General features: G+C 77.7%; 36 protein-coding genes (1 of these 36 only partly in view). 17 read left to right on the top strand and 19 right to left on the bottom strand.

Annotated elements, in window-relative coordinates; all coding sequences use genetic code 11:
* Nucleotides 1–446, top strand: partial view of an AAA family ATPase gene (locus Q0789_RS12065; protein WP_298805505.1) — the 3' portion only. The gene continues 2,212 nt to the left of window position 1, outside the view; only the last 446 of its 2,658 coding nucleotides appear in the window; the start codon falls outside the window, past its left edge; the stop codon is at nt 444–446.
* Nucleotides 447–616: 170 nt separating this feature from the next.
* Nucleotides 617–2,116 (top strand): glutamate-cysteine ligase family protein, encoded by a 1,500-nt coding sequence (locus Q0789_RS12070; RefSeq protein ID WP_298805507.1) that lies wholly within the window; start codon nt 617–619, stop codon nt 2,114–2,116.
* Nucleotides 2,117–2,143: 27 nt separating this feature from the next.
* On the opposite strand, the gene Q0789_RS12075 is transcribed toward Q0789_RS12070, so the two are convergent.
* Nucleotides 2,144–2,605, bottom strand: coding sequence for a TIGR03618 family F420-dependent PPOX class oxidoreductase (locus Q0789_RS12075; protein ID WP_298805509.1), 462 nt, complete (start codon nt 2,603–2,605; stop codon nt 2,144–2,146).
* 127 nt (nt 2,606–2,732) lie between these two features.
* On the opposite strand from Q0789_RS12075, the gene Q0789_RS12080 reads away from it, so the two are divergent.
* Nucleotides 2,733–3,308: an AAA family ATPase gene (locus Q0789_RS12080; RefSeq protein WP_366917730.1), complete on the top strand. Its 576-nt coding sequence runs from the start codon at nt 2,733–2,735 to the stop codon at nt 3,306–3,308.
* A gap of 41 nt (nt 3,309–3,349) precedes the next feature.
* On the opposite strand, the gene Q0789_RS12085 is transcribed toward Q0789_RS12080, so the two are convergent.
* The 5 genes from Q0789_RS12085 to Q0789_RS12105 all read right to left on the bottom strand — a co-directional run bounded on the left by Q0789_RS12085 (nt 3,350) and on the right by Q0789_RS12105 (nt 10,219).
* Nucleotides 3,350–4,054 carry an aminoglycoside 3'-phosphotransferase gene (locus Q0789_RS12085; RefSeq protein ID WP_298805513.1) on the bottom strand — a complete coding sequence of 235 codons (705 nt, stop codon included), beginning with the start codon at nt 4,052–4,054 and terminating at the stop codon, nt 3,350–3,352.
* A 139-nt stretch (nt 4,055–4,193) separates the two neighbouring features.
* Nucleotides 4,194–5,225, bottom strand: a complete 1,032-nt coding sequence (locus Q0789_RS12090; RefSeq protein WP_298805515.1) for an NAD(P)-dependent oxidoreductase — start codon at nt 5,223–5,225, stop codon at nt 4,194–4,196.
* Nucleotides 5,222–8,182, bottom strand: a complete 2,961-nt coding sequence (locus Q0789_RS12095; RefSeq protein ID WP_298805517.1) for an alpha/beta fold hydrolase — start codon at nt 8,180–8,182, stop codon at nt 5,222–5,224. Before Q0789_RS12095 ends, Q0789_RS12090 begins: the two co-directional genes overlap by 4 nt.
* Nucleotides 8,179–9,210: a 3-oxoacyl-ACP synthase III gene (locus Q0789_RS12100; RefSeq protein WP_298805519.1), complete on the bottom strand. Its 1,032-nt coding sequence runs from the start codon at nt 9,208–9,210 to the stop codon at nt 8,179–8,181. The genes Q0789_RS12095 and Q0789_RS12100 overlap by 4 nt, the downstream gene beginning before the upstream one ends.
* A gap of 232 nt (nt 9,211–9,442) precedes the next feature.
* Nucleotides 9,443–10,219, bottom strand: coding sequence for a histidine phosphatase family protein (locus Q0789_RS12105; RefSeq protein ID WP_298805521.1), 777 nt, complete (start codon nt 10,217–10,219; stop codon nt 9,443–9,445).
* A 201-nt stretch (nt 10,220–10,420) separates the two neighbouring features.
* Between Q0789_RS12105 and Q0789_RS12110 the strand changes: the two genes are divergently transcribed.
* Nucleotides 10,421–10,777, top strand: a complete 357-nt coding sequence (locus Q0789_RS12110) for a hypothetical protein (protein ID WP_298805523.1) — start codon at nt 10,421–10,423, stop codon at nt 10,775–10,777.
* Between the two features lie 108 nt (nt 10,778–10,885).
* The gene (locus tag Q0789_RS12115) at nt 10,886–11,287 is read left to right on the top strand and encodes a hypothetical protein (protein WP_171203879.1); all 402 of its coding nucleotides are present in this window, start codon (nt 10,886–10,888) and stop codon (nt 11,285–11,287) included.
* 48 nt (nt 11,288–11,335) lie between these two features.
* On the opposite strand, the gene Q0789_RS12120 is transcribed toward Q0789_RS12115, so the two are convergent.
* From Q0789_RS12120 to Q0789_RS12135, 4 genes are all read right to left on the bottom strand, one after another.
* Nucleotides 11,336–11,866, bottom strand: coding sequence for a hypothetical protein (locus Q0789_RS12120; protein ID WP_298805527.1), 531 nt, complete (start codon nt 11,864–11,866; stop codon nt 11,336–11,338).
* Nucleotides 11,867–11,971: 105 nt separating this feature from the next.
* Nucleotides 11,972–12,376 carry an NUDIX domain-containing protein gene (locus Q0789_RS12125; RefSeq protein WP_298805533.1) on the bottom strand — a complete coding sequence of 135 codons (405 nt, stop codon included), beginning with the start codon at nt 12,374–12,376 and terminating at the stop codon, nt 11,972–11,974.
* A gap of 137 nt (nt 12,377–12,513) precedes the next feature.
* Nucleotides 12,514–13,197 (bottom strand): hypothetical protein, encoded by a 684-nt coding sequence (locus tag Q0789_RS12130; RefSeq protein ID WP_298805535.1) that lies wholly within the window; start codon nt 13,195–13,197, stop codon nt 12,514–12,516.
* A 71-nt stretch (nt 13,198–13,268) separates the two neighbouring features.
* A complete protein-coding gene (locus tag Q0789_RS12135; protein WP_298805537.1) occupies nt 13,269–13,577 on the bottom strand; it encodes an EthD family reductase in 309 nt (102 codons plus the stop codon).
* A gap of 174 nt (nt 13,578–13,751) precedes the next feature.
* Between Q0789_RS12135 and Q0789_RS12140 the strand changes: the two genes are divergently transcribed.
* Entirely contained in the window at nt 13,752–13,991 is a 240-nt protein-coding gene (locus Q0789_RS12140) for a hypothetical protein (RefSeq protein ID WP_298805539.1), read from the top strand.
* A 154-nt stretch (nt 13,992–14,145) separates the two neighbouring features.
* On the top strand, nt 14,146–14,703 hold the full coding sequence (locus Q0789_RS12145; RefSeq protein WP_298805541.1) for a hypothetical protein: 558 nt from the start codon (nt 14,146–14,148) through the stop codon (nt 14,701–14,703).
* 138 nt (nt 14,704–14,841) lie between these two features.
* On the opposite strand, the gene Q0789_RS12150 is transcribed toward Q0789_RS12145, so the two are convergent.
* Entirely contained in the window at nt 14,842–16,398 is a 1,557-nt protein-coding gene (locus Q0789_RS12150; RefSeq protein ID WP_298805543.1) for a hypothetical protein, read from the bottom strand.
* A 192-nt stretch (nt 16,399–16,590) separates the two neighbouring features.
* Here Q0789_RS12150 and Q0789_RS12155 point away from each other — a divergent pair, with 192 nt between their 5' ends.
* The gene (locus tag Q0789_RS12155) at nt 16,591–17,976 is read left to right on the top strand and encodes a hypothetical protein (protein ID WP_298805545.1); all 1,386 of its coding nucleotides are present in this window, start codon (nt 16,591–16,593) and stop codon (nt 17,974–17,976) included.
* Between the two features lie 108 nt (nt 17,977–18,084).
* On the opposite strand, the gene Q0789_RS12160 is transcribed toward Q0789_RS12155, so the two are convergent.
* Nucleotides 18,085–18,936: a sulfurtransferase gene (locus Q0789_RS12160; RefSeq protein ID WP_298805547.1), complete on the bottom strand. Its 852-nt coding sequence runs from the start codon at nt 18,934–18,936 to the stop codon at nt 18,085–18,087.
* Nucleotides 18,937–19,085: 149 nt separating this feature from the next.
* Here Q0789_RS12160 and panD point away from each other — a divergent pair, with 149 nt between their 5' ends.
* Together panD and Q0789_RS12170 are read left to right on the top strand one after the other, a co-directional pair.
* On the top strand, nt 19,086–19,532 hold the full coding sequence (panD, locus tag Q0789_RS12165; RefSeq protein WP_298805549.1) for an aspartate 1-decarboxylase: 447 nt from the start codon (nt 19,086–19,088) through the stop codon (nt 19,530–19,532).
* 65 nt (nt 19,533–19,597) lie between these two features.
* Nucleotides 19,598–20,575: an MSMEG_6728 family protein gene (locus Q0789_RS12170; RefSeq protein WP_298805551.1), complete on the top strand. Its 978-nt coding sequence runs from the start codon at nt 19,598–19,600 to the stop codon at nt 20,573–20,575.
* A gap of 120 nt (nt 20,576–20,695) precedes the next feature.
* On the opposite strand, the gene Q0789_RS12175 is transcribed toward Q0789_RS12170, so the two are convergent.
* The 4 genes from Q0789_RS12175 to Q0789_RS12190 all read right to left on the bottom strand — a co-directional run bounded on the left by Q0789_RS12175 (nt 20,696) and on the right by Q0789_RS12190 (nt 25,209).
* Entirely contained in the window at nt 20,696–21,595 is a 900-nt protein-coding gene (locus Q0789_RS12175) for a carbohydrate ABC transporter permease (RefSeq protein WP_298805553.1), read from the bottom strand.
* Nucleotides 21,592–22,464, bottom strand: a complete 873-nt coding sequence (locus tag Q0789_RS12180) for a sugar ABC transporter permease (protein ID WP_363325990.1) — start codon at nt 22,462–22,464, stop codon at nt 21,592–21,594. Before Q0789_RS12180 ends, Q0789_RS12175 begins: the two co-directional genes overlap by 4 nt.
* A 274-nt stretch (nt 22,465–22,738) precedes the next feature.
* On the bottom strand, nt 22,739–24,034 hold the full coding sequence (locus tag Q0789_RS12185) for an ABC transporter substrate-binding protein (RefSeq protein ID WP_298805555.1): 1,296 nt from the start codon (nt 24,032–24,034) through the stop codon (nt 22,739–22,741).
* Between the two features lie 44 nt (nt 24,035–24,078).
* Entirely contained in the window at nt 24,079–25,209 is a 1,131-nt protein-coding gene (locus tag Q0789_RS12190) for a LacI family DNA-binding transcriptional regulator (protein WP_298805557.1), read from the bottom strand.
* 198 nt (nt 25,210–25,407) lie between these two features.
* Between Q0789_RS12190 and Q0789_RS12195 the strand changes: the two genes are divergently transcribed.
* Nucleotides 25,408–30,924 (top strand): GH92 family glycosyl hydrolase, encoded by a 5,517-nt coding sequence (locus Q0789_RS12195; RefSeq protein WP_298805559.1) that lies wholly within the window; start codon nt 25,408–25,410, stop codon nt 30,922–30,924.
* 102 nt (nt 30,925–31,026) lie between these two features.
* On the opposite strand, the gene Q0789_RS12200 is transcribed toward Q0789_RS12195, so the two are convergent.
* Nucleotides 31,027–32,373, bottom strand: coding sequence for an AI-2E family transporter (locus tag Q0789_RS12200; protein WP_298805561.1), 1,347 nt, complete (start codon nt 32,371–32,373; stop codon nt 31,027–31,029).
* A 141-nt stretch (nt 32,374–32,514) separates the two neighbouring features.
* Here Q0789_RS12200 and Q0789_RS12205 point away from each other — a divergent pair, with 141 nt between their 5' ends.
* From Q0789_RS12205 to Q0789_RS12225, 5 genes are all read left to right on the top strand, one after another.
* On the top strand, nt 32,515–34,374 hold the full coding sequence (locus Q0789_RS12205) for a long-chain fatty acid--CoA ligase (protein ID WP_298805563.1): 1,860 nt from the start codon (nt 32,515–32,517) through the stop codon (nt 34,372–34,374).
* Nucleotides 34,375–34,605: 231 nt separating this feature from the next.
* A complete protein-coding gene (locus Q0789_RS12210) occupies nt 34,606–36,108 on the top strand; it encodes a D-alanyl-D-alanine carboxypeptidase family protein (RefSeq protein ID WP_298805565.1) in 1,503 nt (500 codons plus the stop codon).
* A gap of 28 nt (nt 36,109–36,136) precedes the next feature.
* Nucleotides 36,137–36,937 carry a glycerophosphodiester phosphodiesterase family protein gene (locus tag Q0789_RS12215; RefSeq protein ID WP_298805567.1) on the top strand — a complete coding sequence of 267 codons (801 nt, stop codon included), beginning with the start codon at nt 36,137–36,139 and terminating at the stop codon, nt 36,935–36,937.
* Nucleotides 36,934–38,340 carry an MFS transporter gene (locus Q0789_RS12220; RefSeq protein WP_298805569.1) on the top strand — a complete coding sequence of 469 codons (1,407 nt, stop codon included), beginning with the start codon at nt 36,934–36,936 and terminating at the stop codon, nt 38,338–38,340. The genes Q0789_RS12215 and Q0789_RS12220 overlap by 4 nt, the downstream gene beginning before the upstream one ends.
* A 337-nt stretch (nt 38,341–38,677) precedes the next feature.
* Nucleotides 38,678–39,028: an RNA polymerase-binding protein RbpA gene (locus Q0789_RS12225; protein ID WP_171204248.1), complete on the top strand. Its 351-nt coding sequence runs from the start codon at nt 38,678–38,680 to the stop codon at nt 39,026–39,028.
* A 127-nt stretch (nt 39,029–39,155) separates the two neighbouring features.
* Here the strand turns inward: Q0789_RS12225 and Q0789_RS12230 are convergent, their stop codons facing one another.
* Entirely contained in the window at nt 39,156–39,788 is a 633-nt protein-coding gene (locus Q0789_RS12230) for an FxsA family protein (protein ID WP_298805571.1), read from the bottom strand.
* A complete protein-coding gene (gene lnt, locus Q0789_RS12235; RefSeq protein WP_298805573.1) occupies nt 39,785–41,641 on the bottom strand; it encodes an apolipoprotein N-acyltransferase in 1,857 nt (618 codons plus the stop codon). Before lnt ends, Q0789_RS12230 begins: the two co-directional genes overlap by 4 nt.
* A gap of 567 nt (nt 41,642–42,208) precedes the next feature.
* On the opposite strand from lnt, the gene Q0789_RS12240 reads away from it, so the two are divergent.
* Nucleotides 42,209–43,309 (top strand): substrate-binding domain-containing protein, encoded by a 1,101-nt coding sequence (locus Q0789_RS12240; protein WP_298805575.1) that lies wholly within the window; start codon nt 42,209–42,211, stop codon nt 43,307–43,309.
* The last annotated feature ends 182 nt before the right edge of the window (nt 43,310–43,491 follow it).

Genomic DNA, 43,491 nt, shown 5'->3' on the forward strand with positions numbered 1-43,491 from the left:
CGACGGCGGCGCGGACCCTCCACCTCGCGCTGCAGGAGGCGCGCTCGCGGGCCCACGAGGCCTACGTGCAGCCGCTGCGGGCGCAGCTCGAGCGCCTGGCCGCGCCCGTCTTCGGGGCCGACGTGCAGGTCGAGGTCGGGGCGGACCTGCGGGTCGCCTCCCGGACGCTCGGCGGCACGACCGTCCCCTTCGACCAGCTCTCCGGTGGGGCGCGCGAGCAGCTCGCCGTCCTCGGGCGGCTGGCCTGCGCCGTCCTCGTCAGCGGGGGCGCGGGCGTGCCCGTGCTGCTCGACGACGCCCTCGGCTACTCCGACCCGGAGCGCCTGGACGGCATGGCCCGCGCGCTGGCCGCCGCGGGGGAGTCATGCCAGGTCGTCGTCCTCACCTGCGTGCCCGAGCGCTACCGCCTCGTCGCGGGCGCCCGCACGGAGCGCCTGCGCGGCTGACGCCGACGGGTGGTCCGCGCTCGCGCGCGGGTGGCGCAGATGGTCGGATCATCTGCGAGGGGCACGGGTGCGGGGCACCGCGATGGCATGGGTGCGGCGCACCGCGAGGGACGGGTGCGGCGCACCCCGAGGGCACGGGTGCGGCGAGATCACGGAGAGGGGTGGGGCAGGTGGGTGACGAGGTCTCGGGCACCGTGACGACCCCCGAGGGGCGTCGCCGGTACCGCGAGCGGCTGCGCAGCCAGCTCGGCGTGCTGCGGCGCCTGCTCGACGACGGCGCCTTCACGACCGACGACACGATGACGGGCATGGAGGTCGAGCTGGCGCTCGTCGACTCCGCCGCCCGCCCGTCCCGCGCGAACCGCGACGTGCTGAGGACGCTGGCCGACCCGGACGTCACGACGGAGCTCGGCTCCCACACCATCGAGGTCAACGTGCCGCCGGCCCGCATGCAGCGGGACGGCGCCGTGGCCCTCGAGGAGGACCTGCGCGCCCGGATGGAGGCCGCCGACGTGGCCGCCCGCGCCCACGGCGCGCGCGTCGTCATGATCGGCATCGTCCCGACGCTGCTGCCGGAGGACCAGCGCGAGGGGTGGATGACGCGCTCGCCCCGCTACCAGGCGCTCGACGAGGCGGTGCGCGCGCAGCGCGGGGAGGACCTGCTCCTCGACATCCGCGGCGAGGACGAGCGGCTCCTGGCCCACTCGCCGTCCATCGCCCCCGAGGCGGCCTGCACCTCGGTCCAGCTGCACCTGCAGGCCTCGCCCGAGGACTTCGCCGCGGTCCACAACGCCGCCCAGCTGCTCGCGGGGCCGCAGGTCGCCCTGGCGGCCAACTCGCCCTTCTACGCCGGCCGGCGGCTGTGGGACGAGTCGCGCCTGCCCGTCTTCGCGCAGGCCACCGACTCGCGCCCCCCGGAGCTCGCGGCCCAGGGCGTGCGCGAGCGCGTGCTGCTCGGGGACGGGTGGACGTCGTCGGCGTACGCCCTCTTCGAGGACTCCGTCCTGCACTACCCGCCGCTGCTGCCCGAGCTGGCCGAGGAGGACGCCCTGCGCGTGCTCGCGCGCGGCGGCGTCCCGCGGCTGGCCGAGCTGAAGATGCAGAACGGCACCGTCTGGCGGTGGAACCGGCCCGTCTACGACGTCGTCGACGGCGCCCCGCACCTGCGCGTGGAGAACCGGCTCCTGCCGTCGGGGCCCACCGTGCTCGACATGGCCGCCAACGCGGCCTTCTGGTTCGGGGCCGTGCGCGCGCTCGCCGACCGGGACCGGCGGCCCTGGGAGCGCGGGGCGCTGCCCTTCTCCGTCGCGCGCTCCTCGCTGGACGCGGGGGCGCAGCGCGGGATGCGCAGCGCGCTGTGGTGGCCGGACGAGCGCACGGGCCGCGCCGAGGAGCGCGACGCCGCCGACCTCGTGCGCCGCACCCTGCTGCCCCTCGTCCACGAGGGGCTCACGAGCTGGGGCGTGGACCAGGAGGCCTGCGACCGGTACCTCGGCGTCCTCGACGAGCGGGCCCGCACGCGGCAGACGGGCGCCCAGTGGCAGCACGACGCCGTGGCCGCCGCGGAGGGCCGCGGCGCCGACCGGCACGAGGCGCTGCACGGGATGCTCACCCGCTACGCCGAGCTCATGCGCGGCGGCGGCGCGGTGGGCGGCTGGCCGGCGGGATGACGCCCGAGCCGGCCTGCGCGAGCCGGCCTACCCGAGCCGCGCGGGGAAGCCGCCCGTGGCGACGGGGCTCCAGCGCGTGGGCGTGATGCGGATGAGGGCCTTGCCCTGGCGGGCCATGGCCTCGCGGTACTCGTCCCAGTCGGGGTGCTCGCCGGAGATGGACCGGAAGTAGTCGACGAGCGGCTCGAGGGCCTCGGGGAGCTCGAGGAGCTCGGCGTCGCCGTCCACCTGCATCCAGGGGCCGTCCCAGTCGTCCGACAGGACGACGACGCTGGCGCGGCCGGTCGCCCGGACGTTGCCGGACTTCGCGCGCTCGGGGTAGGTGGAGACGACGAAGCGGCCCTGCTCGTCGACGCCGCAGGCGACCGGCGAGGCCTGCGGGCCGCCGTCGGAGCGCCGGTGGGTGATGAGCAGGACCCGGTGGCGCGGGCGCGCGAACTCGAGCATCTCCTCGCGGGAGACCGTGGTCGACGTGGCGATCTGCGGCATGGCGGCACGCTACCCAGGTGCGCCGCTGACGCCCCGCCCGCGACGACGAGGGGAGGGAAGGACGCGCGGGGCCTACGGTCGGCGGGTGCCCGCTCCTGAGCCGCCCGCAGTCGGTCGGTCGTCAGCGGTGCTGCTCGGGCCCGGCGACCGCCTGGCGCGCCGCCCGTGGCGCGTCGCCGTGGCGGGGACCTCGGGCGCGGGGAAGACGACGCTGGCACGGGCCCTGGCCACCGACCTCGGCGTCCCCCACGTCGAGCTCGACGGCCTCTACCACGGCCCGGGCTGGGTGCCCCGGCCGACCTTCCGCGCCGACGTCGAGGCCCTCGCGGCTGAGGACGCGTGGGTGACGGAGTGGCAGTACGGCGACGTGCGCGACCTGCTCACCGGCCGCGCCGACCTGCTCGTCTGGTTGGACCTGCCGCGGCACCGCGTCATGCGCCAGGTCGTGCGCCGGACGGTGCGGCGCCGTCTGCGGCGCGAGGTGCTGTGGAACGGGAACGTCGAGCCGCCGCTGCGGACGGTGCTCACCGACCCCGCGAACATCGTCCGGTGGGCGTGGACGAGCCATCACCGCGGGCGCGAGCGCGTCCTCGCCCTCGGCGCGGACCGGCCCGACCTGCCCGTCGTGCGCCTGCCCTCGCACGCGGCGGCGCTGGCGTGGCGGCGCGGCCCGCTCGCCGACGTCGTGGGCCGCCCCACCTGACGGCACGGCCCGGGAGGGGGCGCCCGGCGAGGAGCACCGGGTCAGGGGCCGGCGTCCCAGAGGTCTCGGTAGTAGGCGACCCGCTCGTCGTCGCGGGCGACGCCGTAGGCCTCGAGCAGCAGGTCCTCGTAGCCCGGGCCGACGTTCCAGGCGGTGCTCCAGGAGGCGACGGCGAGGTCGGCCCAGCGGTCGGCCACGCCGAGGGCGCCCACGTCGACGTGCGCGGCCCACGTGCCGTCGTCGGCGAGGAGCGTGTTGGGCATGCAGGCGTCGCCGTGGGCGACGACGAGCCGGTCCACGGTCGGCGGGTCCCCCAGGCGCACGCGCACGTCCGGCGCGACGTCCGGTCGCACGCGCGCCAGGCGGTCGGCGACCGACCACGAGAAGGGGCACCCCTCGACCGGCAGCGTGTCGTGCAGCGCCCGCAGACCCCGGCCCACGGCGGTGACGGCCGCCTGGGGCTCGGCCAGCCACCGCGCGTCCACGGCGCTCCGGCCCGGGACGGTCGCGGTGACGAGGACGTCGCCCTCCTCGTCCGCCGCGACGGCGACGACGGCGGGCACGGGCGTGCGGCCGGCGAGCCACCGCAGGCGCTCCACCTCCGCCGGCAGGTCCAGCGCGGCGGCGCCGCGGGGCGCCCACTTCACGTGCCGGGCCGGCCCGTCGTCCGTCGTCCGCCACGTCGTGCCGTCCGCCTGGTTGCGCCAGACCGCCTGCAGCACGCGGCCCGGCAGCAGCGAGGCCACGAGAGCGGGCACCCTGACCGGCCCCGCCGGGACGGCCGCCACGGGCGCCCGACCGGGAGGGGCCCCCGGAGGAGCCCCCGGAGGAGTCGCGGGAGGAGCCCCAGGAGGAGTCGCCGGACGCGTCGGGTCGGCCACGGCGTCAGGCGGCAGCGGCCGCGGCGGCGAGCCGCGCGAACCCCGCGTCGAGGCCGACGCGCGGGCTCCACCGCAGGAGGCGGCGCGTCTCGCGCTGGTCGAACCAGTGCGCCGTCGAGAGCTGCTCCGCGAGGAAGCGCGTCATCGGCGGCTCGTCGTCCCCGCCGAGGCCAGGGCGCACCGCCCAGAGGGCCTCGACCAGGCCGCCGGCGGCGCGCGCGAGCCCGGCGGGCACCGACCGCGCCGGCAGCGGGGCCCCGTGCGCGGCGCACAGGGAGGCGAGGAGCTCGCCGACCGTGCGCGGCTCCCCGCTGCTGACGACGAGGGCCCGCCCGTGCACCTGCGGGTCGGCGGCGCGGGCGGCGGCCGCCGCGAGCGCGTCGGCGGCGTCGTCGACGTACGTCGAGTCGACGAGGGCCGTCCCGCCGTCGAGGAGGGGCAGGCGGCCCGCCCGCGAGCGCGCGACGACGCGGGCGACGAGCTGGGTGTCGCCCGGCCCCCAGACGAGGTGCGGGCGCACGGCCACGACGGCGAGGTCGCGGCCGTCGGCCGCCAGGGCCGCCTGCTCGGCCATCGCCTTGCTGCGCGCGTAGCGGCCGCGCGCGGCGCCGGGGTCGGCCGGACCGGCGGGGACGCCGACGAGCGGCTCGCCCGCGTGGGCCACGGACGGCGAGGAGACCTGCACGAAGCGGCGGACGCCGGCGGCGCCCGCCGCGTCCAGCAGGCGCTGCGTGCCCTCGACGTTCGTGCGCCGGTAGGCCGCCCACGGGCCCGAGACGGAGACCTTCGCGGCGAGGTGGACGACGGCCTCGGCGCCCTCCAGGACCGCGCGCAGGGCGGGGGCCGCTCCGGGGGCGGCGAGGTCGACCGCGACGTCCTCGACGGCGCCCCCGGTGGGCGAGCGGTGCCCGGCCAGCCCGCTGGGGCTGCGCTGCAGCGTCCGGACCGCGTGGCCGGCGTCGGCCAGGGTGCGCGCGACGGCGCGCCCGAGCATGCCGCTGGCGCCCGTGACGACGACCGGGCCGCCCGTGGTCATCGCCGCCGCCGCGCACCGAGCGCGGCCCGCAGCCGCCCGGCGCGGGACCACGGCGGCGCGACGGGACGCCCCGAGAGCCGGTCCGCGGCCCAGGCGGCGACGAGGGTGCGGTCGACCTTCGACTCGTGCCGGACGTCCACGGGCAGGGCCGGGACGACGAGCACGGCCGCGACGGCGGGCGCCCCGGGCAGCCCGGCGACCGCCCGCCGCACGGCGGCGACGAGGTCGGGGGCGGCCCCACCGGCGCGGCGGGTCGCCGGCTCGGTCTCGACGACGACGACGAGGGCCTGCGTGCCGGCGGGGCCCACGCCCACCGCCGCGGCCCTGGTGACGGCGGGGACCGAGGCCGCCGCGAGCTCGACGCCCACGGGGGTCACGACGCCGGCGGCGGTGCGCACGAGGTGGGCGGTGCGGCCCTGGACGCGCAGCCGCACGCCGCCCGCCGCGCCCGTCGCCGCATCCGACGCCGGAGCCCCCGCAGCGTCTTCTCCGACGTCCGGTCGCCCGTCCGCCTCGAGCGTCCCGACGTCGCCGGTGCGGTGCCAGACGGCGCCGGACGCGTCGACGAGGCGGCTCGCGTCCTCGGTGGCCCAGAGCTGGTCGTAGCGCGCCTTGGTGTGGCCGGCGCGCAGCAGGACCTCGCCGGTCGTCCCGGGCGTGCGGACGAGGCGGTCGGTCGGCGTCCCGTCGGCGTCGAGCGGCGCGACGGCGACCTCCACCCCGTCGAGGGGGGCGCCGACGAGGACGCCGTCGGCGACGCCCGCGCCCGCCTGCCCGCCCGCCTCACCGCCTGCCTCCCCGCCTGGGCCGGCGGCCTCGAGGTCGGCGAGGCGCACGTCGGTCACGGGCAGGCCCTCGGTCATGCCGTAGGGCGTGTGCAGCGACGCCCCCGGCACGAGGGCGGCGACCTGTCGCAGCAGGGGGACGGGCACGGGCGCCCCGGCCGACAGCAGGCGGCGCACGCCGCCCAGCGCGGTGCGCCCGCGCGCGTCGAGGCGGCCGCTCGTGGCGACCACCCCGGCGAGCGCGGCGGGGGAGGCGAAGACGACCGTGGCGCCGACGGCGGCGACGGCGTCGGCGAGCGCCGTCGCCGTGAGCGACGCCGGGGCGGTGACGTCCATGGCCGGGCTCGCGGAGACGGCCCCGAGGGCCGGGCCGAGCAGCGCGAAGGGGGCGAAGGCCGCCACGAGCGCGGTGCCGTGGTCGACCTCGTAGGCCGCGGCGACGGCGTCGCGCACCCCGGCGAGCCGGTCGTGGGTGTAGACGGCGCCCTTGGCGGGACCGGTCGACCCGGAGGTGAAGAGGACGGCGGCGTCGTCCGGCGGCGCCGGCTCGGGCAGCCGGAGGCTCGCGACGGTCGGCCGCTCGCCGGCGGGGACGCCGGCGAGGGGGCTGCGGCGCCCCCGGGCCGCCAGCCCGGCCAGCGTCGAGCCGGCGAGCCGTCGCCCGAGCGGGCCGAGCGGGCCGGCCGCGGTGCGCCGGCCGGGCCACCCGAGCGCGGCGGCCGCCACCAGGCCGCGCTCGACGGCGACGACGTGCCGGGGCGCGGCGCCCCGCACCGCCCGGCTCAGGCCGCGGACGCCGAGGCCCTGGTCGGCGACGACGACGACGGCCCCGAGGCGCAGGCAGGCGTAGAGCGCCGTGGTGAGGTCGGCGCCGGGCGGCACGAGGAGGCTCACGCGGTCGCCCGGCCGCACGCCCTCCGCGTCCAGGCCGAGGGCCACCTCGGCGACGCGGTGGCCCAGCTCGCGCCAGCTGAGGACGGCCGGCGCGCCGCCGCCCTCGGGGACCTCGACGACGGCGGGGCCGTCGTCGTCCGCGCGCGCCGCGAGCTCGGCCCACAGGGGCCGGCGGTGGCCGTGCGGGGCCGCGGCGGGCTCCGGGGCGGCCGCGGGGGCGCCGCTCCCGACGCCGCGCGCGGCGAGCCAGCGCAGCAGGAGGGGGCCGAGGTCGACGTCCTCGGGCACGAGGTGCCCGCCCCGCTCGACCCGGTGGACGTCGGCCCGCGGCAGCCGGGCCCGCAGGTCGCGCAGGTACTGCTCGCCGAAGACGGGGTCGCGGACGCCCCACACGAGGAGGGCGGGGACGTCGGCGGCCCCCAGGGCGTCGGCGCCGGCGGTGACCCGGTCGAGCGCCGGGCGGCTCAGGTCGTCGGCGCGCCAGGGGATGTCGGCGACGAAGCCCTCGACGGCGGCCCGGTCGGCGACGCCGCGGTAGGGCGCCCGGTAGGCGGCGCGGACCTCGTCGGGCAGGCGGCGGCGCGGCTGGGCCGCGGCCGCGCGGACGAAGGCGTCGGTCCGCGAGGTCGCCAGCGCGTGGAGGCCGGGGGCCGTCACGACCTGCAGCGCGAGGGGCAGGGCGGCGCCCGCGGGCGCGTGCACCGCCGTGTTGGTCAGCGCGAGGGCGGCCACCTGCGCGGGGTGCTCGCCCGCCCACCCGGTGACGACGACGCCGCCCCAGTCGTGGCCGAGGGCGACGACCGGGCCGGTGACCGGCGGCCAGCCGTCGTCCGTCCCCGCGCGGAGCACCTCGACGAGCGCCCCGAGGTCGGCGACGCGGTCGGCCAGGCGCCACGGGCCGCCCCCGGCGCGCGGGCGGCGGTCGGACAGGCCCATGCCGAGCTGGTCGACGGCGACCACGCGCCAGCGCCGGCCGGCGGCGTCCTCCGCGACGCCGGCGGCGACGACGTCGCGCCACAGGTAGGACCACGTCGGGTTGCCGTGGACGGCGAGCACGGTGCCCGCGGGCTCCTCGCCCTCCAGGGAGCCGGCGCCGTCGAGCACGTGCCACGTCCGCCGGGTGCCGTCGACGCTCGGCGCCTCGACGAGGCGCGACCAGCGCGGGTCGACCCCGGGCAGCGACGCCGGGTCGACGTCGGGCGCCCCCGGCGCGGTGGCGCGGGAGCGGACGGGGGGTGCGGCGAGGGGGGAGGGCGCGGGGGAGGGGGAGCCCCTCACCAGCGGATCTCCGTCATGGCCGTGTTGAGGCCGGAGCCGACGCCCATGCAGAGCACCCGGTCGCCGGGGCGCAGCGACGGCGCCTCGGCCGCCAGCGTCATGGGCAGGGCGGCCGGGCCGACGTTGCCCCAGCGCGGGAAGGTCAGCGGCACGCGCTCCGGGTCGATGCCGATGCGCTCCACGAGGGCGCGCGTGTGGACGGTGCTCACCTGGTGGAGGACGTAGCGGTCCATGTCCTTCCACTCCCAGCCGTCGGCCTGCGCGTCGTCCCACGCGTCGCCGACGAGCTGCATGCCCTCCTCGAGCAAGCCCCGGGCGTCGGTGACCATGCCGTCGTTGCTGCCGACGCAGAGCTCGTGGGCCGAGCTGCGGGCCCGCGACACGCCCCCGAGGACCTGCGGGGCGCCGGAGTGGTCCTCGGCCGGGCCGAGAACGGCCGCCGCGGCGCCCGAGCCGAGGGTGAGGGTGGCGAAGGCGTCGGTGTAGTCGCGCCGGGTGGCGTCCTCGGCCGACAGCCGCCGCAGGGTGGACTCGTGCACCGGGCGGGCGTCCTCGCCGTCGACGACGAGGGCGTAGCGGATCTGCCCGTTCTCGATCATCGTCGCCGCGAGCGTGAGCGCGTTGACGAAGCCGAGGCAGGCGTTGGTGATGTCGAAGTTGAGCGCCGAGGTCGGCAGCCCGAGCGCGTGGTGGATGCCGACGGCCACCGACGGCTCGAGGTTGGCGCGGTAGACGGACGTGTTGACGAGCAGCCCGACCTGGCCGGGCTCGACGCCCGCGGCCTCGAGGGCCTGGCGCCCCGCGCGGGCGGCGCCCTGCGCGGCGTCCTCCTCCTCGCCCCACCAGCGGCGCTCCTCGATGCCCGCCAGCGAGGCGAGCGTGCCGGGGCGCATGCGCAGGCGGCGCAGGGTCGGGGCGAGCCGCTCCTCCATCGACGCCGACGTGACGACGACGGGCGCCTCGACCGCGCTCGTGCCGAGCAGGGCGGTGCCCTCGTGGTGGATGGAAGTGTTGCCCGACACGCGCATCGTCCGTCCTGCTCGAGGAGTGGCGCCCAGCGGGGGCGGTGCGGCGACCGCGCCCCGGGCGCACGGGCGAGAAGTCTGCCACTGCTCGGCCCGTGCGCCTTCCGGCGACGCCCTGACCCGGTGCCCGAGGTCACGAGCCGGGTCGCCGGGGCGGCGCGCCGGGAGCGGGAGGAGCTCAGCTCCAGGAGGGGCTGGGGTTGAGGGGGGGCTCAGGTCCCAGAGGGGCTGGGCCTCAGGAGGGGCTGAGGTTCCACTGCCGCACGGTGGGCACGCGGTGGTTCTCGCCCAGCACGCTCAGCGACGCCGGGCTCAGCTCCAGCGCGGCGGCGGCGCTGGGCGGCAGGCCCAGGTAGGTGGCCGCGAGGATGCGCAGCGAGTGCCCGTGCGCCACGAGGCAGACGGGGCCCTCGTCGAGGAGCGGGCGCACGCGGGCGAGGGCGTGCGCGGTGCGGGCGGCGACGTCCTGCACGAGCTCGCCGGGCGTGCGCCCCGGGGCCACGCCGTGGTCGAAGATCTTCCACTCGTAGCCGAGCTCCTCGCGGACCTGCGGGGTCGACTTCCCCTCGACGCTGCCGTAGTCCCACTCGACGAGGTCGGGGTCCTCGACGAGCTCGAGGTGGTCGCCGAGCCCCGCCAGCTCGGCGGTGCGGCGGGCCCGCTGCAGCGGGCTCACCCGCACGGCGCGCACGTCCCACGGCGCGAGGAGGTCGCGGAGGGCGCGGGCCTGCGCCTCGCCCTCCTCGGTGAGCGGGATGTCGGTCCGCCCGGTGTGGCGCCCGTCGAGGGACCACTCCGTCTGCCCGTGCCGCACGAGCAGCAGGGGGTGGGCGCCCGGTCCCGAGGCGTAGGCGTGCGCGCCCTGCGACACCGGGCCGGTGATCCCGGCGACGGACGACGTCGTCCGGCCGTCGTCCGGGGCCCGCACGGCCCCGGCGGCGCTCGTGCCGGCGGACCCCCCGGCGGCGTCCTCGGGGCTGCGCTGGGCGGGGCTCGTCGCGTCCGTGCTCATGCGGCGACCCTAGGCAGCGGCGCCCTCGGGCGCGTCCCCCCGGCGCCCGGGCGCGGGAGGACGGAGTGCGGGACGGCGGTGGATCACCGGGAGGGCGGTGGATCACCGGGAGGGCGGGGGGTCCCCGGGAGGGCGGGGGATTCCCGGGAGGGCGGGGGATCCCGGGGAGGGCGCGCTGGGCCGCCCTCCTACGCTGCTGCCGTGCTCGCCCCCCTGGCCCTGCTGCTCGCCGCCCTGTCGCTGGCGCTCGCGGTGTGGTCGCTCGTGGGTGCCCTGCGGGCGGCGCGGCCGTCCGGGGGCCAGCTGCTGCTGGCGGCCGTGCTCGAGGCCGCGATCCTCGTCCAGGCCGTCATCGCGACGGCGCTCGTCGTCGGCGGCACCCGGCCCCTGTCGACGGCGACCTTCGCGGGCTACCTGCTCACCATCGTCGTGCTCCTGCCCGCCGGCGTCTTCTGGGGGCTGGCCGACCGCAGCCGGTGGGGCAACGGCGTCCTCGCCGTCACGGCCGTGACCACCGCCGTGCTCGTGCTGCGGCTCGAGCAGATCTGGAACGGGTGACCCGTGGCGCGACCCCGCCGTACCCCCGCCGGCGAGCCCCCTGCCGGCGCCCGCCCTGCCGGCGGCTCCCCTGCCTCGAGCACCCGGGGGGCCGCGGCGACGTCCGACGTGCGCCCGGCCCTGCGCTCGGGCCCGGGCCGGCTCCTCGTCGCCGTGTACGCCGTCTTCGCCCTGTCCGCGAGCGCCCGGGCGCTCGTGCAGATCGCCACGGACTTCTCCGCGGCCCCGCTCGCCTACCTGCTCTCGGCGCTGGCGGCGGCCGTCTACGTCGTCGCGACGGTCGCCCTCGTGCGCTCGAGCGAGCGCTCGCGGCGCGTGGCGCTCGTCTCGGTGACCGTCGAGCTCGTCGGGGTCCTCACCGTCGGCCTGCTGTCCGTCGAGGACCCGGTGGCCTTCCCCGACGCGACCGTCTGGTCGGGCTTCGGCGCCGGGTACGGCTACGTGCCCCTCGTGCTGCCGGTCCTGGGGCTCTGGTGGCTCCGCTCGCAGCGCCCCCGCCGCGCCGTCTGAGGCGCGGCGCCCCACGGGGTCGTCCGGTCCCGGACGGACCGCCAGGGGTCACCCCGTGGCCAGCGCCGCCGTCCCGGCGCACGCCGCCGCCCACAGGGTGCTGGCGAAGGTGCCGACGATGAAGCGCTCGGCGGCGTCGGCGGAGGTGCGCAGCTCGTCGTAGCGGCCGAGGCCCTTGACGGCGAGCACGACGGCGAGGCCCTCGGGCCACCCGGCCAGGAGGGTGGCCGCCACGGCCGCCCGCTCGAGCGCGCCGATGGCGGCGCCCCCGCGCAGCACCAGCCCCTGCGCGGTGGCGTCGAGGCGCTGGCCGCGCCGCACCGCCTCGAGGACGGCGCTCGCCCACGGCCCCCCGGCCAGGACGGCCGCCGCCACGGCGGCGGGCACGACGGCGCGCGGGTCGGCACCGCCCCGGGGCCAGGACGCGGCGGCGAGCGCCGCGGCCAGGGCGAGCCCGGCCACGGCCACCGGCACGGCGAGGCGGCGGACCCACGGGCGCGCGGGGCCCAGGCGGGGTGACGCCTGCGGCCACGCCGCGGCGCCGACGAGGGCGACGAGCACGAGCAGGGCGGTGACCACGGGCCCAGCGTGGCGCACGGGTCCGACGGCGCACGGGAGACGCACGAGGGCCGCACGAGGGCGCGCCGCGGGGGAGGGGTGGCCCCGGGCGCCGTCGCCGCGGCCTCAGCGCGCCAGCAGCCCGCGCAGCACGCGGCCGAGGTCGGCGTGGGCGAGCGCCCGGCCGGAGAGCTCCGCGGCGTCGCACCACTCCAGCGCGTCGTGCTCGTGCGGCTGCCGGTTGAGGACCTCTCCCCGCCAGGCGTCGACGACCCACACGTCCATGACGAGGTCGTCCGCGACGAGCCGGGCGACGGGCTCCCCGACGACGTCGGCGACCACGCCGAGCTCCTCCGCGAGCTCGCGGGCCAGCGCGGCGCGCGGGGCCTCGCCGGGCTCGACGTGGCCGCCAGGCAGGTCCCAGGCGTCGGGGTAGAAGTCCCGACCGGGGGAGCGGTGGGCGAGCAGGACCCGGCCCCCGCGCCGCAGGGCCGCCGTCACGACGACGTGCCGGCCGTTCCCCTCGTCCACGAGGGGCCAGCCTGCCACCGACCGGGGGCGGGGCCGACCCGCCGACGACAGCCGCGGACCACGACCGCGAGCCGTCCGGCGCCGCGCACCGTGGCACGGGAGCGAGAGCCCGCCGGGTGGACGGGTGCTCCTGCGCGTCAGGCGGTCTCGACGGCGGTGCGGGCGGCGCGCGCCAGCAGGCGGGCCGCGAGGGGACGCGTGCGCTCCTCGGCGGACCAGGCCGCCGCGCGCAGCCGCTGGCTGACGGCCTGGGGACTCACGCCCAGGTGCTGCGCGGCCTCCCGGGGGCCGAGGCCGCGCTCGGCGAGCGCGACCGCCTCGCGGCCGGGGCCGGAGCGACGGGCCCGGAGGCCGACGAGCAGCAGCAGCGCCGTCTCGGCGTCGAGCACCGCCGTTCCCGGACCGGCGTCCTCGAGGGGACCGCCCGGCGGGCCGTCGGTCCCGGACGGGCCGTCCGGCCCGCCGGGTCCGCGCAGGGCCACGCCCTCGCGCACGCCCTTCGCCGCCGTGACGGCCGCCCGGGCGGCCTCGAAGGCCGGTCCCGCCCCGGCCCGGGTCGAGGCGGGCAGGGGGCGGCGCACGGGGCCGACGCCGACGCCGGTGCTCCAGTGCCCCTCGTCGGCGAGTGCGAGCACCACGGCGACGACGACGACGGGGTCGTCGAGGACGCCCTGCACCTCGTCGCCCGCCGTGCGCTCGAAGGGCCGCAGCGGCTGCGGCGCCAGCCGGGCCAGGCGCTCCAGGAGCGCGGGCACGGCGTCCTCGGCGCGGCGGCTGCCGCGCTGGTCCACGGTCAGGACGAACGCCGGACGGTCCTCCATGCGACAAGGCTGTGGGCTTGACGACGCATCGTCAAGCCCACAGCCTTGAGATGAACGGAGGAGCGTCGGCGTCAGCCGCCGACCTGCGAGAGGAGCATCCGGTAGCCGCCGGTGGCCACGGCGTCGACGTCGGCCGCGAGCGCCTGGCCCTCGGGGCTCGCCAGCGCGGCGCAGGCCGTGGCGTAGTCGACGAAGTAGAGGTCGGCGGTGCGGTAGGCGGGGGTGTCGGACCCGTCCTCCTTGGGGAAGACCTTCGCGGTCTCCACCTTCTGCACGTCGGGCACCTTCGAGGCGAGCGCGGCGTGCGCCCCCGCGTAGTGCTCCTCGAACGCGTCCGCGTCCTTGGGGTTGTCGTAGATGACGGTGAGCTTGACGGCCATGGCTCGACGCTAGGGCCGCCCCCGCGGCCCCGCACGGCGGCGGCGGGCCCGGGGCGGTGGCCCCGCGACCGCGGGGCACGTGGCGGGCGGGGCGCCGGGCCGCGGGGGAGCGCCGGGGGAGCGGCGGCGGGTCGCCCGGGGCGGCGCCGCCCGCCCCGCTCTAGGCTCTGCCGCGTGAGCAGCAACGAGATCCACCAGTCGGCGGCGACCCTCCTCCTGCGGCGCCTCGTCGCCCTCCTCGGCGTCCTGGCCTTCCTCGCCGGCGTCGTCCTCGTCGTCACCGACCCGGTGAACTACATCGGCTGGGTCTGGGGCGTCGTGGGGATCGTCGTGGGCGTCCTGGCCGCGCGCCGCAAGCAGCAGACGGACGACGGCCAGCTCCTGCGGCGCACGAGCCTGCGCACCCGCGGCTGAGCCGCCTCCGGCCGGGACGGCTGTCCCGGCTGCGGCTGGGCTGGCTGCGGCGGCCCGGACGGGACGCCCGTCGCCGTCCCGCCGTGCGGTGGCGCCGGAGCACGTCCAGGGTGGGGGAGAACGCCCGCACCGGACGACTCTCCCGGAGGTACTCGTGTCCTCGCAGAACAACACGCCGTCGCGCGTCATGCACGACGTCGGCCTCGCCGCCTGGTTCGGCGGCACGCTGGCGAACGCCGTGGCCCTGAACAACGCCGCGTCCAAGCCGGGCGACCCCCGCGAGGCCGGGCGCGTCGCCAACGCCGGCTGGGACCGGTGGACGCCGGTCAACGCGGCCGCCATCGGCCTGCACCTCGTCGGCTCGGTCGGCCAGCTCCTCGGCAACCGCGACCGCCTGTCCAGCCAGCCGGGCGTCCGCTCCATGAGCGTCGCCAAGACGATCGTCACGGCGGCCGCCCTCGGCGTCACGGCCTACAGCCGGGTCCTCGGCAAGAAGGTCTCCGAGCACCAGGACGTCCCGGTGCGCGGGGGCACGACGCCGTCGTCGCAGACGCCGCCCGACGTCGCCGACGCGCAGCGCCAGCTGCACGCGCTGCAGTGGGTCATCCCGTCGCTGACCGGCACGCTCGTCGGCATCAGCTCCTTCGCCGGCGAGCAGCAGCGCCCGCCGAACCGCGCCACGCAGCTGGTGGACCGCACCTTCCGCCGCTGAGGCACCGCACCACCACGACGCCGCCGCCCCCTCCTGGGAGCGGCGGCGTCCTCGCGTCCGGGGCGTCGCGTCCGGGTCGTCGCGTCCGGGCCGTCGCATCCGGGCCGACCCGGTGCCGTCGTAGGTGAGGCGTCCGGGTCACACGGCGAGGCGTCCGCCCAGCCGTCCGAGCCGGCCGCGCGCCAGGACGGTCGCCCGGGCGGCGACCCGCCGCCCGACCGCGGCGACGGCGTCCGCCCGTCGGCGCAGGTCGTGCGCCGGCCGGGCCCAGGTGGGGGCACCGGCGCGGGCGGCCGCCGGCCAGCACGCGACCACGGCGGGGAGGCGGCGCGCCCACGCGGCTGCGTCGTCGGCGCTCGGGTCGTCCCGGAGCCGGCGGCACGCCGCGACGACGGCGCCGCGCAGGTCGGCCCGCACGAGCTCCCCGCCCCGGACGTCGTCACCGCCCGAGCGGGCCCCGGGCGGCAGGAGGCCGACGAGCGGGGCCAGCTCATCGGCGACGAGCGCGGGTCCCCGCGTGCCCGCCGCGGCGAGCGAGACGGCCAGGCGCACCGCCTCGACGTCGTCCTCCTCGGCACCCGTCCCCGCGACGTCGTCCCGCAGCCATCCGGCGTCCCGCGGGCCGGCGCCCACCGCGGGGGCCGGGGGCTCGGCGGTGGCTCCGGAGGGCGCGCGGCGGACTAGGTGCAGGCCCGGGCCGCTGCCGTCCGCGTCGGGCGCGTGGACCACCACGGCCTCCTCGGCCCCCGGCGCCCCCGCGCCGAGGACGACCACGCCGGTGGTGGCACCGCTGAGGCGGACCAGAACCTCGCGCAGCGCGACGGCCGCGCCGCTCGACCCCTCCACGCGCACGGCCGCCGCACCGGCGGCGTCGGCGCGCGCCAGCGCCCAGAGGCCGTAGGCCACGACCACCGCGCCGAGGGCGCCCGTGGCGGCCGGGGCGAGGTCGGCGTCCGCGTCGCTCGCCGCCAGGAGCAGGCGCGCCCGTCGCGAGGAGCCGGCGAGCAGCGAGGACACGCCTCCGGTGGCGGGCGAGGCTCGGTCGAGCGCGCGCTCGTACCGTGTCAGCGACCCGTCCGGCGTCCAGCTCGCCCGTACCCCGGACAGCCGGGCCATCACCACGTCGGACCGGTGGTTGTCCCCCGAGTGCCGCCAGGTGCCGGGTCGCCCCCCGAGGTCGGCGACGACGGCCGCGTAGGCCGCCCCCTCGCCCTTCTCGGCCGCCAGGTCGCTGGACGTCCACACCAGGTCGCGCTCGTCGAGGACGCCGGCCCGGGCGAGCAGCCGGCGCAGCTGGTCGGTCGTCAGCGGCGTGTCGGACAGGAAGCCCACCTGCGCCCCCAGGTCCCGCTCGCGGGCCAGGCGCGCGGCGGTGCCGGGCACCTCCCGGGTCAGGAGGACCTCGACGTCGACCTCCGCCTCGACGAGCCCGGGCGCGCTGGCCGGGTCCAGGGCGAGCAGCGTGACGAGCTCGCGGGCGACGTCGTCGAGCGTGCGACCCGGCCCCACCCGCCGCCGGGCGAGGTGCTCGGCGCGCTCGCGGGCCTCGACGTACTGCTCGGCGGACGTGGTCACGAGACCGGCGCGCCGCAGCCGATCGGCGACGACGTAGCCCACCTGCCGCGGCTCGCCCAGGGCACGCGTGATGGCGGTGTCGAAGCAGTCGACGGTGACGAGGTGCGTCGGGGCCGGCACGGGCCTCTTCCTCCAGGGGGCGGGTGGCGCGGGGTCCTGCGGATGGTGCCCCAGCAGGGGACATCTCCGCGCGGACCGGAGGTGGACGGCCGGTGACGGCATCCGTACGGGCGAACGCCGCAGTCACCCGGTCGTGGGTGCGCAGCCTCGTCGGCGCCGGAGGCAGATGCCGATGGCCTACGGTCACGGCTCGTGAGCGCGGCCAGGGGGGTGCGGGTGGACGCCGTCACGCAGCGTCTCCGAGGTGGTGGCGCTGCTGCGGACGTCGCCACGACGCGGGGGGCGCCGGGGGAGGACCTGCGGGCCACGCGCCGGCAGGTCCTGGGGCGGGCGCTGCTGCCGCGATCGCGCGAGATGCTGCTCAAGCTGCCCCTCGTGCCGCTCGGCGCGGCCGTCGCGCTGGTGGCCGCGGGGAGCGTGCCCGGTCCGGGGGCGATCGCCCAGCTCGTCGTGCTGTGGGTCGTCGTGGAGCCCCTGGCCTACCAGGCCCGCTACCAGCTCAACGACCTGCGGGACCGCGCCGCCGACGCGGCCCACCCCGAGCGCGACCACCGCGGTCGTCTCACGTTCCCCTGGACGCCCGCGCGCGCCGCGGTGGTGTGGGGGAGCCTCGGCGCCCGCGTCGCCGCGGCCGTCGCCCTGGCGGTGCTGCTCCCCGGCTCCGCCGGCGAGGCCGCCGTCGCCTTCCTGGTGCTCCTCGTCCTCGTCTCGGGCGCCTACGAGCTCGCCCGTGAGCGCGTCCGCCGGTCGGGCCCCGTCGCGCCCGACGGGGTCGACGCCCGGCGCCTCGGGCTCCCCGTCCTGGCGTGCGTGCCGCTGGGGTACGGCCTGCGCGTGTGGACGGGCTTCCACGCCGCCGCCGGCGATCTGCCGCCGCTGCTCGGCGTCCTCCTCGTGGCCACGGTCCTCGCGACCTACACCGCCTGCGTGCTCCTCGCCTGGGCCCTCGAGGCGACGACCTTCCTGGGGGAGCGGGGCGCCCCGCCGGCGGAGGGGCTCGGGCGCCGCGCGCACGTGGCCCTGCTGCTCGCCCACGCCGGTCTGCTGCGAGCCGAGGGCCGCTCGCCGAGCCCCGTCCCCGGCCGCGCCCTGGTCGTCGCGCGCGACCGCCCCGCCGCGTCCGCCCTCGACCTGCGGGCCTGGGACGTCGCGGGCGCTGCCGCCGTCGTGGGCGCCTACCTCGTGGCGGGCGCCGGCACCGGGGCCGACGGCGCGGTCCGGGCGGTCCTCGTCGCGGCGGGCCTCCTCAGCGCGGCTGCGCCGTCCCTGGTGCACCTGCGCAGCCGCCCCGGCTCCGGACCCTGGGACGGGCGGGCGCCGTGGCTCGCGCCGGGGTCGCTGGCCGTCGTCGTCGCGCTGGAATGGGTCCTGCTCGTCGGAGCGCTGGTGGCGGTGCTGGTGCTGGCTCCGGCGCAGGCGCGGCTGCTCTGGGTGCCGGCCTTCGTCCTCTTCCAGGTCGGCTCGACGCGCACCAGCTCCTACGAGCGGGGCTTCGGTCCGCTGTCGACGGTCCGACGCCCGCTGGCGTGGCTCCGGCGGCGTCGCGGCCAGCGCGGGCCCGTCACGGCGACAGGCTGACGGGGGAGGCGCCCGACGTCGCGGTGCGACGGTCGGCCCCCGCCCCCTAATGTCATAACGCTCATTATCGGCGGTCGACCAGCGATCGACCAGGAGGGGCCGTCAGGGCTACGGTCCGACCGCCACCGGCCGCGCCGGGTCGTTTGACCACGCCGACCACGAGCCGGCGAAGAGCACCGGGCGGCGGCCGGCGAGCTCCAGCGCCAGCGCCTCGTGCGCGGCGGTGACGCCGGAGCCGCACGAGACGCCGACCTCCTCGCCGGGTCCGACGCCCAGCGCGGCGAAGCGCCGGGACAGCTCGTGGGCGTCGCGGAACCGGCCGTCGGCGTCGAGGTTGTCCGCGGTGGGCGCGCTGAGGGCGCCCGGCACGTGCCCGGCCCGCGGGTCGACCGGCTCCACCTCGCCCGTGTAGCGCTCGTGGGCGCGGGCGTCGAGGAGGCGGCCGCGGGCGGCCAGGTCCGCGGCGCCGTCGGCGTCCACCACGGGCAGGTGCCCGGCGGCCAGGTCGACGTCACCGGGCACCGGGTCCTCGGGCTCGCCGGAGGCGGTGGGCAGGCCGGCGGCGCGCCAGGCGGCCAGGCCGCCGTCGAGCAGGCGGACGTCGTCCAGGCCGCCCCAGCGCAGCAGCCACCAGGCCCGGGCGGCGGACAGGCCGCCGACGTCGTCGAGCACCACGACGCCGCGGCCGCGGCGCACGCCCCAGCGCCGGGCGGCGGCCTGCAGGTCGGCCACCGCGGGCAGCGGGTGGCGTCCGTCCACGGGCTCCCCGTGGCCGGCGAGCTCGCGCTCGAGGTCGACGTAGACCGAGCCCGGCACCCGCTCGGCCCGGTGGGCGTCGCGGCCGTCGGGGCGGCCGAGCGCCCAGCGGACGTCGAGGACGACCGGCGGCGACGGCGCGGCCAGGGCCTCCGCCAGCGCGGGCGCGTCGACGAGCAGGGTCTCGCGCGTCCCGGGGTCCACGACGCCGACGCTACGCCGCCCGCGCCGCCCGGCGGCCGGGTCGCCGGCCGCCTCGCCGGGAAGGTGGTGCCCCTCCCGCTCGTTACCCTCGAGCGAGCACGGATCGGGCCCGAGGCACGGGTCCGGCGCACGGGCGGACAGGAGCGGGCATGCGGCGCACGGTCGTCAACGGCAAGATCCACCGGGCCACGGTCACGGAGGCCGACCTGCACTACGTCGGCTCCATCACCATCGACGCCGAGCTGGCCGAGGCCGCCGACCTCGTCGAGGGCGAGCAGGTCCAGGTGGTCGACGTGACGAACGGCGCCCGGCTCACCACCTACGTCATCCCCGGCGAGCCCGGCAGCGGCGTCATCGGCATCAACGGCGCTGCGGCGCACCTCATCTCGCCGGGCGACCTCGTCATCATCATGTCGTTCGTCGAGCTCGAGGAGTCCGAGCGCGAGGGCCACTCCCCCCGCGTCGTCCACGTCGACGCGGCCAACCGCCAGGTCGCCCTCGGCGGTGACCTCTCCGCCCCGGTGCCGGCCGGCGAGGGCCGCGACGTCCCCGCCATGCAGCGCCCTCCCCTGGCCCTGGCGACGACCCCCGTCTGACCCCGCCCCCGGCGTCGGCGCGGCCGGGGCGCTCGCCGGCCCCGGGCGTGGCCGAGGATGGGCGGGTGCAGACCTTCCTCCCCTACGCCAGCTTCGCCCGCAGCGCCGAGGTGCTCGACTCCCCTCGTCTGGGCAAGCAGCGGGTGGAGACGCTGCAGATCCTGCGGGCGCTGGAGCTGCCCGACTACGGGTGGGCCAACCACCCGGCCGTCCTCATGTGGCGCGGGTGCACCCCGGCGCTCGTCGGCTACGGGCTCGCCTGCGTGGAGGCCTGGTCGCGGCGCGGCCACGCGGACGGCACGGCCGAGCTCATCGGCGAGTTCGCCCCCGACGTCGTCGGCGCCTCGCAGGACGAGCTGGCGGCGGCCGGGCTCATGCCCGCCTGGCTCGGCGACGAGGAGGTCCACCGCAGCCACCGCTCGGCCCTGCTGCGCAAGGACCCGGAGACCTACGCGCCCGTCTTCGGCGACGAGCCGGACGACCTGCCCTACGCCTGGCCCGAGCCGGCTCCGCCGGCGCCGCCGGCCGCGCCCCGGGGACGGCCGCTGTGGGTCGTGCGCCCCGGCGACGCCGAGACCCTCGCCGCGTTCCTCGCGGACGGCGTCGTCGGCCTGTCGGCCGGCTCGGGGGTCGACGTCGACGTCGTCGAGGGCCTCGAGGAGACCCGCCGGGCGGCCGAGGCGGCCGCCCTCGAGCGGGCGGCGCAGAAGGGGGGCGACCCCTCCCCCGTCGCCGAGCCCGACCTGCGGGCGCTGCTCAAGCGGCTGCACCCCGAGCGCCGCCCGGGCAAGGAGCTGCGCCAGCTGCACTCGCTCGTCCACGAGGTCGCGGTCGGGGACGAGGTCGGCCTGCCGATCGAGGGCGAGCGCGCCCTGCTCGTCGGCGAGGTCGTCGGCGACTACGCCTTCGTCCCCCGCCGCGGCGCCCCTGCCCCCCATCGGCGGCCCGTGCGCTGGGGCGGGCGCCTCGCCCGGTCGGCGGCCCTCCCGCCGGCGGCGCTGCAGGACCCGCGGCGCCTCTTCCAGGTCCGCGTCGACGCCTGAGCCCCCCGGTGCGCGCCCCGGAAGTGCGAGAGGGCCCCGGACGTGCAGGAGGGCCCCGGCGCGGTGCGCCGGGGCCCTCCTGCACGGGCCTGCTGGTCTCGGGCGGGTCAGGGGGGCGGGTCAGCCCTTGACGGAGCCCGACATCATCCCGCCGACGAAGTACTTGCCGAGGACGATGTAGACGACGAGCGTCGGCGCCGAGGCGAGCAGGGCGCCGGCCATCGACTGGCCGTAGTTCTGCAGCAGCGCGCCGTTGGCGAAGTTGTTCAGCGCCAGGGTCACCGGGCCGTTCTGGCTGGAGGCGAAGAACACCGCGAAGAGGAAGTCGTTCCAGGCGCTCGTGAACTGCCAGATGAGGACGACGACGAAGCCCGGCAGCGACACCGGCAGGATCACCGAGGCGTAGGTGCGCAGCATGCCCGCGCCGTCGACGCGCGCCGCCTCGATGAGCTCCCCGGGCACCGACTCGTAGTAGTTGCGGAAGATCAGCGTCGTGATGGGGATGCCGTAGACGACGTGCAGGATGATCAGCGAGGGGATGCCCGTCGGCACCTGCAGCGTGACCGTCAGCAGCTGCGCGAGGGGGATCACCACCGCCTGGTACGGGATGAACATCCCGAAGAGGATCAGCGTGAACACGAGGTTCGCGTAGGGGAAGCGCCAGCGCGAGAGCACGAACCCGTTCATCGAGCCGAGGACGGAGGAGATGACCGCCGCCGGGATGACCATGAGGAACGTGCGGCCGATGGCCGGGGCGAGCGCCTCCCAGGCCGCCGACCAGTTCTCCAGCGTCCAGGTGCTCGGCAGCGCCCAGGCTGTGTCCGGCGAGGCGTCGCCCGCCCCCTTGAAGCTCGTGACCACGAGCACGTACACGGGCGTGAGCACGAAGACGAGGAAGAGCAGGAGCAGCGCGTAGCGCAGCGTGCGCGCCCCGGAGAAGCGCCGCTCCCGGCGCCGGGGCGCGAGCCGCAGGCGCTCGTCCGGCTTCGGCCCGCTGACGGTGGCGGTCGTCGCGCTCATCGGGTCTTCTCCGCTCGGGCGGTGCGCACCAGGTAGGGGATGATGAGGAGCGCCACGAGCAGCAGCAGGATGGTGCCCACCGCCGCCGCGTCCGCGTAGGCGAAGCTCGACTTGTACTGCAGCACGTCGACCGCCGGCACCTTCGTCGAGTAGTTCGACGAGTCCGCGATGGACAGGATGAGGTCGAAGACCTTCAGCGACATGTGGCCGATGATGATGAGCGCCGACAGCAGCACCGGGCTCAGCTGCGGGAAGATGACGTAGCGGTACAGCTTCCACTCGCTGGCGCCGTCCATGCGGCCGGCCTCGCGCAGCTCCTCGGGGACCCCGCGGAAGCCGGCGAGGAAGAGCGCCATGACGTAGCCGGCCAGCTGCCAGACGGCGGGCAGCGCGATGGCGGCGATGCCCCAGCGCGGGTCGCTCCACCACGGGTTCTGCAGGAAGCCCAGGCCGACCATCTCGAAGAGCCGGTTGAGCCCCGACGCGTTGTCGCCCTGGTTGGAGTTGAGCAGCCAGCGCCACACGACGCCGGAGGCGACGAAGGACACCGCCATGGGGAAGAGGTAGACGGAGCGGAAGATCCCCTCCCCCTTGATCGGCTTGTCGAGCAGCCAGGCCCACACGAAGCCCACCGCGAGCGCGCCGCCGAGGAAGACGACCGTGTAGAGCAGCATGTTGGCGAGCGAGTGCTGGAAGTCGGCGTCCTGGAGCAGGCGGACGTAGTTCTCGAGGCCCACGAAGGTCGCGGGCTCACGGCCCGTGGCGATCGCGGCGTCGTTGGCGTCCGTCATCGACGTCCGGATGTTGACCGCGATGAGGCCGTAGACGAAGACGGCCAGGACGACGAGGGACGGCGAGATGAGCAGCAGGGGGGCGACGTAGCGCCCGGCGTGCCGCCGGCGCCGGCGCTCCCCCGTCGGGGCGCTCGTGCCGGAGGAGCGGTCGGTGCGCGCGGCGGAGGTGGCGGGGCTGCTCACCGGTCACCACCGCCGTCGGAGCCGCGGCGAGCCGCGGTCGGCGCTTGAGGGGTCACGGGGGGTCCTCCACGAGGTGCTGGGGCCTGCGGGCCGGTGCGCCGGTCCGGGGTCGAGCGGTGACGCCGCGGCGCCCTCCCCGAGGCCGGGGAGGGCGCCGCGGCGGGGGTCAGCCGTTGACGGCGGCGCCCATCTCCTGCTGCAGCGTGGCGACGTCCGAGGAGCCGCTGGTGAACTTGCTCACGGCGTCGGTGATGTCGTTGAGCGTGGCGACCGGCGCCGCGGCGCCGTGCGCGAGCGAGGGCACGATCGTCGCCGAGGCGAAGTCCTCGGCCGCGCTCTGCTGGTACTCGCTGAAGTCGGACAGGTCGACGTCCGAGCGGGCCGGGATCGAGCCCTTGGCCTTGTTGAAGGCCGCCTGGCCCTCGGGGGAGGCCACGGTCTCGAGCCACGCCTCCGCGCCGCCGGGGTGCGGGGCGCCCACGGGCAGCGTGAAGGAGTCCGCCAGGAAGCCGAACTGGTCGGCCGTGCCCGGGACGGGGAAGTACGTGTAGTCCTCGCCCGCGACCTGGTCCTGCTCCTCGAAGGCGGCCTCCGCCCAGTCGCCCATGACGTTGAAGCCGGCCTGGCCGTCGATGACCTGCTGGGTGGCGTCGGGCCAGTCGAGGCCGTCGCGGTCGGTGTTCGTGAAGCCCATGAGGGTGTCGAAGTCCTCGAGGGCGGCGGTCACCTCGGGCGAGCTCCAGTCCGTCGAGCCGTCCCACAGGCCGATGTACCCGTCGGCGCCGAGGTCCGACATGAGGACGGTCTCGAGGAGGTTGACCTGGGTCCAGGCCTGGCCGACCGACAGCGCCGTGACGCCGCTGTCCTGCACCGCCTGGAGGGCGGGGATCCACTCGTCGATGCTGCTGTAGGTCGCCTCGGGGTCCAGGCCCGCGTCCTGCAGCACCTGCGGGTTGGCCCAGACGACGTTCGAGCGGTGGATGTTCGACGGGATGGAGTAGATCGCCCCGTCCTCGGTCGTCAGCAGGTCGATGAGGTCCTGCGGCACCGCGTCGGTGAGGCCGAACTCCTCGAACTGGGAGCTGACGTCCTCGATCTGGGCGGCGTCGATGTAGTCCTGCAGCTCCGCGCCGGCGTGCGCCTGGAAGGTGTCCGGCGGGTCGTTGGTCTGCAGGCGCTGCTGGAGCAGGTCCTTCGCCGCCGAGCCGGCCCCGCCGGCCACCGCGCCGTTGATGAACTCGGTGTCGGGGTGCTGCTCGTCGAAGACGGCGACGAGGGCGTCGAGGCCGGCCTTCTCGGAGCCGGCCGCCCACCAGGTGAAGACCTCGACCTCGCTGGCGTCCCCGCCGCCGGAGCCGCCGTCGCCGCCGGAGCCGCCGGAGTCGGAGCCGCAGCCCGCGAGCGTCAGGCCGAGGGCCGCGACGCCCGCCACGACACCGGTCTGCAGACGGGTGGAACGCATGTGTACTCCTCTGGGTGACATCGATGTCATGAGACGACGGGACGCTAGGCGCGCGGCGTCGGCGATGTCAACGACGTCACGCGATCGTGACCTGGGGCACGGTCGTCGGCTCCGCGGTCGGTGCGGTCGTCCGCTCCGCCGTCCGCTCCGTCCTCCTCCGGGGGGACCACGAGCCGCGTCGGGACGACGACGTGCCGCGCCGGGCCCTCGTCGCCGCGCACGCGGGCCAGCACGAGCCGGCCCACCTCGCGGCCCATCTCCTCGGCGTCGTAGCTCACGGTCGCCAGGCCGACGAGCCCGGCGAGGTCGACGTCGTCGAAGCCCGCCACGGCGCAGGCGCCGAGCGCGCCGGCCCGCGCGAGGGCGCGCACGGCCCCGGTCGCGAGCAGGTTGTTCATCGCCAGCACGCCGGTGGGGTGCGGGTCGGCCGCCAGCAGCTCCGCGACGGCGCGCTCGGCGCTCGCCGCGTCGTGCGCCTCGCGCACCTGGGCGGCGGCGAGCGGGGGCAGCCCGGCCTCCTCGAGCGCCCGGGCGACCCCCTCCATCCGCGCCCGCCCCGTCTCGAGCCGGCGGAGGTCGCTGACGACCGCGAGGTGGGGGCGGCGCCCGTCCCCGCCGGCGCCCCGCGCCAGCAGGTGGGCCGTGACCTCGCGGGCGCCCGCCGCGTTGTCGAGCACCACGGTGTCCGCGCCCGGGACGGCCCCGGCGCGGTCGACCATGACGAGCGGCGTGCCCGGGCGGCGGGCGGCCTCGAGGTGCTCCTGGTCGGCGCTCGTGCTCGCGACGACGAGCGCCCGCACGCCGCGGTCCAGCAGGCTGGCGACGGCCGTGCGCTCCGCGTCCGGGTCCTCGTCGCTGGAGACGGTCACGAGGAGCAGGCCCGCCGGTCGCAGCTCGCGCTCGACCCCCGCGGCCAGGCGCGAGTAGAAGGGGTTGGCGAGGTCGGCCGAGACGAAGCCGACGAGCGGGGGCGCGGCGCCGAGCCGCAGGTCGCGCGCGACGGCGTTGACCCGGTAGCCGACGCTCCGCGCCGCCTCCAGCACGCGCGCCGCCGTCTCGGGGGCGACGTAGCGCTCGCCGTTCAGCGCCCGCGACGCCGTCTTGGGGCTCACGCGGGCGAGCGCGGCGACGTGCTGCAGCGTCGTCGGGGGGCGCTCCCCGTCCGCGGTGTGCACGCCGGGGAGTATGCAGGACGGCCGCGGCCGTGCCGGGGAGGCGGGGTCACGACCTGACAACGTTGACACGCGGCCGTCCGAGTTGTTCCCTACGCCTCGTGGGCCCGCACCGGCGCCGGCCCGCGGCGCCCCGCCCGGGGAGCCGCCGGGAGCGCCGGCGGGCCGACGCAGCGGTCCCCCCTCGTCGGAAGGCTCCCCATGGCTCCCCCCGCCCCGCACCCCTCCGCGCCGACGTCGTCGGCGCGCCCCTCGACCGCCCGGCCGACCTCGCCCGGAGGCGGCACCCGCCCCCGCGGCCGCCGCTCGGTCGCCGCGGCCGCCGCCGCCGCGCTCGCCCTCCCGCTGGCGCTCGTGGTGGCGTCCCCGGCCGGTGCGGCGCCGGCGGCGCCCGGCGATCCGGCCCACGGCGGGTCGTTCAGCACGTCCTTCGAGACGGGCGACGCGCCGCAGGTGCTGGTGAGCACCCCGGAGACCCAGGACGGCGAGCCGCTGCAGGACGGCGTCGAGGGCGGCGAGCCGGGCCTGCCGGGCTCCCTGCGCGACGACGTCGTCGCCGTCACGGCGAGCGCGGAGAACCCCCCGTCGGAGGTCGCCGCCGCGGCCGTGGACGGCTCGACGAGCTCCAAGTGGCTGGCCTTCGCCCCCACCGGCTGGCTGCAGGTCGAGCTGGCCGAGCCCCGGCCCGTGACCACCTGGTCGCTGACCTCCGCCAACGACGCGCCCGAGCGCGACCCGCGGGAGGTGCGGCTCCTCGGGTCCGACGACGGCCAGGAGTGGACCGAGGTCGACCGGCGGACGGAACTCACCTTCCCCGCGCGGCTGTCGACCCAGCAGTTCGTGCTCGACGAGGCCTCGGCCCCCCACCGCTTCTACCGGCTGCAGGTCGACGCCAACGCGGGCGGCCCCCTGCTCCAGCTCGCCGAGCTCGACCTCGCCGACGGGACGGCGCCGCCCGCGCCCGCCGAGCCGATGACCACCGAGGTCGGCCCCGGCCCGGCGTCCGGCCCCACGGTCCGCCCGCGCGTCGGCTTCACCGGCGTCGCGGCCCTGCGCTACGCGGGCGTCCAGACCGTCGACGGGCGCGCGAGCGCGGTGAACCGCGTCCTCGAGGTGGACGACCTCCTCGTCGGCGAGGACTCCCACCTCTCCTACCGCGTCTTCCCCGAGCTGACCGGCGGCGACCTCTCCTACCCGTCGCTGCACGTGGCGATGGACGTGCGCTTCACCGACGGCACGCGGCTGTCCGAGCTGGGGGCGACCGACCAGCACGGCTACCCGTTGACGGCGGCGGGCCAGGGCACCTCCGACGTGCTCTACCCCGACCAGTGGAACCACGTGGAGACCGACCTCGGCGCGGTCGCGGCCGGCAAGCGCGTCGCGGCGCTGCTCCTGTCCTACGACGACCCCGACGCCGAGGAGGGCACCGCCTTCGCGGGGTGGGTCGACGACGTGACGATCGACCCCGCGCCCGAGGTCCTCACCGCGCCGACCGACGGCACGGGCTTCACGGCGCTCGTCGACACCCGCCGGGGCACCAACTCGACGGGCAGCTTCTCGCGCGGCAACAACCTGCCGATCACCGCCGTCCCCAACGGCTTCAACTTCCTCACGCCCGTGACGAACGCGAACAGCCAGAGCTGGGAGTACGACTGGGCGCGCGGCAACGACGCGCAGAACCGCCCCCACCTGCAGGGGCTCGCCTTCTCCCACGAGCCGAGCCCCTGGATGGGCGACCGCAACCAGGTCTCCTTCATGCCCGCCACGGCGGACGGCGTCCCGGCGGGCGGCGCGCAGGCGCGCTCCCTGCCGTTCGCCCACACGGCCGAGACGGCGCAGCCCGACTACTACGGCGTCGACCTCGAGGGCGGCCTGCGCGCCGAGACGACGCCGACCGACCACGGCGCGGTGATGCGCTTCTCCTTCCCCGACGGCGCGCCGCGGCAGGTCGTCGTCGACACGGTCGACGACAGCGGGGAGTTCACCGTCGAGGCCGGCTCGGACGAGCTCACCGGCTGGGTCGACAACGGCAGCGGCCTGTCGGCGGGGCGCAGCCGCATGTTCGTGGCCGGCACCTTCGACCGGGCCGCGAGCGCGGCCGGCGCCACCGACGGCGGCCACCGGGGCACGCGCTACGCGGCCTTCGACGGCGACGACGACGTCGTGCTGCACGTGGCGACGTCCTTCATCAGCCTCGACCAGGCGCGCGCCAACCTGGCGATGGAGCTCGAGGGCCGGTCCTTCGAGGACGTCCGCGCCGACGCCGCGCGGCAGTGGGACGAGCGCCTCGGCGTCGTCGAGGTGCAGGGCGCGAGCGAGACCGAGCTGCGCAGCCTCTACGGCTCGCTGTACCGGCTGAACCTCTACCCCAACAGCCAGTTCGAGAACACCGGGACGCCCGAGGAGCCGGTCTACCGGTACGCCAGCCCGGTCGCGGAGCCCGCGGGCGAGCCGACGGCGACGCAGACGGGCGCCGAGGTCGTCGACGGCAAGATCTACGTCAACAACGGCTTCTGGGACACCTACCGGACGGTGTGGCCGGCGTACTCGCTGCTGTACCCGGACGTGGCGGCCGAGCTCGTCGACGGCTTCGTCCAGCACTACCGCGACGGCGGGTGGGTCTCGCGCTGGTCCTCCCCCGGCTACGCGAACCTCATGACGGGCACGAGCTCGGACGTCGCCTTCGCCGACGCCTACCTCAAGGGCGTCGACCTGCCCGACGCGCTCGAGACCTACGACGCCGCGGTGAAGAACGCGACGACCCCCTCCCCCGACGCCGCCGTCGGCCGCAAGGGCCTCGACACCTCGATCTTCCTCGGCTGGACGCCGACGACGACCGGGGAGAGCGTCAGCTGGGGCCTCGAGGGCTTCATCAACGACTACGGCATCGGCAACATGGCCGCGGCGCTCGCCGAGGACCCGCGGACGCCGGACGAGCGCCGGGAGCGCCTGCGCGAGGAGTCGGCGTACTTCCTCGACCGGGCCACCGGCTACGCCCGGATGTTCGACCCGGAGGTCGGCTTCTTCCAGGGCCGCCGCCCCGACGGGTCGTTCCAGCAGTCGCCGGAGCAGTACGACCCGGAGGCGTGGGGCGGGGTCTACACCGAGAGCAACGGGTGGAACTTCGCCTTCCACGCCCCGCACGACGGCGCGGGCCTGGCCGCGCTCTACGGCGGCCGCGAGGGCCTCGAGGCGAAGCTCGACGAGTTCTTCGCGACGCCCGAGGAGGCGGACAAGCCGGGCGGCTACGGCGGCGTCATCCACGAGATGCGCGAGGCGCGCGACGTGCGCCTCGGGCAGCTCGGCATGAGCAACCAGGTGAGCCACCACATCCCCTACGCCTACCTGGAGGCCGACGCGCCGGAGAAGACGCAGGCGGTCGTCCGCGAGATCATGCGCCGGCTCTACACGGGCGACGAGATCGGCCAGGGCTACCCCGGCGACGAGGACAACGGCGAGATGAGCGCCTGGTACGTCCTGTCCTCCCTCGGGATCTACCCGCAGCAGGTCGGCTCCGACCGGTGGAGCATCGGCTCTCCGCTGTTCGACCGGGCCGTCGTCCACCGTCCCGACGGCGACCTCGTCGTCACGGCGCAGGACGCGAGCGGCGGCGACAACGGCCACGAGGACGTCTACGTGCAGTCCCTCGCGGTCGACGGCGCGCCGCACGAGCAGACGTGGCTGACGGCCGACCAGGTCAGCGGGGGCCACGAGCTGGCCTTCACGACCGGCGAGGAGCCGTCGGACTGGGGCTCGGACCCGGAGGACGCCCCGCCGTCGCTGACGCCCGAGGGCGAGGCGCCCGACCCGCTCGAGGACTCCACGGCGAGCGGGCTCGGCGAGCTGTCGGCCGCCGGCGGCGCCGACGTGTCCGCCCTCGTCGACGACACCTCGGCCACCCAGGCCGCGCTCGGGGCGGACGCCGAGCTCACGTGGACCTCGGCGATCGGCGCCCGCGCCGTGCGCACCTACACCCTCACCTCGGGGCGCGGCACCGACGGCGCCGGCGACCCGAGCGCGTGGGTCCTCGAGGGCTCCGACGACGGCGCGACGTGGACGCAGGTCGACGCCCGCTCCGGCGAGGCCTTCGCCTGGCGGCGCCAGACGCGGCCCTTCCAGGTCGAGGACCCGCAGGCCTTCTCCCAGTACCGCCTGAGGGTCACGGGCGCGAGCGCGGACGCGGTGCAGCTCTCGGAGGTCGAGCTCCTCGTCGACCCGGCCGAGGCCGTCTCCGGCGACCTCGCCGTGACGGCGGGCGCGGACCTCACCGCGCAGACGGGCCGCGAGGTGTCCGGCGACCTGGCCGTGGTCGCCGGGGCCGCGGCGGACGACGTCGACGTGGTCGTCGACTGGGGCGACGGCACCGGTGCTGCTCCCGCCGACGTGCGCGTGGGCCGCCTCGGCTCGCTCGTCGTCAGCGGCGCCCACACCTACGCGGAGCCGGGCGTGCACCGCGTCGTCGTCACGGCGACGTCCGGGGACGCTGTTGCCACGTCGGAGCTGCTCGTCGACGTCGCCCTCGTGCCGGAGGGGTCGCTGCGCGCGGCCTTCGACAGCACGTGCATCGGCGACGAGGGCTCCCCCTCGGGTGCTGCCGCCGACTGCGACGCCAAGGGCTGGTCCTACTCGCGGGCCGCGCTCGCGGACGCGGGCCTCGTCCAGGGCGAGCGGCACGGCGTGCCGGGGACCGACCTGTCCTTCGTCCTGCCCGCCGTGCCGGCCGGCGCGCCGGACAACGCCACGGGCGACGGGCAGGTCGTGGACCTCGACCTGCCGGCCGACGCGACCCAGCTGTCCTTCGTGGGCGCGGGCACCCAGGGCGCGCAGGACGAGACGGCCCTGCTCACCTACGCCGACGGCAGCACCCAGGAGGTGCCGCTGCAGCTCTCGGACTGGACCCTCGGCGGGAACCCGTCGAACCAGCCCCAGTTCGGCAACGTCGTCGTGGCGGCGGCCCAGTTCCGCCTCCTCGGGGGCAGCCGCGACGCGGCTCGGCCCTTCGTCTTCGCGACCGCCCCGGTGGCGCTCGACGGGCCGCTCCCCGTGACGCTGACGATGCCCGACCAGCAGGGCACGGAGACCGAGGACGGCCGCGTGCACGTCATGGCCGTGGCCTCCGACGGCACGCCCGCGGACGCGCTCGCGGTGCAGGCGCCCGAGACCGTCACCGCGGCGGCGGGTGCGCCCGTCGGGGCGGTCCTCGCCACGGCGACGGGCGGTGCGGTGGCGCCCGAGGACCTCACCGCGCGCGTCCTGTGGGGCGACGGCACGGCGCTGGGGACGGCGGCCGTCCGGCCGACCGACGACGGCGCCGAGGTGGTCGGCGAGCACGTCCACGCCGCGCCGGGCACCTACACGGCGCACGTCACGGTCGACGACGGCCGCACCAGCGTGACCCGCGAGGTGCGGGTCGAGGTCGTCGCCGTGGACCCGGCCCTCGAGCTGGGCGCGCGGCTGGCCTCCCCCGGCGCGCAGGTGGGGGTGAGCGGCTCGGGCTACCTGCCCGGTGAGCAGGTCGCGCTCACCCTGCAGCGCCACCAGGGGCGCGGCGAGGCGCCGGTCGTGGAGCTCGGCACCGCGCAGGCGGGCGCGGACGGCACCTTCACCGCGCAGGTGCAGGTGCCGGCGGACGCCCGCCGCGGCCCGCACGACCTCGCGGCGAGCGGCGCCGCGTCGGGCGCCGCGACGAGCGAGCGCCTGGTGGTCGCCGGTCGCTGACCGGCCCGGCAGCACGACGACGCCCCGCCCCCCACGACGTGGGGGGCGGGGCGTCGTCGTCGTCGGCGGGTCGCCCCCCCTCGGGGGCGCCGCCAGGAGCGGTCAGCTGGGCGGGGGCACGGCCTGCGCGGCCTCGCGGGCGCTCTGGCCGTCGTCGACGCGCTGCTCGACCGCCTCCACCTGCTCGGGGCGCAGGGGGGCCTTCCCGCCGGTCGTCGGGTCCTCGTCGAGGACCGACTCGCGGATGTACCGGAACACGACGGTGCCCACCGCGGCGATCGGCACGGCGAGGAAGGCGCCGATGATGCCGGCCAGGGTCCCGCCCGCGGTGACGGCGAGGATGACGACGGCGGGGTGCAGCGCCAGCGTCTTCCCGACGAGCAGGGGCTGGAGGACGTTGCCCTCGAGCTGCTGCACGAGCAGGACGACGCCGAGGGTCAGCAGGGCGTCCACCCAGCCGTTGCTCACGAGGGCCACGAGCGTCGCCAGCGCGCCCGTCGTCACGGCGCCGACGATGGGGATGAACGCCGCGAAGAACACGAGGACGGCGAGGGGGAACGCGAACGGGACGCCGATGATCCACAGGCCGAGGCCGATGAAGACGGCGTCGACGAGCGCGACGGCGGCCTGGGAGTAGATGTAGCCGCCGAGCGTCGTCCAGACGCGGGTGAGCAGCTCGTCGACGTGGCCGGCCACCCGCTGCCCGCTCCACAGGTGCAGCCAGGGCAGGAAGCGGGGCCCGTCCTTGGTGAAGAAGAAGGTGAGCACGAGGACGAGCAGCAGGGTGATGAGCGCGGAGCCGACGGTGAACAGGCCCGTGAGCAGACCGCTGCCGACCGAGCTGGCGATGGACTGCGCGTTGCTCTGCAGGCGCTGCAGCCCGTCGTCGAGCCACGTGCTGATCTGGTCGGCGCCGAAGCCGAACATCCCGTTCTGCGTGGCGTCGTTGACCGACTGCTGCAGGCTCTCGAAGCCGGTGACCACCTGGTCCACGAGGCCGGAGGCCTGGGACAGCACGCGCGGGATGAGGTAGGCGAAGATCCCGATGATCAGGCCGAGGAAGACGACGAGCGCGAGGGCCGCCGCCAGGGCGGCCGGCATCACCCGCCGCAGCTGCTTGACGACCGGCCACAGGACGGTCGAGAGGATGAGCGCGAGGACGACCGGCAGGACGATCGACCACAGCTCGCGCAGCACGAAGAACACGAGCACCAGGCCGAGCACGATGGCGAGGACGCGGAGCACCCACAGGGCCACCGCCGTCGCCGCCTGCTCCAGCTTGCCGAAGCGGCTCGTGGCGTGGGCGCGCGAGGGGCGCATCTCCACGACGGCGTCGACGGCGTCCTCGTCGACGGCGCGGCGAGCGTCCTCCGGGGGGGCGTCGGCGTCGTCGACGACGGCGACCCGCCGGGTGGGGCCGGGCCGGCGCAACCGGTCGAGCAGGGACATGCGGAGCTCCTCACCGCGGCCCCCGGGCGGCGGCCGCGCGCCCACTCTGGCGCCTCGCCGCCCCCGCCCGCGAACGCGCGGGCCCGCGCCCGGCGCCACCGGTGCCTCCCGGCCCCCGGCGGGCGTCCCTAGGCTGCGCCCATGAGCGCAGTGCAGCACTCCTCCCGCGACGGCTCGGGACGGGGGGCCGGCCGGACCTGGTGGTGGCAGGTCGACCCGCCCGCGAGCCTGGCCGACGTCGTCGTCCGCGCCGCCGAGGACGAGCCCGACCGCGAGGTGCTGGCCCGGCGCGCCGGCGGGGGCTGGGAGGCCGTCACCGCGGCGCGCTTCCGCGAGGAGGTCGAGCAGGTGGCGCTCGGGCTGCTCGACGCCGGCGTCGCGCCGGGCGACCGCGTCGGGCTCATGGCACGCACCCGGTACGAGTGGACGCTCGTGGACGCCGCCGTGTGGGCGGTCGGGGGCGTCGTGGTGCCGGTCTACGAGACCAGCGCGCCCGACCAGCTGCGGTGGATCCTCGAGGACTCGGGCGCCGTGGCCTGCTTCGTCGAGACCCCGAGCCACGCGCGCACGCTGGCGCAGGTCGCCGACGGGCTGCCGGCGCTGCGGACGTCCTGGGTGGTCGACGGGGGCGCCACGGGCGTCCTGCCGACGCTCGCCGACCTGATCTCGGCGGGGTCTTCGGCGGGCGTCGACGGGCGCGCCGAGCTCGAGCGCCGTCGGGCGGCCCTCACCCGGGACGACGTCGCGACGATCATCTACACCTCGGGCACGACCGGCCGGCCCAAGGGCTGCGTCCTCACCCACGGCAACTTCCTCGTCGAGTGCGGCACGGCCGTGGAGCTCCTGCCCGAGCTCTTCGAGGACCCGGGCTCCTCGACGCTGCTCTTCCTCCCTCTCGCCCACGTCTTCGGCCGGATGATCGAGGTCGCCGTCCTCATGGCCCGCATCCGGGTCGGGCACAGCGACGTCGCCCGCATCACGCGCGACCTCCCGACCTTCCAGCCCTCCTTCGTGCTCGCCGTGCCGCGCGTCTTCGAGCGCGTCTACGAGACGGCGCGGCGCCGCGCGACGACCGAGGGCAAGGGGGCCGTGTTCCAGCGCGCCGCCGACGTCGCCTCCGCCTGGAGCCGCGCCCAGGACGGCGGGCGGCCGGGCCTGGTGCTGCGGGCCCAGCACGCGCTGTTCGACCGGATCGTCTACGGCAAGCTCCGCGCCGCGCTGGGCGGTCGCGCCGAGTGGGCGGTCTCCGGCGGCGCTCCCCTCGGCGAGCGCCTGGGCCACTTCTACCGGGGCATCGGCCTGACCATCCTCGAGGGCTACGGGCTCACCGAGACGACGGCGGCCACGACGGTCAACACCCCCCGCGACCAGAGGGTCGGCTCGGTGGGGCGCGCGCTGCCGGGCACGGAGCTGCGCATCTCCGAGGCGGGCGAGGTCCAGGTGCGCGGCGGGCACGTCTTCCGGGAGTACCTCGGCAACGCGCGGGCGACGCGCGAGGTCCTCGACGACGACGGCTGGTTCGCCACCGGCGACCTCGGCTCCCTCGACGCCGACGGGTACCTGACGATCACCGGGCGCTCGAAGGACATCCTCGTGACCTCCTCGGGGAAGAACGTCTCCCCCGGCCCGCTGGAGGACAGCCTGCGGGCGCACCCCCTCGTGAGCCAGGCCGTCGTCGTCGGCGACGGGCGCAGCAGCGTGGGGGCGCTCGTCACGCTCGACCAGGAGGCGCTCGACGCCTGGCTCGCCCAGGCCGGCCGCCCGGCCGCGCCGGCCGCCGACCTCGTCGAGGACCCCGACCTGCTGGCCGAGCTGCGCCGGGCCGTCGACGCGGCCAACGAGAGCGTGTCCTCCGCGGAGGGCATCCGGCGCCTGCGGGTCCTGCCCGTCGACCTCACCGAGGAGGGCGGGCAGCTGACGCCGAGCATGAAGGTCAAGCGCGGCGTCGTCCTCGAGGAGTTCGCCGACGAGGTGGAGGCGATGTACCGCCCGCGCCGTTAGCGGGCCGCCCCGGCGCCGGGAGCGCCACCGGGTCGCCGTCCGGCGGGCGCCTCGCGGTCGCCGGTCCGTCGGCGCGTGGACACCCGGGTCGGGTGGGGTCGACGCCGTCGGGGAAGGGCTCCAGACCCGGGACGCGGCTGCCGATGGACCGGCAGGATGGGACGACGACGAGGCGGGGAGCCGGCGGTGCGGGGCAGGACGAGGACGCGGCGGACGACGAGCGCGGCAGCGGTGGTGCTGGCGAGCGCCGCGCTGTGCGGAGGGCTCGTCGTCCCGGCGGCGGCCGCGGGTGCGGCGACGCCGCCCGCGACGGGCGCGGCTGTGGAGCCGCTCCCCGGTGCGACGACCGGCCCCGAGGACGCCGGAGCCGACGGCACCGCACCCGTGCCGGCCGAGACGCCCGCGCCGGTCGAGACGCCCGCGCCGGGCGCTCCGCAGGACGGCGTCGCCCCGGGCGGCGCCGCTGCTGCTGACGACGGCGCGGTCCCTGAGGAGGGCGCTGCCCCTGAGGAGGGCGCTGCCCCCCAGGACGGGGCTGCTCCGGAGGACGGCGCTGCCCCGGACGGGGAGACCGCGCCGGAGGACGGCGAGGAGCCGGCGGCGCCCGAGGAGCCCGCTCCCGGGCCCGACCCGCGGGCGGTCGCCGCCTACGAGGCCGCGGTGGCCGCCTCGGCGGAGGCGTCGGCGCGGCTGGCCGAGGTGTCCGCCCGGGCGACCGCCGCCCTGGAGGCCCGCGACGCCGCCCGCGCCCGCCACGACGCGGCCCTCGCCGAGCGCGCCCACCAGGAGCAGGTCGCGGCGTCGGCGGCGACCCTCGTCGCGCAGGGCCGCAGCGCCGTGGGCCGCTGGGCCAGCTCGGCCTACCGCGGCGCCGAGGACGCCCGCGGCGGCATGCCGGTCGCCTCGGCGCTGCTCGGCAGCGCGACGACCGACGAGGTCGGCTCCCAGCTGAGCCTGCTCCAGGCCGTCGGGCGCCAGCGCGAGGGCGCCGTGCGCGGCGCCCTCGACGCCGAGCGCCTCGCCGAGCAGGCGCTGGCGCGCGCGGCGGCCGCCGAGGTCCGCGCCGTGGCCGAGCAGCGGACGGCCGACGCCGAGGCGGCGGAGGCCGAGACCGCGCTGGCGGAGCAGCGCGAGCTGGCCGCCGCGGTCGACGCCCGCCTGGCCGCGGCCCGCGAGGAGCTCGGCCTGCCCGAGGGCGTCACGGCGCCCCCGCTCGCCGTCGGGGGCCTGGCGGGCGTGCAGGCCGCCGGCGCGGCCCGCGGGGGCGGCTGCGCCTCGAGCGACCTCAGCGCGTACGCCAACGGCCAGATCCCCCAGGAGGCGCTCTGCGACCTGCGGACGGCGCCGGGCCACCGCCTGCGCGGGGACGCGGCGGCGGCCTTCGACGCCATGAGCCGGGCGTACGAGCAGGTCTTCGGGACGCCGCTGTGCGTCACCGACTCCTACCGGCCCCTCGCCGACCAGATCCGCCTGCGGGCCACGAAGCCGGGCCTCGCCGCCGTCCCCGGCACGAGCCGCCACGGCCTCGGCCGCGCCGTGGACCTGTGCGGGGGCGTGGACGACTTCGGGACGCCGCAGCACGAGTGGGTCGTCCAGCGGGCCCCCCTCTTCGGCTGGTTCCACCCCTCGTGGGCCGGGCGCGGCGGCAGCAAGCCGGAGCCGTGGCACTTCGAGTTCGCCGAGACCGCGAGCGGCGCGGGCGCGGGCCCGGCTCCGGCTCCGGCGGCCCCGTGACGGCAGCGCGCCACCCGGGCGCAGCCCGGTGACGTCCGGTCCGGGCCGCCCCCGTCCCGGAGTCCTCGCGGGCGACGGACCGCTCCTGCTCGCCCACCGGGGCTTCTCGCGGGACGGTCTGGAGAACACCCTCCCGGCCTTCGCGGCGGCCCTGGAGCTGGGCGCCGACCTCGTCGAGACCGACGTCCACACCACCGCCGACGGGGTGCTCGTCGCCTTCCACGACGACCGCCTCGACCGGGTGACCGACGCGGAGGGCGAGCTGGCGCGGACCCCCTGGTCGGTGGTCTCGCGCGCCCGCATCGGCGGCCGGGAGGCCGTGCCGCGCCTCGTGGACGTCCTCGAGGCCCTCCCCGGGGCGCGGCTCAACATCGACGTCAAGGCCCCGGGCGCCGTGGAGCCGCTCGCGGAGCTGCTCCGCCGGACCGGGGCGTGGCGCCGCGTCGTCGTCGCGAGCTTCTCCGAGCGCCGCCGCCGCGCCGTGCTCGCGGGCCTGCCCGCCGCGACCGCCGCCTCGGCCGGGGCGCCGCTCGTCGCCGCCGTCGTGGGGGCCGTCCGCGCCCCCCTGCCCGCGGCCGCGCGGCGGCGGGCCGTCGCCCGGGCCCTGGCGGGCGTCGACGTCCTCCAGGTGCCCGAGCGCGTGGCCACCCCCGCGTTCGTGCGCGCCGTCCACGAGGCGGGCCGGCTCGTCCACGTGTGGACGGTCGACGACGTCCCGACGATGCACCGGCTGCTCGACGAGGGCGTCGACGGGCTCGTGACCGACCGCACCGACCTCCTGCGCCGCGTGCTGGACGCCCGCGCCGGTGGGCCGGGGCGCGCGCGGTGAGCCGCTCCCCCGCCCCGCGCGCCCCGGGCGCACCGGTGCCCCCGGAGCTCCGCCGCGAGCGCCGCGCCTGGTACGTCTACGACTGGGCGAACTCGGCGTACGTCACGACGACGGGCACGGTGCTCTTCGCCCCCTACCTCACCGCCGTGGCCACGGCGGCCGCCTGCCCCGACCTCGCCGACGGGGCGGCGTGCGACGCCACCCTCTCGGTCCTCGGCGTGCCCGTGGCCCCGGGGTCGCTGGCGCTGTACACGACGACGGTCTCGACGGCGCTCAGCGCGCTGCTGCTGCCGCTCGTCGGCGCCCTGTGCGACCAGGTCGTCCGCAAGCGCCTGCTCCTGGGGGCCTTCGCGCTCGTCGGCGCCGCGGCCGCCGCCGCCATGGCCGCCGTCACGGGCACCGACTGGCAGCTCGGCGTCGTCCTGCAGGTGGTGGCCGGGGCCTCGCTCGGGGCCTCCCTCGTCGTCTACAACGCCCTGCTGCTCGACCTCGCCGGCCCTGACGAGCGCGACGCCGTCTCCAGCCGGGGCTGGGCGCTGGGCTACCTGGGCGGCTTCCTCCTGCTCGCGGCCAACCTCGCCGTCGTGTCCGGGCGCGACGCGCTCGGGCTCACGGAGGCCGAGGCGGTGCGCGTGAGCCTGCTGTCCGCCGGGGTGTGGTGGGGCGTCTTCAGCCTCGTGCCCGTCCTCGGGCTGCGGGACCGCCCCCTCGTGCGGCCCCCGGACGACGAGCCGGCGCCCGCGCGGCGGCGGGGCGCCCTGGCCGGCAGCGCCGGCGAGCTCGTGAGGACGCTGCGCCACGCGCGGGGGCATCCCATGACGCTCCTGCTGCTCGCGGCCTTCCTGCTCTACAACGACGGCGTCCAGACGGTGATCTACGCCGCCAGCCTCTTCGGCACGGTCGAGCTGGGCCTCGCGCAGGCGCAGCTCATCACCGCGATCCTCCTCGTGCAGGCCGTCGCCTTCGTGGGTGCGCTCGTCTTCGGCGCCCTCGCCGGCCGCTTCGGCGCGAGGCGCACGGTGCTGTGGTCGCTCGTCGCGTGGACGGCCGTCGTGGCGGCCGGCTTCGTCCTGCCGCCCGGCCGCTTCGGCCTCTTCCTGCTCCTCGCCGTCGCCATCGGGCTCGTGCTCGGCGGCACCCAGGCCATCTCCCGGTCGCTCTACAGCCAGCTCGTGCCGGTGGGCCGGGAGGCGCAGTACTTCAGCCTGTACCAGGCGGCCGAGCGCGGGACCTCGTGGGTCGGGACCCTCGTCTTCGGCCTCGTCTACCAGCTCACGGGCTCCTACCGGCCCGCCGTCGCCTCGCTCGTCGTCTTCTTCGTGCTCGGCGGCCTCCTGCTGCTGCGGGTCGACGTCCGTCGGGGGATCGCGGACGCGGGCCGCGAGCAGCCGAGGAGGGTGTGAGGGGCGCGCGGCCCACCGGGCGGGGGGCACGAGCGCAGCGGAGACCAGCGGGGGCGGGCGCTGCTCCGTCCGGGTGACGCCGGCCGCGCCGCGCGCGCGCCGGTGCGGGGCGGACCAGGAACCTGAAGCGCCGCCCGGGCATCCGCAGGAGGCCGCGGCGTCGAAGGAGGGGTGACGGGCCCGGGGACCGCGGGCCCGGCCCGGCCGGGGGGAACTCCCAGGTGCCGCCCAGCCGGATGAGGAACAGGGTGCTGCGGGTGACCGTTGGACCCCAGGTACCGGACGCCCCCACCCCGCGGCGTCCCGTGGCAGCAGAACAGGATGGAGGTGGCTCACCATGGCCGACAGGAGCCTGAGAGGCACCCGGCTGGGCGCGGCGAGCCTCGAGTCGGACACCGGCGTCGAGCCGGCGCCCCGGCAGATGCGCGAGTACGTCTGCTCGAACGACCACCGGACCGTCGTCCCGCTCTCCGTGGAGGCGGACGTGCCGGCGCTCTGGGAGTGCCGGTGCGGCGAGATGGCGCTCCTGCGGGACGCCTCGCGCCCCGAGGAGAAGCCGGGCAAGCCCCCGCGCACGCACTGGGACATGCTGCTGGAGCGGCGCTCGGTCGCCGACCTGCAGGTGCTCCTCGACGAGAGGCTGGAGCTGCTGCGCAGCGGCATGCTCCACGCCAAGCGCTCCGCCTGAGCGCTCGCGCACCGCTCGTGCTCCCGGCCCCCTGACCTCGGCGCCGGCCCGCGCGAAGCGCACCACGACGACGGCCGCGCCACCCCGTTCGGGTGGCGCGGCCGTCGTCGTGGTGCGGGTCGGCGCGTCAGCGCGGCTCCGGCGGCTCCGGCGGCTCCGGCGGCTCCGGCGGCTCCGGCGACGGGGGCAGCACCCGCCCGCGCAGGGGCCCGTCGCCCTGGTCCCCGTCGCCCGGGTCCTCGCCGTCGGGCCGCCGACCGGGGGGAGGCCCGCTCGAGGCGTCGGGGTCGAGGACGACCCGGCCGGCGACGACGTCGCCGCGGCGGAGCCCGACGACCCGGAGCGCGAGCGCGCCGGCGGCCGCGCCGAGGAGCCGGCGCACGAGCGGGCGCGTGGGGGGCAGCACGCACGCGAGGCCGACGACGTCGCTGACGAAGCCGGGCACGACGAGGAGGACCCCGCCGAGCGCCACGAGGCCGGCGTCGCCCAGCTCCCGGCCGGCGGACCGGCCGTCGAGGCGGCCCTCCCGGGCCGCGCGCGCCGCGCGCCGGGCACCGCCCAGCCCGCCCCGGACGAGGACGACGACGCCGAGCGCGGCCGCGGCCAGCAGCAGCAGGACGGTCCACCCCGCGCCGACCGCCTCGCCGACGAGCAGGATGCCGAGCAGCTCGACGAGGACGGCCAGGGGCGGCAGCACGGCGAGCCACCGGCGCCGTCCGCCCGGGCTCCGGCGGGAGCCCGCCGTGCGGGGGGCGCTCACGCCGCGCCGCCCGCCGCCGAGGGCACCCGCGACTGGCGCGCGCCGGGCCCGGGACCGCGGGGGTCGTCGTCCGCGGCGCCGTCGCCGTCGTCGTCGGGCCGTCCAGCACTGGTGCGTCGCCCGCCCAGGGCGCCGACGAGGGCCGCGAGGGCCCCCAGCACCGTGAGGGCGACCTCGGGCCAGGCGCCGGCGCGCGCGGCGGGGGTCAGGCTGGTGCGCAGGGGGACCTCCTGGACGAGGACGTCGGGGGTGAACAGCTCGGTGGTGCGGCCCGTGCTGCCGTCCGGGGCGATGACCGCGGAGACGCCCACGGTGGACGCGTGGACGACCGCGCGGCCCTCCTCGACGGCCCGCACCCGGGAGATGGCCAGCTGCTGGACGCTCTCGTCGGTGAAGCCGAACGTGGCGTTGTTCGTCGGGACGACGAGCAGCTCGGCGCCGCCGCGGACGACGTCGTCGACGAGGCCGTCCTCGACCACCTCGAAGCAGATGAGGGCGCCCAGCCGGGCTCCGGCGACGTCGAGGAGGCCGGGCCGCTCCCCCGGCACCATGTCGGCGCGGACGAGGTCGACCTTGTCGCTGAAGAGGCGGAAGAAGTCGCGGTGGGGCACGTACTCGCCGAAGGGCACCGGGTGCCGCTTGGCGTAGACCTGCGTCGGACCCTCCCCCGGCTCCCACACGACGACCACGTTGCGCAGCTCGTCGTCCTGGAGCTCGTCCCCTGTGCTGCCCGTGCCCGCCTCGAGGTCCGCGGGCAGCCCGGTGCCGCGGCTGCCCCGGACGAGCGTGCCGACGAGCACCGGCGCCCCGATCGCCCGGACGGCCTCCTCGATGCGGGCGGCGGCGTCGGCGTTGGCGAAGGGGTCGATGTCGCTGGCGTTCTCCGGCCAGACGACGACGTCGGGCTGCGGCGCCCGCCCCGCGGCGACGGCGTCGGCCAGCTCCTCGGTGGCGCGCACGTGGTTGTCGAGGACGGCGCGGCGCTCCGCGTTGAAGTCCAGGCCCGGCTCCGGCACGTCGCCCTGCACGGCGGCGACGACGAGGGTGCCGGCCTCCGCCGCCGTGGGGCGCGGCACGAGCGCCCCGCCGGCGGCGAGGAGCGCCGCGAGCAGGAGCGGCGGCAGGACCCGCGCGGTCGACCGCGCGAGCGCCCGCGGGGCGGTGGACGACGGGCCGACGGCCGGCTCCGCCCCCTCGCGGCGGAGCCGGTGCTGCCCCGCCGCTGCCGCGAGGTGCAGGAGGACCAGCGCCAGCGCGGCCCCCGTCGTCGCGACGGCGAAGGACACGAGCGGCGCCCCGCCCAGCGCGGCCAGCCCCACGGTCGGGGAGTCCGCCTGGCTGAAGGCGAGCCGCCCCCAGCCGAAGCCCCCGAAGGGGAAGCGGGCCCGCAGGGCCTCCACACCGGTCCACACCGCGCCCGCGCCCACCGCCTGCAGGCACGCCGTCACCGCGCCGGGGGGCGTCCAGGCACCGGGCGGCACCTCCCGGTGCGCGGGCGTGCCGGCGGCGTCCCGGCCGCCGCTCCGGCCGCCGCCCCGGCCGGCTCGCAGGACGAGCGCGACGAGGAGCCCGGCCAGGGCGACGAAGAGGGCCTCGGCCACCGCGAGTGCGTAGGCGACGGGGCCGACGTACTCCGCGGTCCAGCGCAGCAGCACGACGAAGAGGACCAGGCCGTGGAGGAGCCCCAGGAGGGCGGCTGTGCGCAGCCGCGCGCCGGCGACGGCGGCCACGAGGGCGCCGACGCCGGGGGCGGCGAGCCACCACCACCCCGGCTCGGGGAAGGCGACCGCCACGAGCGCGCCCCCCAGCGCGGCGGTGGCCGCGCGGGCCAGGGGCGAGGGGCGCAGCAGCACGGGTCCAGGGTAGGCGCCCGGCGATGGGCGCCCGGCGACGGCGACGGCGCCGCGACCCCGAGCCGACGGCCGGGCGGCTGAGCGGACGGACCCGCCCGCCCTTCGGTCCGTCCGAGCCTCGGTGGCGCCGGGGTCTGCGGGACGTTGTCTACGGGGCGAGCGGGTCCGCCGCTGCTCCACCACGTGCACGGGTGGCCGCGGTGGCCGACGACGACGGTACTCGGGGCAGGGCCCGTGTCAACCGCCTGCGGGGAGGTCGGGGACCCCCTCTGACCTGCGGTGATGCACCGTCGTCGCAGGTCAGGGCGCAGCACGTCCGACGAGCCTCCGAGGCGGTCGCGGACCCGGGGCGGGCCCCCGCCCGGACCCGTCCCGGACCCGCCCCGCGGCGGCGCCGGCGAGCCGGCGCGCACTCCCCCCGCTCGGGGCGGCCGTCACCCGGGCAGGTGCCTGAGCGTCACGATCGCATCACGGTGGTCGTCGGGCGGCGCCGTCGCGGATATGTTCGGGCCCGCGACTTATCCACGGGCCGACGACGACCCGGGTCCACGATGCGAAGGAGCATCCATGCGCGTGCGCAGCACCGCCCTCGCGGCCGCCTCCGCGGCCGCCGTCCTCGCCCTCGCCGGCTGCGGCAGCGACTCCGGCTCCGGCTCGGGCAGCTCCGGGGGCAGCACCGACGGCGGCGGGGGGTCCGACGGCCCCCAGGTCGGCGTGATCCTCCCCGACACCGAGTCCTCGGCCCGCTGGGAGTCCTTCGACGCCCCCCTGCTCCAGCAGGCGTTCGACGACGCCGGCGTCACGGCCGTCATCCAGAACGCCCAGGGCGACGCCTCGGCGATGCAGACCATCGCCGACCAGATGATCACCCAGGGCGTGCAGGTCCTCGCCATCGTCAACCTCGACTCCGACTCCGGCGCGGCGATCGAGGCCAAGGCGCAGCAGGCCGGCGTGCAGACGATCGACTACGACCGCCTCACCCTCGGCGGGTCCGCCGACTACTACGTGTCCTTCGACAACACGAAGGTCGGTGAGCTGCAGGGCGAGGGCCTGGCCCAGTGCCTCGGCGACACGCCGACGGACATCGCCTACCTCAACGGCTCGCCCACCGACAACAACGCGACGCTGTTCTCGGCCGGCGCCCACAGCGTCCTCGACCCGATGACGCAGTACACCGTCGTGGCCGAGCAGGCCGTGCCCGACTGGGACAACCAGCAGGCGGCGACGATCTTCGAGCAGATGCTCACGCAGAACCCGACCATCGGGGGCGTCCTGGCCGCCAACGACGGCCTCGGCAACGCGGCGATCTCCATCCTCGCGAAGAACGGCCTCAACGGGCAGGTCCCGGTGACGGGGCAGGACGCCACGGTCCAGGGCCTGCAGAACATCCTCGCCGGCGACCAGTGCATGACGGTCTACAAGGCCGTCACGCAGGAGGCGCAGGGCCTGGCCGACACGGCCATCGCCCTCATCAACGGCGAGGAGCCGGAGACCACCGGCACCGTGACCGACGAGACGGGCGGCCGCGAGGTCGCGTCCATCCTCCTCGAGCCGCAGGCCATCTTCCGCGACAACGTCAAGGACGTCGTGGACGACGGCTTCGTCACCGCCGACGAGCTCTGCACGGGGAAGTTCGCCGACGCCTGCAGCGAGCTCGGCATCTCCTGAGGCACCCGGTCCCGCTGACGCACCGCGTCACCGGGACCACCGGGCGGGCGGGCCGGACCCGGCCCCCCCCCCCCCCCCGCGCCCCCCCCCCCCCCCGCCCCCCCCGGCGCCCCCCCCCCCCCGGGGGGGCCCCCCCCGCCCCGCCCCCCCCCGCCCGCGGCCCCCCCCCCCCCCCCCGCCGC

Source organism: uncultured Pseudokineococcus sp., assembly GCF_947499845.1.
Taxonomy (GTDB): domain Bacteria; phylum Actinomycetota; class Actinomycetes; order Actinomycetales; family Quadrisphaeraceae; genus Pseudokineococcus.

Coding starts and splice junctions, on each gene's coding strand:
- Q0789_RS12185 (WP_298805555.1), bottom strand. CDS start 24,034: ATGCGTTCCACCCGTCTGCAGACCGGTGTCGTGGCGGGCGTCGCGGCC.
- Q0789_RS12130 (WP_298805535.1), bottom strand. CDS start 13,197: ATGGAGGACCGTCCGGCGTTCGTCCTGACCGTGGACCAGCGCGGCAGC.
- Q0789_RS12090 (WP_298805515.1), bottom strand. CDS start 5,225: ATGACCACGGGCGGCCCGGTCGTCGTCACGGGCGCCAGCGGCATGCTC.
- Q0789_RS12200 (WP_298805561.1), bottom strand. CDS start 32,373: ATGTCCCTGCTCGACCGGTTGCGCCGGCCCGGCCCCACCCGGCGGGTC.
- Q0789_RS12205 (WP_298805563.1), top strand. CDS start 32,515: ATGAGCGCAGTGCAGCACTCCTCCCGCGACGGCTCGGGACGGGGGGCC.
- Q0789_RS12240 (WP_298805575.1), top strand. CDS start 42,209: ATGCGCGTGCGCAGCACCGCCCTCGCGGCCGCCTCCGCGGCCGCCGTC.
- panD (WP_298805549.1), top strand. CDS start 19,086: ATGCGGCGCACGGTCGTCAACGGCAAGATCCACCGGGCCACGGTCACG.
- Q0789_RS12105 (WP_298805521.1), bottom strand. CDS start 10,219: ATGAGCACGGACGCGACGAGCCCCGCCCAGCGCAGCCCCGAGGACGCC.
- Q0789_RS12195 (WP_298805559.1), top strand. CDS start 25,408: ATGGCTCCCCCCGCCCCGCACCCCTCCGCGCCGACGTCGTCGGCGCGC.
- Q0789_RS12175 (WP_298805553.1), bottom strand. CDS start 21,595: ATGAGCGCGACGACCGCCACCGTCAGCGGGCCGAAGCCGGACGAGCGC.
- Q0789_RS12100 (WP_298805519.1), bottom strand. CDS start 9,210: ATGCGCGTGTCGGGCAACACTTCCATCCACCACGAGGGCACCGCCCTG.
- Q0789_RS12225 (WP_171204248.1), top strand. CDS start 38,678: ATGGCCGACAGGAGCCTGAGAGGCACCCGGCTGGGCGCGGCGAGCCTC.
- Q0789_RS12135 (WP_298805537.1), bottom strand. CDS start 13,577: ATGGCCGTCAAGCTCACCGTCATCTACGACAACCCCAAGGACGCGGAC.
- Q0789_RS12075 (WP_298805509.1), bottom strand. CDS start 2,605: ATGCCGCAGATCGCCACGTCGACCACGGTCTCCCGCGAGGAGATGCTC.